This is a genomic window from Aetokthonos hydrillicola CCALA 1050 (assembly GCF_017591665.1).
GTDB lineage: Bacteria > Cyanobacteriota > Cyanobacteriia > Cyanobacteriales > Nostocaceae > Aetokthonos > Aetokthonos hydrillicola.
This window is the reverse complement of sequence record NZ_JAAKGC010000003.1, coordinates 124186-181856: the sequence shown is the minus strand read 5'-3', so window position 1 is coordinate 181856 and position 57671 is coordinate 124186. Positions and strand designations below refer to the sequence as shown.

Below are 57671 nucleotides of genomic sequence, written 5' to 3'. Positions count from 1 at the left end.
ACATGTTGCAGCTTTTCATGTTCTACTAATTTGTCAATTAAATCTCTATCACTTGCACCACTCAAGCCTATAAAGGCATACATCAAATCGTTCGGACTTTGGATACATTCTAGAACTTTTTCCCATCCCATCTTTGCCAGTAATTCTCTTGCTTCCTGTAGTTCTATACTTTTAACTAAAGTGCTTAAACATGCTCCTGAATTGATAAATTTAATCACAAAATCCCAACCAATCAATTCAAGAAAAAATGAATCAGTCTTCCCGTACAACCACTCTAAGGCTTCGGCAATGTCACCTACATTAGATATACATTTTCTCAAGGCACTTTGACCAAGTGTTGCAAGAAAATACTCTTGATCACTTGGTCTACATAGCAATGCCAATGACTTTTTCAGCGTTTCTCCTTTTGTTACGACTTTGTTTAATTTATCGCCAAAACAACGTAAATAAGGTTGTTTACTGGCACCTTTTGTATCTATGATTTTTTCCAACAACAATAAAAATTCTTCATCGTTCGTTACAATTTCTGTTATTTTTTCTCCAATCTGAGATAACAATTCTTCGTCCACCTCGGGTGGTGTGAGTTCCAGTGCGACCAATAATTCTTCCGCACTTTCTATTTCTACACAATCATCTTGATAGGAAATACGGCATGGCATAACCAAAATATCCTTAATTCTTCATTGGAGATAATTTCAAAGGACGACCTCAAAAAAGAAGTATACGACAGAATCATGGTCTTATACGGTTAATTTATAAGAAAATATTGCGATATATTTTGCAATGAAAGTTCAACATTTGTTAAGGGTTACTTTATAAAGTAAACATTAAGACTCTGTAGGTTGGGTTGAGGAACGAAACCCAACATTTTTAGGATTTTGTTGGGTTTCACTCCGTTCAACCCAACCTACGCAAATTAAAGGTTTTTGGTGCTAACGATGCTTAAGATTTACTTTATAAATAGCCTCTAAGGGTTACTTCTTCTATAAGCAGGGAAGAGCTTTCAAGTGAGAATATAAAATCTTAAAGAGCATTTAAATAAAAAAAATATATAGGGTGCGAGTGTCGGCTCTATTGATAGAACGCGGGTTTTCCGCCAAGCACTACAATCTAAACGCTTGGGAAAATCTCAAGTATTTTGGGTGGTTTCAAGAAAAAACACCTCTAAATTTAGTTTTCCCCTTCGAGTAAGTGACGTGCAAATTCTATCGCCTGTGCTGGTGTAGAGATTTTACCTTCAAGTTGGGCGACTGCAACCTCTGTGAGCAGTTTACCAACTAGTGGCGAAGCAGGAATTTTCAATGCTATAATTAGCTCCTTCCCATTAACTATTGTTATGGGATGTGCGACCAGATCATCAGGGTTAAGGTAGCGGCTGATTAAGGGTGCAACAGCCTCTACAAGAATACCATATGCTACCGCTAAAACTGCGATCGCAGGAAAAACAAATCCGGCTTCTTGAAAGAGAATATATTGTTCGCGCAAAGACAGTGGAAATGTTTTTAGTTGTGGAAATAATCTTAAAGCTGTTGTTACAGCCTTAATTTCAGCACGGCTATAGGTTAATGCTTGTAGCTGTGTTTCTGCTGCTTGTGGATCTGGGCTAACAAGACAAGCAAGTTTGGCAATACCTAATATAGTCGTTTTGATAGTATCACGCACATATTGGCCAAGTTCTTTTCCTAATTGCTGCCAAGCTTGTGTAAGTTCCAACGCTGCATTGTCAACTGCTGCAAGTTTAGTGAAGCTTTCTTCTGTGGCTTCTTTGAAGAAAGGAGCAAGTAAACCATCTTCCCAAGCAATTTTTAACCAAGGAGTACCCCTAGAATTCGCCAACATGTAGTTTAATTCTACCCGAACTCGTTCGGCTGCAACTTTAGTGATATGTGATGATAAAGCGCGAATTGCTGATTGAGTATCTGGCTCAATGGAAAAACCAAGTTGAGAGGCTTGACGATACGCCCTTAGTAACCTCAAGGGATCATCTTCCAAGTTGGTAGCTGATACCATTCTCATAATCCGTCGTTCAATGTCGGCAGAGCCTCCGAGCGGATCGATAATTTCTTGGGTGTAGGGACTATAGGCGATCGCATTCACCGTAAAATCGCGCCTGTGCAAGTCAGTTTCTAAACTATCCCCTTCTTGTTGCGCAAAGTCTGCGGTAGCATGGGGAAAAACGACACGAGCAATTTGTCTTTGGGGATCAAGCAGAACAAAACCAGCTTTGTAATGTGTAGCTATTTTTCTAGCTACCTTAACTGCATTAGATGGGAGAACAAAATCCAAATCCAAATATTCACGAGTTCTTCCCAGAAGAGCATCCCGTACAGCACCCCCCACCATATAAGCAGTTCGCGGTAACAGATCTAAGCTAAAGGGAAAAGATTCAGGAGATAGGGGCATAGGGATTTCAGTTATCAGTTATCAGTTATCAGTGACCATACCTCTTGATAACTGTTCACTGATGACTGATGACTGAGTTTGGGGGACTTAATAAAAATAAACCGAGAGATAGTGAATAATAACTCGGCTTAAGCTACATTAACAATAAAGGTTCCAGGAGTTGGTTCTATCATGTGTATTTGTGTAAACTGCCACTATGTAGATCGCTGCGTAACTTACCATGCGGTAGAAGGGCAGCACCAACAGCCTCACTTAACTGAAGATCCAGATTTTGATCCCAACGAACCATCCATTAACGTTAATATCCGTCCGCGAGGAGATGTAATTGAAATGGAATGGGATGTAGTGGGATGTCTTAGCTTCAAGCAGGAAATGGGTAAGTGGTCGAGATTGCGTCCAGGTGAATTAGTCCCCACTTGATATTGCAGAAAATAACTTTGGTTGAGGTAGAGGGGTGTTACTAAAGTTAGGATATTGTTTATCCACCTGATGGGCTTTTTTAACAATTCGGTTAAAAAAGAGATTGGCAAGCTTTAATTGCCTAAAAACCTGCTGTGGATCGGCAAGATGAGTTTTTGGTAACTGTTGTCCCATTTCTTTCAAGACCAAACCAACAGGTACATTGATTTCATCTTGGAGTTTGAGACAACGAATCAAAAGTGGGCTAGAAGCCGAAAGAAGTGATCCTACCCCGCCTCTTGCCTGTCCCCAACCAATATAATACAGCCCTTTGTAATCTTCCAGAAACGATCCCCCATAGCATTTAACCACTGCTCCTTCTACGCGCTGAAGTTCTGTAGGAAGAAACGGATATGCAACGTTGTAACCAGTTGCACAAACGATGAGGTCAAATGCTTCTCTAGTACCATCAATAAACTCTACTTCCCTACCATCTAACCGATGCACGGCTGGTTTGGGTTTGATGCGTCCATGCTTAATATAGTAAGGGACTTCATTGTTTAAAGTAGGATGCTTGTCAAAAACCCGATGATTTGGTTTAGACAGACCATAATTCTCGTGAGTGCCAAAAGTCAAGCGCATGATCCCATAAGCGATGAGCCGTTGAAACCATTGTGGCATCCACAATTTTATTAAATCAGCAACAGGGAATCCAGCAAATGACTTTGGGATAAACCAGACAGATTCGCGCATACTCAGAACCGACTTAGATCCTACGCGAGCAGCCTCCGCTGCTAAGTCACAAGCTGAATTTCCTGCACCAATAACGAGAACGCGTTTACCACGAAGCTGATCAGGGTGTTTGTAATCTTTAGAATGAATAATTTCTCCGTTAAATTCTCCCTTTAGCTCAGGAAAACGTTTACACCAATGATGACCATTGCAGATCAACACCCCTTTATAGATTCTCTGTTCTCCGTCGCTAAAGCTCACTTCCCAAAGATTATTTTCAACTGGTCGCACATAACTCACTGTACGATTAAGCTCAATAAACTTACGCAAGCCAAAATGATCAGCAAAAGCGTTCAAATAATCCCGCATGTTCTGAGCGCTAGGAAAATCGGGATAATTATCCGGCATTGGAAAATGGGTAAATTGAGTAATTTTTCGTGATGAAATGATATGCGCCGTTTCATACACGCCGTGATACCAATTTCCTCCAATATCGTCACTAGCGTCAACCTGATCGTAGGGAATATCAGCAGCCTTAAGTGCTTGAGCCAAACCCAGACCAACAAAACCAGCCCCAATAATCAGATGTTTGTTAGTTCTATCGACCACCTTTGAGCCTCCTGGTATATACATTAGTGGCCATTTAGCGAGCCTTTTATCACATTATGAACTAGATTAACTCCTAAATATGCCACTCCAAAGAAAGCTCTTCAAGGTACTGTCGATATACAGTTTATGCCATTGCGGGTACAGAGCATACTCCGCCTGGGCAGTCAAATGTCATCGTGTTAAGGAACTCTTCCCAAGCAGATTCTAGCAAACTAGAATCTGGGTATCCGTAAGCCTTTGTATTGAACCTTCCAGTCGTTTTAGACTTATGGCTCACTTTTTGAGGTAATACTCCATATAGTTTTTTGTACATTAATGAGGCTATAGTACTTAGTCTGACGATCTCTGAATGTGTTAGCTCATAGCCTTGATCAGCACACCATTCGCTAACTGTCCACATTTGTTCAGGTTTCATAATCCTTTTACCTCCACACAGTTGGGAGTTTTTTCAACGTCCGAGAGCAACACACTTAGTACGTACCGTTAGTTGCATCACCTTCAAACTTTATCAAACGTTACATTAGCTAACTCTTCATCGAAGACGTAATGTAGAACATACTGATATTTTGTCGTTTAGGCTGATTCGAATAGGTAAAAATACTTTATTCTTACCTGCCTCTGATTATAACTGGTTTAAAGACCCACTTTTGTAACAGATGTTTCTTAGTTAGCTGGATTATTTTTCGACCTTCTTGAATATTGACTATTAATCCAGTCAAGTACTTGGGGGTAATATCTCTTGAGAAGATGGATCGTTTTCGCCGTCCTATCAGGAAATACGTGCAATTTGTTGTGAACAATTCCTTGAATTGTCGCACGCATAACCTCCCGTGGGTCAGTTATTAAATGTTCTGGTAAAACTGGCGCATCTTTGGCTAGCGTTCCAAATCTTTCTGACAGAAGAATTGGAGTACGGCTGAAAAATGGATAAACCGTTGTAACCTTCACGTTATAATCTTTTACTTCATTGAACAGACCTTCGCTGAAGCCACGCAAACCGAATTTGCTAGCCGCATAATGAGCCAGACCATCTGTACCAAACCAACCTGCTACTGAGGAAATATTGACAATGTGACCCTTTTGGCGAGTAATCATATCAGCAACAAATAAGGTACTTAACCGCATCGGTGCTAGGAGGTTGATCTGCATAAGACGCTCCCATTTCTCGCTGGGAACTTCGTCCATGCGACCGTAAACTGCAATACCCGCATTATTAATCAAAATATCAATGCTCACATCAAGCGTTCTGACTTGATGATAAAGGGTTTCACATCCCTCACGGGTGGAAAGATCAACACCTAGACAAGCGAGTACACTGCCAGTCTTCACTTTACTCTGAATTTCTTCAACTCGTTCGCGCAGAATAGCTTCGTCTATATCGGTTAAAATCAGTTGACTACCAGCCTCTAATAACTGTCGGGTTAGTTCTTGTCCAAACCCACCAGATGCACCAGTGATCAGCACGACTGCTTTGTGTAGTTGGGTCATAAAAATGCTAAGTCAAATCTTAGGTGAACTGAGTGCCTTCAGTAGTAACAGTGACCAAGGCACGTTAATATCAGGGATGAGGGACGAGTAATTTCTCAGCGCAGGTAAGGCAAATGGGATTGCAAAACGCAGAGAACGTAATGAGACAGGAAGATTTCCGTCACGATCCACAAGTCCATATTGTTTAGCCAGTTCAGCAACAATCTGGACACGTCCTGTACGGCGTATTACATTCGGCTCACTAGCAAGCTTAGCAATCACTCGTCCTGTTAGCAAGGGAGTTTCCCAGTTGTAACGCTCGCTTAGCATTGGGTTTGCCTGGTTAGTAGAATTTTCTACTGCACGGGTAATAAGTTCAGTACCAACAATACCAGGCCAAATTGATAGAGAAGCAATATTATAAGGTTTTAGTTCAACGGCCATATCAGCTGCTAGGCGATCGCACGCTGCTTTCCCTGCTCCATATGCTGCACCAAATATATAAGACAATCCACCCCAAGAGGAAATTGTACAAATCAATCCAGAATTTCGCTTGCTCATTATCCGAGCTGCAAAAACGCTCGCAACATAATGACTCCGCAGTCCAACGTTGTTGCAAGCATCCCAAAGACTTGGTTCGAAATTCCAGAACGGCTTTCCGTTAGCATCGCTTAGTGCTTGAACTCCTGAATAAACATTATTGACTAGTAAGTCAAGCTGTCCATCTTGCTCGTCTTGGATCCTTTCAAAAAGTAAGCGTACCTGCTCATCATCGCTGTGATCGACCTGAACTGGAATGCACACACCACCGACTTCCTCAACAGCTGATTGGGTTTCACCAAGATTACCAGAGATATTATTACTTATATTAGAATTGTCGTAACTACGACCAGTAATATACACGGTTGCACCCGCTTCCCCAAGACCAATAGCAATTCCCTTGCCAAGTCCTCGTGTAGCTCCTGTAACTAATATCACTTTCCCCTGAAGATCTTTCATGAGCCGTCACTCTCCTACTTTCAGTCAATTATTATTTTTTTGAGTAAAAATACTCATTTGTGGTTGACCAGGGTCGAATAGTTATTTAAGATAGGTTAATAAATGTTAACAAAAATAACAATAATTCAGGAAATTTAGACCATGTGTGTATCTATTGATCGCACTCAAGAGCAGAACTTAATCAGTTTAGCGCCTCCATAACGGCAAGAATAGCTTTTTGGTTGGAAGGGTGATTGTGAATTTATAGAGTAGTCGATAAACCGTAGCGATACGGTGCAATCCGGAGCAATTCGGATTGCTACTACACCAGTCAAAGGTTTACGGAACCTACGCACAGAGGGTCAAGAACTTAATAAGATTCGCTAGTCTTAAGCGTTCAGGGGAGGAACATTGCCCATTATCAGGTGAAACACCAAACCGACACCAAGCCCCTGTGCATTGACAAAGCAAACTTAACCCGAAAGGACTAATTTTAGAGGACATGGATGCTGAGGAACTTGTAAGACGTTATGCTGCAGGACAAAGGAATTTTCGTGGAGTAAATCTTAAAGGAGCAAATTTGAGTGAGGTTTGTCTGACAGAGGCAAATCTAAGGGAAGCAGATCTAACAGATGCAGATCTTAGCTGGGCAATTCTGCATCAAGCAGACTTGAGAGAAGCAAACCTCAGCGGAGCCAGTTTGAACGGAGCCAATCTGATTGCAGCACTTTTGTCAATGACGGTTTTCAATTTTGCGGATCTTAGTAGAGCAAATCTTAGTAGAGTAACTTTATTTCAAGCTAATCTTAGAGATGCAAACTTAACTAAGGCTAATCTAACTTGGGCTTCTTTGGTCGAAGCAGATTTAACCAGAGCAATTTTACATCAAACAATTTTGACTGGTGCTGATTTAACTAGATCTGACCTGACAGAAGCACTTTTGATCAGGGTTAGTCTCACAAAGGCAACTTTAACAGAGACTATCATGCCTGATGGCACACTTTATAATTAGGCGGGCATGGGGCATGGGGCATGGGACATAGGGCAATGGTTAAAGTTGCAACTGTCCCACGCCGTATTATATCAATGTCCCAAAAACCGGCTTGCTATCTGGACAACGCTACCTATATTAAAATCACCACCGCCTTCTCCTTGTAAGAATGAATTTAGTACTGGATTGCCTTCACCTTCGGGATTTTCAGCATTGGCTCCAGATTTCAATAGATGCAGAACAACAGGAACCAACATCGGCAGGAATTGTTGAATAATACCAGCATCCAAGCCGGTACGTTCTTGTACTACCTGGCCAATCTCTTCTTGTATAAAAGGAGACAATAGAGATTCTACTGCTTGGGAGTTAGGAGAAGTACCGCCAAATTCATTGACTACAGCTTGCGCTGCTTCATCACCCTCTGTGGCTTGCTTTTCTTGTAAAGAAGAACGTACATAATTACCTACAATTCCTAAAACAGATTGTATTGTTGAGGGGTCTGCTCCAGTGGTATTACTTATTTGCTGAACCGTGTTCAGTATACTACCTAACTGTCCAGTACTACCTTGCAAATTAGGATTGTTGACTGCGCTAAGAATTTCGTCAAAAAGTCCCATGTGCTTGCTTCTCCTTTTTTATATTGAGCAAAACAAAATTTTGATACATGGACTACTGGTTATATCTCTAATATTTATACATCAAAAAATGGAATAAAGTGCAATTACCTTAACCTGTCAAGGATGCCCAGAAGTTGAATTTTTATACTCAATTTCAAGACCAGTCCACTCATTTAACTCGTCGCAAAGCCACTGAATCTCTGCGCGATTGCCAGTAATATAAAAACCATCACCACGACGACCACGACGACGAAAATCAATATTTAGCTGATACTTGGGTAAGTTAGGTCCGGCTGAAAGAGATTCCAATCTCTCTTGGGAAAAAATCCGAGAAAGTTTTAAATTCTTTGATCTATTTAAATTCTTTGATCCAATAGAAAAAAGATCAACATAAATTAAGCTACCCTCTAATTTAAACGTCACATCATACGGTTCAGTATCTACGTGTTGAAAACAACTGAGAACCAATGCTAGAATGAGCGTAGGAAAAAAGAACTGCCACAATCCTGAAAAAGCCAACATTACCAAGGGTATAAAAATAAGTGAGCATCCAGAACTACTTGAATCTGAAGATGTGACGTGAAGCTGACTACGTGGCACATTGATTTTAAGAGTTGTAGTTGTTTTTTTTAGCTGTATACTACTTTCGGGTGAGTTAGACTTTAGAGAAAAACGTTTCTTCAATGACGATCCTGCCACTTTAGAAACAACTGGTTGGAAATGCTGATAAAAATCTGCTTCTAGAGCAGATTTTGCCGATGCGGCTCTTGTTGATAAGTTTGGCTCTATTAGCCATTGAATCCAACTTGTGAAAGATGTACTCATGCTTATCAATTGCTCAAACTCAATTCGCAGGTCTTTCTGGGGTAGGTTACTCGGATGCTCCCCCGTTGCCAAATAAATCAGGGTTGATCCCACGCTGTAAAGGTCTGAGGCTGGCGTAGCGCGTCCACCAAACTGTTCTGGTGGCATATAACCGTAAGTGCCAACAACCGTAACTGTTCCCCCCTGTACTGACGTTTGCACTGAACCAAAATCAATCAGGTAAACTTGTCCTGGGCTGTTCCCACTGCGATCGCTCAACAATATGTTACTGGGTTTAATATCGCGGTGAATAACTGGGGGGTGACGGCAATGTAGGTAATCTAGGATGGAGAGTAGTTGTTTAGCAATTGCCTTGAGTTCCTCTTCGCTAAAGGTACGTCCAGTCTCCACCCAATTCTGGAGTGATGGTGCCTGAATATAACTTTGAACCAATGCAAACCCTTTGCCCAACTCAGTATCAATCTCAAAAGAGTCAATGTACTGAGAAATTGCTGGGTGGTTGAGGGACTGGAGCGTTCGAGCCTCACGCTCAAATAGTTTCAGGTCATCCCACGTGAAGTCAGGACCAAACAACAATAATTTAATGACAACAGGCACAAGTGTTTGTAAATCGGTTGCCAAAAACGTTCTGCGTCCGGTTTTCCGACCGAGCATTGATTCGACGCAGTAGCGATCGCGCAAAACTTGATTTATCAGTTGATCCATTGCTTTCAGGATATGACTTGATGAACAGTCGTATATTGGTCTATCAGTCTATGTCTTCCCTATTTCGCTTTTTTGCAATAATTCGTTACATCTAGAGCGCCAGTCGATTGGAATATTTTGATAAAAATAGAATTATGTGTGTTAGGACAAAACGTCTATTTCTAGCTCAATTTTTAAGTCTAGTTAACGGCGGTGGCATGATCTCCAGATAAAAGGGCAAAGCTTTTGGGATCGTAAGCCCTATGCCAGAATTCGAGAATCAACCATACAATTATTATGGTGGGGTAGTTTACCAAGTTATTGCCATCCATGTCTCTACCACGGATAATCGCGCTGATTGTTGGTATTGTCTTGATTTTAGGGCTAAGCGTATGGCTGATTGATTCTCTTTCTCGGCTTTACTGGCAATGGTCTTATTATTCTCCGTTTCTTGGCAATTTGCTATTGTTGTTGGTGGTTCTTGTTATTGGAGCCATAATTGCTGGCTTTATCTATTATATATTGGTGATTCAGGCTGGCGAAGCGCGATCGCGCAGAAGACGTAGACAACGTGCTCAAGTACGAGTAAGCACAGCCAAACCTGAAGCAGCTTCTTCAACTTTACAAGCTGTGCGGCAACAAGTAGAGCAGATTCAAGATGAAGTTACACGCCAAGCGATTCTTCGTAAATCGCAAGAAATTGAAGAGAATTTGCAAGCGGGTGAAATCAAAATTGTAGTGTTTGGGACTGGAAGTGCGGGCAAAACTTCCTTGGTAAATGCGATCATGGGACGCATGGTGGGCAGAGTGGATGCACCGATGGGAACTACCCAGGCAGGAGAAACCTATACTCTTAGGTTAAAGGGTTTAGAACGCAAGATTTTAATTACAGATACTCCAGGAATTTTAGAAGCAGGGGTAGCCGGAACTTACAGAGAACAATTAGCACGAGAAATAGCAGCAGATGCCAATTTGCTATTGTTTGTGGTGGATAATGATATTCGCAAGTCTGAATATGAGGTACTGCAAATACTGGCAGAAATTGGAAAGAGATCGCTCCTTGTCCTTAATAAAACTGACCTATATACAGAAGAAGACAAACAGAGAATTCTCGCACAGTTACGTCAGAGAGTGCAGGGATTTATTACCGAAAATGATGTGATAGCGATCGCAGCTAATCCTCAACAAGTAGAACTAGAAGATGGAGAAATTTTCCAACCAGAGCGTGAGATCATACCATTGTTGAAAAGAATGGCAGCAGTGTTGCGTGCAGAAGGCGAAGATTTGGTGGCAGATAATATTCTTCTACAGTCTGTTCAATTAGGAGAAGAAGCACGGAAACTAATAGATACTCAGCGCCGTCATGAAGCTGATAAAGTAGTCGAGCGGTTTCAATGGATTGGAGCAGGTGTTGTTTCCGTGACACCTCTACCAGTCGTTGATTTATTAGCAACAGCAGCCGTTAATGCCCAAATGGTAATAGAAATTGGGAAAATTTACGGCTGTGACCTTAATATGTCACGCGCAGGCGAGCTTGCTGGTTCTTTGGCAAAAACTATAGCAAGTTTAGGGATTGTTAAGGGAGCATTACAAATACTTTCCACTGCTTTGCAACTTAATATTGGGACTCTTATTATCGGTAGGGCAATTCAAGGAGTAACAGCCGCTTATCTCACAAGGATTGCAGGTAAGAGTTTTATTGAATATTTCCGTCATGACCAAGATTGGGGTGATGGTGGGATGACAGAGGTGGTGCAGCAACAGTTTCAACTCAATCGCCGAGATGAATTTATCAAAGCTTTTATTCAACAAGCGATCGCACGAGTGGTTAAGCCTTTAACGGAAGAGGGGGCTCTTAGCAGGGAGCAGGGGAGTAGGGGAGCAGGGGAGCAGGGGAGCAGGAAAGACTATAACTGAAAGGTTGAGGCTTGATAGTTGCAGGCACAATATTATATTTTGCAAATTTGGTAAACAAGTTATATAAGCTGTATCTATGCAAAGCCTTGAAAGCCGTTAATTGAAGTAGAGATTGTACGGCAAGGGTATGAGCCATTAAGAGGAAGTTCCCAATGCCCCATGCCCAATGCCCCATGCCCCATGCCCCATGCCCTATTTTAAGTTTTCTAACAAAAATTTTATTAGGTAAAGCTTGCAAATCGTGAAAAACGATACGTCCTTAATGCTACAGTATATAGGTTGAACACATTAACAGTTTCGGGAATAATTAATACTTTATGCTAATCTTATATACCAAGTGCTGAAATTTGACAAATCTACCTCAAAAAAACAGTAAAACTAACTATAAAAAAAGCTGCTTCACAAAGAAGAAGCAACAGCTTGTTTGAGTGAACCGCAAACGATTGCGGAAACAGGGGGGCACTATCGCAAACGTAATATAGATAGTAACCAAGTAATCAGCCAATGACCCATAACATGATCGGTAAAGTACTACAAGGACGTTACCAAATTGTCCAAATCCTGGGCACAGGGGTGTTTGGGCAAACATACATTGCGGTAGATATTGAGACTCCGGAGAGCTATAAGTGTGTTGTCAAACAGCTTAAAGTTACCAGTTCCCAACCCAGTTACTTACAAACCTTACGTTTAAACTTTCTGAGTGAAACTCAAACTCTAAAGTACTTGGGCCATCACAAGCAAATTCCTGAGTTAATCGACTGCTTTGAAGAGAACGAACGGTTTTACTTAGTACAAGAATTTATTGAAGGACATGGGCTGACCGCAGAACTACCAACAAAAGACAACTCAGACTATTTGTGGACTGAGAACGAGGTTGTTGAATTTTTACGAGATGTCTTAGGAATTCTCAAGTTCGTTCATTCGCAAGGTGTTATCCATTGTGATGTCAAACCAGAAAACCTGATTAGACGTGCTGATGATGGTAGGTTAGTTCTGATCGACTTTGGTTCAATTCAACCTGTTGATTTTCAGTCACAAGAGGAAGAAGAGGTATTGCCTATTTATCGGATTCCTGTGACTTCATTAGGATATATACCTCCTGAACAGTTTATTGGACAGACTCAGCCGAATAGTGATATTTATGCTTTGGGCATGATTGCGATCCAGGCATTAACAGGATCAGCGCCATTGCAATTAAAAGTAGAGCCTCATTCCAATCAGATTCTGTGGCGTTCTTCTAACACACCAGTGAGCGACTATTTAGCTGCTATTCTCAGTCAAATGGTGTGTTACAACTCTGAAGACCGCTTCCAATCGGCTAGTGAAGTACTGAAAGCACTTCAAGAAATGCCAATGGAAAGGGAAAAACTACAAACATTAGAAGCAAACTATACCACTTTCATCGAATCAGGGCGAGAAAATCAGTACGAAGGAGAGTCAGCCACTAAATCACCCCTACTAACAGGGATGAAAGTCGGTTTAGCTGCTAATTCTTTAGTCGTGGGATTAGGAGTGTATTCTTTAGTTAATAATGCTCCAGCATACTCGGAAACACAGACTTTATATAAAGCAACAGAAGAGTTTCAAGCAGGTGATTTTGAGGGAGCGGTTGCTCTAGCTAAATCGATTCCTGTAACGAGTAATGTTTATCCAGATGCACAAAACACCATTGAAGATTGGCAAAATCAATGGCGAACTGCTGCCCATCAATACCAAATAGCAGAAAAAGCTTTTAATGAAGGTAGATGGTCAGATGTGCTCAAAGCGGCTATTGCAGTTCCGGATATTTTGTATTGGCAATCGAAAGTCTCTCATTTAGTTAAGCATGCGCAAGTCAAAGTTGAAATAACAACACAAGATTTGTTGGCTAAGGCTTATGAAAAGGCTTCAACAAGAGATTTTACTGAGGCTATAGAATATCTGCGCCAAGTTCCTGAAGAAACTTCTGTTAGCAAAGTAGTTAAGCAAAAATTAGCTGAGTATAACGAAAAGCAACGTGTTAGAGCAGGATATTTTTTACAAAAAGCTTATAACACGGCAGGAGAGGGTGATTTTGAGACTGCTATACAATTTCTCCAGCAGGTTCCAAAAGGTACTTCTATCTACGAAACTGCTCAAGCCAAAATTATTGAGTACACTAATAAGCACCGCAAGCAAAACGAAGCTCCAAAAATGGCTTCTGTACACACAGGTGTTCCTGTGCAAAGAACTATAGAACCGTCTCTTGATAAGACTTCTTTAATCAATGTAAATTTTCAGCTTGGAAATGAACTCCAAGAAGTCAACATTAGATAGTTATTGACAATGAGTTTATTTAATCAATAATTCGTAATTCCATGAGAATTACGAATTATTTCTGCTTGTAGGCTGTACATCCCTATTTTTACTTTATTGTTCTATGGGAGAATATTTGGTAATGGTGGCTGGTTCTTAGTTAAGTCTTGTTGTGCTTGATTACGAGCAGAAATCGCAGGTTGGTAATTCGGCTTGATTTTAATGCATTTGTCGTAAGATGCGATCGCCTCTGGATACTTTTTCAAATTCAAGTAGGCATTCCCTCGGCTGTACCAAGCTTCGTAGTTATCTGGTTTGTAATGAATCGCTTTATTATAAGACGCGATCGCATCCTGATACTTTTGCAAATTAAATAAAGAATTTCCGCGATTATACCACACTTGATAATCATTTCGTTGCAATTCAAGGGCTTTATTATAAGATTCAACTGCTTCTTGATAGTGTTGGAGTTGATGAAGCGCCCAACCACGAGCAGACCATGCTTTATTGTTCTTTGGGCTGTACTTAACTACTTCATCAAAAGATTGTACTGCCTCTGGATATCTTTGTAAATTCAGGAGTACATTCCCTCGCGATAACCAGGCTTGATAATAACTAGGTTTGTATTGTACTGTTTTATCATAAGAAGTAAATGCATCTTGGTAGCGTTGTAAATTAAATAGTGCATTACCTCGGTTATACCAAGCTTGATCGTAATCTGGTTTAAACTCAACTGCTTTATCGTAGGCTTCTACTGCCTTATCATATTGTTTTAAGTTATTTAGTGCTTTACCCTTATTATACCAAGCTTCATAATAGTCTGGCTTGAACTCAATTGCTTTATCATAAGATTGAATAGCTTGAGCATATTGATTTAAATGACTCAAAGCCTCGCCTTTTGCGTTCCAGACTTCTGGATTTTTATTTTGTAACTGCAAAGTTTTTTCAAACGAAGCTATTGCTTCTTGATATCTTTGCAATTTATTCAAGACAAAACCGCGCCCACTCCAAGATTCTAAATAATTTGGCTGAATTTGAATTGCTTTATCGTAGGCTGCAAGAGCTTCTTTATATTCTTTTAATTCAGATAGTACTTTGCCTTGCCCATTCCATGCTTGAGCATAATTGGGCTGAATTTCAACTGCTTTTTCGTAATTATTCAAAGCATCTTTGTAACGCTGCAAATCATAAAGTGTATTAGCTTGCTTGTACAACTCAGTAGCATTAGCAGAATTGATTGCATGATGGGCGTATATAGAAGCTGCTATACCTATTCCGATTAAAGTTGCCCCTGTTATTCCTTTTATTAAAAAACCTTTGCGAGGTTTTGGAGGTTGGATAATACTTTGTTTTGGAGAGGGAGGAAGTAATGCTATAGTTTGAGGATTAGGAGTATTTAAATTTTTAAGCGCTTGGAGTGCAGCTGCTGCTGAAGGATATCTCTGACGAAAGTCATATAGCACCATTTTATCTAAAATTTCGGAGAAATCTTCATTAACTGAAGCGTGTTTGTGCCATATAATTTCATTAGTTTCTGGATCTTTTTCTAGTTGGTCAGGTGATAAACCAGTTAAAGCTTGAATGCCAATGATTCCTACAGCATAAATATCACTACTAAACTTTGGTTCACCCTGAGCTTGTTCACTAGGTATATATCCTGGAGTACCTATAGCAACCGTGAATTTTGTTTGCCCAGCAGGAGTCACTACCTGAGTCGTGATTTGTTTAACTGCGCCAAAGTCGATTAAAAATAATTTGCCATCGTGCTTATTTCTGAGTATGTTGCATGGATTGACATCGCGGTGAATGACTTTTTGCTCATGAACAAACTGTAATATTTCGAGAATTTCTTGTAAAAGCGAAATCACCTCTTGTTGATCTAGCTGTTTGCCTGGTACAATCTCTTGGCTGAGGTCGTTACCTTCAATAAATTCTTGTACGAGATAAAATTCTTCGTTTTCCTCAAAGTAAGCTAAAAGTTGAGGAATGTGTTCATGATTGCCTAATTGATACAAAACTTGAGCCTCAGTATCAAATAAACGTCGAGCTGTTTGTAGAGTCACAGGATCGCTTGCTTGAGGCTTGAGTTTTTTGACAGCGCATTGAGGGGAACCAGGTAGTAGTGTATCACAAGCAACAAAAGTTTCACCAAATCCCCCTCCTCCCAAATGGCTAATAATTTGGTATCGTCCAACAAGTTTGTTTCTTAGCATTTGGTTTGCCTAGTGTATTGCGCTACGATCTGATATCGATCTTGCCACATGTCAGGGAGTAGCCCCTCTGGGGAAGTCACTCATTCAAAAGTCAAAAGTTGGGGAGCAGAGGTTTTAATACCCATTGCCCCATGCCCCATGCCCCATGCCCATTTCTCCAATGATTCCTATTAGCGACAACATTCTTAACTCCAGAAAGCCGATCGTGATTTACTGGCTGATCGGCGTTAATATTTCTTTATTTTTTTTGGAAATAAAATTGGCACTTGGGGATCAATTAGGAGATGCTATAACGAGTTGGGGCTTAATTCCATCAGCTTTTAGTGCGGCGATCGCCAACGCGCTATCAGGGAATCCATCTGCTTGGATATTTGTGTTGATGCATTCGGCTTCACTAGTGATAGGGATATTTCTCCACAGTAGTTTTAGCCAAATCTTGGGTAATTTGATATTTTTGCTGGTTTTTGGCAAAACTCTTGAAAATATTATCGGTCGTAGTCGATTTTTAGGATTTTACTTAGTTTCTGGCGTTCTTACTAGCTTTGTACAAATTCTGATTGACCCAAACTCGACAACACCCGTAATTGGAGGAAATGGGGTAATCGCATCTATATTAGGGGCTTACGTTTTAAAGTTTCCAAAAAGGAAAATTGACACAATTGTACCTCTAGTGATATTATTTATCCCTTTAGACATACCAGCTTTTGTTTATGTATTTTGGTGGTTTGTACAACAGATGTTCTACGGTATCGGCAGTTTAAACATTCCCTACGCAGCGAACCAAAGTTTTAGTAGCTACTTGGCTCAGTTTGTGGGATTATTGTTCGGTGCATCATTTATGCGCTTACTGAAACAGAAGTGAAGCTTCTTGTATAAAGAATAACTCATATTAATGACGCAAAATAACCTCTCTATCAAAAGCAGAAATCTTAAAGAATGAAGCAGAATTCAGAAATTAGAATTCAGTTGCGAACTTTTTGGAAATATAGATCAAAGCTAAATATAGTTGATGATTTCCATTTAAATAGAATTGCAATACTATTGTAAAAATTATCTTGAGTGAAACCAAGTAACAACTATATGTATCATTCATGAATGATACGAAAATACAAACAGCAGGCTTTTTTGTAGCAAGAGTTATTAGGATAGGACATACTTATTCAACATCTAACTTTGATTATTCAGTAGATTTACCATTGACTGAAAAAATTTTAGAAGTATGTTAGATGTAAAACCGGCAATAAAAATTTTAGGCTTTATAAATTTGTTGTTCCATGGTTAAATCTTTACTATGAACGCAGTTAATTTCTGCTCAAAGTAATCTTGGTGTCATCTATCAGATAAACAGAGGAAGCCTTAAAACAGTGAACAGTGAACAGTAAACAGTTATCAGGAATCAAGGCGCTGATATCAGTCAACAGTAAACAGTTATCAAGAATCAAGGCGTATGGTGCGGTGATAAGTGATAAATGAATAACTGTTAAAACTGTGCTTCGCCAAAGATAAACAGATTATTCTTGCTGATAACTGATAACTGATAACTGATAACTGTTAAAGTGTGTCTCTCATTGTTGGTCAGGGTAAGCTCGCTCTGTTTAACCAAATAATCTATATCTGATAAGTGAAAATGGGAGATTTGTCATGGAAGTAATGGATAAGCCAATAGTCGGTAGCATTTTGGGACTGATATCCTTACTTTTTTATATTGTAACATTGCTGCCTACAATACTAAGAGTTGTTTTCCCCGAGTCAAAAGAGACTGGCATACCTAAATTATTGCTCAAACATCGTCGGGGTGTTGGTATTTTGGCTTTTTTGTTTGCTGTAGGACATGCTTATATATATTTCAACAAAAGAAATTTAGATTTTTTTGACCCTAAAACATTTTGGGTTTATGTACATGGAGGCGGCACTTTCATAATTTTTACACTCCTAGCTATTACCTCTAATGATTGGAGCATCAAGAAACTTAAGAAAAACTGGAAGCAATTACACCAACTGACATACCCTGCTATGTTTCTTGTCGCGTGGCACATATGGGGTAAAATGTTAGGTCATTGGTCGTTTTTAACACCTATTGGAGTATTATGTAGCACAGCAATAATAGTTTTGTACTGCTTCAGACTATGGACTGAACATCAAGCTAAACAGGCTAAACAGGATAAGCAACAAAATACCAAGAAAAAAGCATCCAAAGTGTAATTAATTCAGTAAAAAGCTATCTTAAATCAGGGTATTTACAACATCTGCCTAATAGATTCTGCATGCAGGAGTTTCTTCGATTATGAAGGCGTCAAAGATATTTTCTCCCAAAGTTTCAGCAGTGTTGGCAATATCTACAATAGTAACTGCCCTTGGATTTGGCTGGTCTCAAAAGGTTTCACAAACAAAGATAGCGTCATCACCACTCTCTATGCTGGTTAAGCATCCAACTATACCTGTTAAAGGTATGACCCTCAACGGACACTCCACATGGATTTATGCGATCGCTATTAGTCCAGATGGCAATGTTTTAGCTAGTGGTGGTTTTAACGGGACGATCAAAATTTGGAATATCGATCCAAAGACTAAAACCCCATACTATGGCAAATCGTATTACACCCTCAACGGTCATACGGATGCAGTTCAAACCCTAGCCATTAGTCCGACTGGGCATACTCTCGTCAGTGGTAGTTGGGATCAGACGATTAAGGTGTGGGATTTAGACAGTGGCAAATTGATTCGCACTCTCTCAGGACACAGCGATGATGTTGAATCTGTTGCAATTAGCCCAGATGGAAAAACCTTAGCCAGTGGCAGCTGGGATAGGACAATAAAGTTGTGGGATTTGCAAACTGGGAACTTGATCCGCACTTTGAAAGTTAAAAATCCTGTCAGATCAGTTGCTTTTAATCCAGATGGACAGTCTCTAGCCAGCGGCTCTGAAGACGGAGAAATGATGATTTGGCAAATGGGGTCTAAAGATTTAACCCCAGGCTACGGTAAGTTGAAAACTCCTCTAGCAGCACATAAAAGTTCAATTTGGTCTGTGGCTTTCAGTCCTGATGGGGAAAAAATAGCAACTGCCAGTTATGATGGAACGGTTAAATTGTGGAACTCTCAGACTGCGCAGCTACTGCGTACTTTTGCAGGACATAAGAATGCAGTATGGTCTGTTGCCTTTAGCCCAGATGGAAAACAAATTGCCACGGGCAGTTATGACCAAACTGTTAAATTGTGGGATTCGCGCACTGGAGATTTGTTAAATACGCTGACGGGGCATACCAAAACCGTTTGGTCTGTTGCTTTCAATCCCTATGGTAATACCCTTGCTAGCGGAAGTTCAGATGAAACTATTAAAATTTGGCAAGTGCCTTATGAAGTAACCTGTGCTGGGCCTAACTTGAATTCTTGCATGCGCGGACGGTAATGCTAATTAATTTTTTCTTTAGCACAGCAGCGTAGGTTCAATTAACATGGTTATAGACCTCACTATTTGTGTGTGGTTGTGTGTTTTAGAACTTAGTTGTATGGTCAGGGGATAAAACCCTTGACCTGTTTTCTTTTCAATTTTTGAATGAGTCTTTAAGCGATTGCAAGCTGAAATTCCAAATTTTCCCGGAAGTAAACAGCTGATACCCAGATACAAATAAAGCAGATGATACCAGAAGAGTTAAAAGAGACACTGAGGCGAAGATATTAGCAGTAAACATCATTGTTACAATTCCCAGTGCAATCAAAATCCATCCCAAACTACGGTACGTACGACGAATTAAAACTATGACACCGGCAAAACACAGCACAACTCCTGGAATACGTACAAAAAGACCAACGTTGGTGTTCGCGGTTAAAATTACGATTCCTGCGACCATTAAAACCAAGCCTACAAGCTTGCTTGAACGATCTGCTTGAGGTTGTGTGCTATTGTGAGAAGTTTCCGCCTGAGTCACTATGGAATTTAAAACAGGAGAACCATTTTGTCTCTGTTGAAAGATAAATGCGACTTTTGCTTCTTTACCTAGATCAATTCTATCTCCTAACTCTATAGGGTATCGCTTGTTTGGCTCTAGTCTTGTATTGTTAAGAAATGTTCCGTTAGCGCTTCCTAAATCTGCCAGATAGTAAGTACTTGCTTCTAGAACAATTTCCGCATGAATCCGAGAAACCACATCAGTATCGGGCAAATTTGAAACATCAATATCTGGTGGTATCTGCTCATTCAGCTTACCAATACGAATCACAGCAAGATCCGGTGGTAATTCAAAGCATGTATTTGTTTGAACATGAACAAGCTCTAAACTCATGTGTTTTGGGGCATGGGGCATGGGGCATGGGGCATTGGGAATAGTAAATTAAGATGTATGTAATTAATTCGAGCTAAGTACTCAGTAGTGACTTGTTAACAGTTATTATTCTACTCTGCTCCACCTGCTCAAGAGCTCCTCTGCATCCCTATGCCCGTTGCCCTATGCCCCATGCCCCATGCCCCGCCCCTACGCAATACTCCCCCGCTTTCTAGCTTCTTTATAAGAAGTTCCTACATTTTTCAAGCCTGCTTTGATCATTTGCCGTTCTAGAAGGGCAAAGAAACTTGCTTTATCTCCACCACGAACAACTGCTTGATTATGGGCTTCAGCGATCGCGACTGGATACCCCTGTCCTTTTTGTACTTGTGCTAGCATAAGCCCCAATGCCTGGTCAAATAATTTCGTATCTTCCGCTACCCATGAAGGAATTTCTATTCGAGCAATTTCTGAGCCAACATGGACATAACAAAAGTAAATGTGTTGGTCTTGATACAACTCAAGAATACGTGCGTTGCTTCGCCAGAGGGCGCTTCTTTGTCCTGGTTGGAGTTGGGTTGACCAAACAACACTATCACGCAAAGGCTCCAAGACTTTGCAAGGCAATTTCTCTTGTTGGTTAGAGCAATAACTTACACAATCAGGTACTATGTGAGGACACGCAAAAAGACGCAAAAAGCTCATTCCTTCCGTACTGCGAGATGCGCTGATATAACCCATGAGGGGGATTTGTGCTTGACGTAATTGTTGCCAAGCTTGTAAAACAGGAGGTAAGATGCGATCGCGTGCTTCAAAAGGCAGTTGCTCTAAGAACCAGTAAATGAGTGAGCCATCTACCATAGCTAAGTAAGGTACTGTTGTGGAATTTCCCTTTACACCACAAGCAAGTTCTGCTAACACCGTTGCCTCACTAGCTGTACGGCAATAACCTATCCAGTCTTCAGTGCGAATACCCCATTGACGCGAGAGATATAAATCTTCTGAGCGGTAAAATATTTCTGGTAAACTATCGAGCAAGGGTTGACGATTTTGCCCATAGTGCAAGACAACCCTGCCAATATTTAGGAGATAGCAGTAAGCAATTTCGTGATGACTAGGAGAAATTTGAGAACCATCAGTTGCAATGACAGTGTGAATTTTTGGTGGAATAGGAATATCAATACAGGTATTAAGTGGTTCTAAAGGGGTTGCATTAGCAAAAAGGATGCGATCTCGCCATTTCTCTTGTCGCTGAACCAAATCTTGCTGAGACTCAAGCGCACCTTGGAGATGTCTTTGTGCTAATTCTAAACGTTGGCGGCTAGCAGTAGCTTCCTTCGTCAGATGTTGACTTAAACCCTGCATTTGTCCTGTAAGTTTGGTAAAGTCAAGCATAGGATTTTTGATTTTGAAGTTTATTATAAGTAAATCTAAAAGATTATTTTTGCTTTTGGTTGCTCTCAACCCTGAAAATAGAGACCATGATAATAGGCTGCGACATAGCTATCGTTTTATATGTTGTAACCTACATTTACAATACTACATTTATTCTTCTTTACAAGAACAAATTGCAAAATGATATAAACCTAATAGGTAAAGCTTCAAGCTAAAATCTGAGAACCTACACCTAGTTGTAAGTTATAGAATATTGCATTATCCCATTACTAAGTTTGAAAAATACTAGTTTACAATGACACGAATGACAGTAATAAGTCTGGCTGAAGAATTAGATAATTTAAGTAAATATAGCGATGGAGAGCTAATACTGCGAAATGATCACGTTGTTTGGAATCTTTACCTTGTTCGTAGTCAATTGCTTTATGCAATAAATGAGGTTCATCGGCTAAGGCGGTGGGATAGAGTTTTAACGCAACATTGCCCCAAATGGAATTGGCGGACAGTGTTATGTGAGTTGCTGGATAATGAACTCTGGGAATGTCAGCTCCTTGAGCATGGACTGAGTGAAAAACAACTAAGCTTAGTCCAAGCCAACTCAATAATCCGTAACATTGCTCAAGAGTGTTTGTTTGATCTTAATACTCACACAGATTTAAAAAGTGAATGGAAACCTAGCCAAAAAGCAGTGTCAACTTACTGTAGAGTAGTATCCTTATCTCACCAAGGAATACAATCTGTGCTGACTAAAGTAAGACATTTACAAGAAAAATGGCGTTCATCTGGCGCAGCGCAGTTGTGTCCTAACTTGTCTCCTATTTTACAAGAAGAGAGGAATTCTCAACCACTCCCAATTCCCCACAAATATCTCAACGGTGAGTTCACTTTATGGGATATTGCTTGGCAAATGGAAAAATCTGTTACCGATGTGGCTTCCTCTTTAACACCTTTGCTTGACAAGCAAATATTAAAAATGGAAGAGATTCCAGATTTATCAATAAACTCCGTTAAACAATCCAAGCCAGTTTCATCAACATACTCCCTCAATGAAAACAATTTATCCACTGAATCTACACAAAAACATCCTCTTATAGCCTGTATCGATGATAGTCCGGTGTTGACTCTTGCTCTCAAAAAAATCTTGATACCAGCAGGATATCAAGTGCTGAGTATTCCTGAACCAATGCGAGGGTTCAGCCAGTTGATAGAACACAAGCCTGATTTAATCTTACTAGACTTACTTCTTCCAAATGCTGACGGTTATAGCGTTTGTAAATTTTTAAGAGAAACACCCGTGTTTAAAAACACACCTATTATTATCCTAACAGCTCAAAATACTCCTATTGACCGTGCTCGAGCTCAGATAATTGGTGCAACTGAGTTTTTAGGTAAGCCTCCACAGAGGGAAGAAGTACTACAATTGATTCAAAAATATCTTAGGTAAGCAAGAACGACAACCAATCAAACAACCTGATCAACAATAAACCCACTATTCTGGAAAATTTGTGAGAGATTTAAAATATTCATTATTCCTTGACGGTAGAAAATTTTTCCTTCACAATAATTATTATTAACAGTATCTATGGGTGTTATCTCCTGTGGGTTTATAAAAAACATCACATCACAAACGTCTTCTACCACTATACCAGCAACTATATCTTCTACCTGCACAACCATTGCCTTAGAACTCTTAGATATATTTATTATCGGCAAATTGAATAATGGCCGAATATCAACTAAAGTAAGAATTTCCCCTCGTAAGTTCATGTTTCCAACGATATGGCGTGGACAGCAGGGAATGGGAGTGATTTGGTAGATGTTAGTAAATTCCCGCACCCATTTTAAGTTAATCCCAAAAAAATTATCATTTAAAGAAAATACCGTTAATGATTGAAAATTCTTTAAATCCTGTGTTTTGTTTAAAAGCTTTAAGTCCTCGGAGCGTTCCCGAAAAATAGCTTTCTCCTCTAAGGTAGCATTTGGACAAAACACATCACCATTTTCTTGAAATTCAGAAGACTTAAACTGTTCAAGTTCTGCGTATGGTAACCAATTTTCTGGAGAAGCAACAATTAAAATATCTTCTTCATGTCTAACAATACCAGCAATGATATCCTTTTCTTTGGCTCCTGATAATTGTTGGTTATAAGGAACTTCAGTGATGATTTCATCAGAAGATATACTTTTTACGTCATAAGTTTTATTAACAATAATCCCCACTCGTAATTCTTCGCACTTCAAAATCATCAAACTATCTGTCAAGGAATAATTATGTCTTGGATAATCAAACAAAAGATTAAGATCAATGACTGGTAAAATATCTCCTCGGAGATTCACACTACCAATGATACAATGAGACGATTTCTCTCTTAACACAAGCTCAGGTAAAGCCAAAGCTTCTTCGACATAAACTGTATTAATGCCGTATGTTTGATCATTGAGACTAAAGGTTAAATATGACATTTTTTTCATTTTTTCTTCTAAATTCTATTAAGAGGGAGCAGGGGGCAGGGGGCAGGGGGAGCTCTTGAGGCAGGGGAGGCAGGGGAGGCAGGGGGAGCAGGGGGAATACAGTGGAATAATAATTGTTAATAACTTACAATTCAGTTTCCTACACCCCACACCCCACACCCTACCCCCTCTGAAGCTTTATCCCCAATCTCCAATTCCCTGTTCCGTTTTCCTTTGATAAACCAGTGATTCTGGAAATACTTTTATTTCAAATTCGCTTAGATTTTGATTAAAAAGTTCATTATGACCTGTCATAAGATATCCTAATGGTTGCAGAGTATAGTAAAATTTACTCAAAACTTTGGCGATTGCTGAATCCTCAAAGTAGATAAAAACATTACGACAAATAATTAAATCAATATCTATTAGTTGATAATTTGAATGAGGAAGTGGATCTTTAATTAAGTTGAAGCATAAAAATTTTACCATTTGCCTAATGTGTCGTCGAAGAAAATATTGGCTTTGAATTTGCAGAAAATATTTTTTCATTAATTCCATATTAGTTTTTCTAAATGACCACGAAGTATAAACTCCTGTTTGAGCTTTTTGTAATGCTACTGGGTTAATGTCAAGACCAAAAATATTACACTTCCATTGATGAAAATCAGGAATTATTTCTTTAAGAAGGATAGCGAGAGAATAAGGTTCTTCTCCAGATGAGCATCCTGCACTACAAATACGAATTGTCTTGTGTTTGTAATTGCGTTGAATTATTTCTGGTAAAATATGTTTTTTCAAAACCTCAAATTGACCTAGATCTCGAAAAAAATAACTATCAGTATTCGTCAGTAAAACTACTAAATTCCTCCATTCTCTAAGGCTAAGTGTTGTAGAAGATTGTAAAATTTCATAGTAGTTTTCAGGTAGAGAAATATTGAGATGTTTCATTCTTGAAAAAATTTTTTCTGTCAAAGTAGCTTGGTCTCTATCTCTAATTGTTATTCCAGTATATTTACTGATTAATTGAGTAAAAGCTTGTCTTATCTCTACGCTGAATTCTATATTTTGCACTTAAATCTCCTGATGATCTTCTGTAATTTTCAAAGCTTAATATTTGTAGACAATTTACTATCAATATCTTGTGATAATTTATTTGGAAATAACGTTAGTAGCGTTGGGGCGATCGCCTCAATTGGTAAGACTCGTTTTACAGATCCTAATTTAATTGCTTCTTGAGGCATACCAAATACTACAGAAGTAGCTTCATCTTGAGCAAAAGTCAACCCACCGGCTTTGGATATTGCAAGCATTCCTTCTGCTCCATCTCTACCCATACCTGTTAACAATATACCTACTGTTGCTTTGCCGTAAAATTTTGCGACAGATTCAAATGTGACTGTTACAGAAGGGCAATGACCTAATACAGGTGGTGCATTAGAATAGATAAATCGACCATAATTATCCAATTCTAAATGTTGCTTTTCAGCAGGAAAATAAATTCTTCCTGCTTTTGGGATATCTCCTGGTTGAGGAATTTCAATTGGCAATTTACAAATATTAGCTAACCAGTCTATTAGACCTTGTAAAAAACCAGGATAAATATGCTGTACACAAATAATTGGCACAGGTAAATCTGACGGTAACTTACTGAATAATTCCTGTAGAGCTTGAGGTCCACCAGTAGATGCACCAATCACTACTACTTTTATAGTTGGGTATATCGGAGAGGAAAAACGAGAAATATCTTCTTTTTTTATAACTTTTGATGTAGACAAAATTTTCTGTTTTTTTGTTAAAACTTTTACGCCAGATAAAATTTTAATCTTATTAATTAACTCTTTTTTTAGGATTTCATTATCTATAGTTAAGCCTGCTGTCGGCTTAGGTAAAATATCTACCGCACCTGCATCTAAAAGTTGAAAAATATTATCAGCATCGTCTTTCTGGACTGAGATGCTAATGACTAAAATAGGTCGAGGATAAAGAGCCATTACTTCACTAATAAACTTTAGCCCATTCATTTTAGGCATATGAAAATCTGTACATATGACATCTGGTTGAACTTTTGGAATGAGCGATAAAGCCTCTAGTCCATTACAAGCTTCTCCCACAACTTCAATTTGGGATGATGATTTCAGTATTCTTTTCAGAATTACTAGAGCAATTTGTGAATCTTCAACTAAAAAAACACGAATAGACATTAGCGTTAGTGAGTATTGGTTAGCGGTTAGTAGTTAGTTATTAGGGTTTAGTTGTTTTTTGGAAAATTAACACTCAGCAACTAACAATTAACCTTCGACAACTAACGATTAAACTAACTCTTCTAAGATTTCTAACAAAGCATTTTGATTAAACGTACCTTTAATTATATAAGCATTAGCCCCAACATCAGCCCCTTTTTTCTTGTCTTCATCAGATGTCAGGGTTGTGACCAAAATAATTGGTAATTTGCTGTATTCTTGATGCTGTCGGATTTTTGCTGTAAGTGCCCAACCGTCTAAGTTAGGCATTTCTATATCAGATAGAACAGCATCAAAACGACGTGTTCTTAATTTGTTATAGCCATCTAGTCCATCGACAGCAATTACCACTTCATAACCTGCTCTTTCTAAAAGCCGTTTTTCTTGAATGCGAACAGGAATGGAATCTTCTACTAAAAGAATAACAGGCTTTTTACGAACTGTTTCTTTCGGTTTAATGGAGATTAAAGATTTATCTGGTTTTTGCAGTGATTTGAGTAGATCTGAAGGGTTAAGAATCATGCAAACTTCGCCTGTGGGAAGAATAGTGGCTCCAGTGACGTTACGTACCCGTTTCAATAATTGACTTTGGGGTTTGAGTACAACCTCTTGGTTATTTAAGAGGCGATCAACAAAGAATGCACCTTGTTCTTCTCCAATTTTGACCAAAATACAAGATTGAAAATGACTATCTTCTTGCTCTACTTCTTTAGTGAATGGATAAGGATGACAGTGGGAAAATTCTAAAATATCAGCTAAGTTAGCCACAAAAATATCTTGACCATTAAAGACAATACTTGGTCTACCTTTAGAAGTAGAAATTTCTTCTTGTGAAATAAGTAAAGTTGTTTGCACAAATTCAATGGGTAAACCCAGAACAATACCTTGAACTTCTATGAGTAATGTTTTGACAACGGTTAGGGTTGTGTTAACCTGTATCCGGAAGGTAGTTCCTTGACCAAGAGTTGATTCTATGTGTATATTGCCTTTAAACTTGTCAACCTTAGTACGGACTACATCCAACCCAATACCTCTGCCAGAAATTTCTGTAATAAAAGTCCTTGTTGAAAAACCAGCAGATAAAATCAGGGAGTAAACCTGATTTGGGGTCATAGTCGCTAGTTCTTCTTCTGTATATAGTTGACGTTGAATAGCAGTTTGTTTTATCATCTCGATGTCTAGACCCTTTCCGTCATCTGCTACTTCAATTACAATATTGTTTGCAGTTTGATAGCCTCTTAGCAAAATCTTTCCGACGGGAGGTTTACCTAGTCTTTCTCGTTCAGCACAAGTTTCAATACCATGATCAATAGCATTGCGAACCATGTGCATTAAGGAGTCTTTGATTTCTTCGAGAATGTGTTTATCAGCAGTGGTTTCTCCTCCTTCAATGATTAGTTCTACTTCTTTGGATTGGAGTTTTGCTAAATCCCGCACCATGCGAGGAAAAAACTGAAACACTGTTGATAAGGGAAGAAGCCTTAAAGTATGAATTTTTTCCCTGAATTCTTCCGTGATCAGATCTAGTTTGATTCTATTTTCCTGGCTGTAAGTTAGTAGGGAGTTGATAATTTTGTCTAATCGATCTTGGTGAGGGTTGATCAGTAAAGATGAAGAACCAAGATATTGCCTTTGATTATAGAAAGCTTTCCACTCTTCCCACAGGTTTATTAGCTCTTCAATTTTTGAGGTAGTATGAGCTATGGCAATTTTGGTAACTGTTAATTCCTCGACTTGTGCCATTAAAGCATCAAGATGGCGAGTATCAACCCTGATGGTGTCAATGTGGTACGCTTCTCCAACTTCTGGAGAGGAGGAAACCCTTTGAGTAGCTTCTTCTGGAGGAGTTTCGACAGAAACCGACGAAAACCCTTGAATATCAGGGACAGAAGCAACTTCCGTCAATTGATTCAGCACTTCGGTTTGCTCAAATCCAGTTGCTTCACCAGCTAAGGCTTGTTGGATCAGCCTACTAATTGCATCCACTGCTTGAAATAAGCTATCACTTATGTCACTAGTAAGAGTTATTTGCTGACGTTTGATCCCCAAGAGAATTTCTTCCACTTGGTGAATTAGGATTTCTACAGCTTCTAGCCCAACACTTCTGGAATCCCCTTTAAGACTGTGGGCTTCTCGTAGTAAATTATCGAGAGTAGCTGTATCATTTGGATGCTTTTCTAAAAGCAGTATGCCAGCTTCCAAATTCTGCAAATGTTCACGGCTGGCAACTTTATAGGCATTCAGAAGTTCTTCATCATCTTCTAGAGTTGAGACAATTTGAGGAACTGATTTTTGCTCTGGCTGTTGCTCAGGTAAAAGGAGCGCCGTCAACTGGTTTAGAGTTTCATGAATTTCAACTTTGCTTGGTTGACCTGTCACGGCCTCGTGTACTAACATGCTAATTGCATTCAATCCTTGGAGCAGGCGATCGCACACCTCTAGGTTGAAGCTTATTTGTTTACGTTTAATACTTAACAAAATTTCTTCAACTCGCTCGCTAAAAACTACAGCAGTTTTTAGCTCCATACTTCTAGAATCTCCTTTAAGACTGTGGACTTCTCGTCGCAACTCCTCCCACAGTTCCTCATTATCAGGATTTTCTAAAAGAAGCAGTACACCAGCTTCTAGTTTCTCTAAATGTGCTTCGCTAGAAGTTTTATATAGATTCCGTAGTTCCTCGTCTTTTATAAAGGTTTCTACAAGTTCAGGAGTACTTTGCGGGTGATCTGAACCAACAACAAGTTCCATTAATTTGTCCCGAATTTCATTTGTCTCAACCCCGCTTGGTTCACCTGTCACAGCTTCTTGTACTAATAGACTGATTGCATTCAATCCTTGAAACAGGCGATCGCTCACCTCAAGAGTGAGAGAAATTTCTTGGCGTTTGATATTCAATAGGAGCTTTTCAACTTCATGGCTCAGAACTTCTATAGCTTCTAACCCAAGATTCCCTGATTCTGCTTTTAGACTATCCGCTTCCCGTAGTAACTCTTCCCACAGTGTTTCATTATACGGCGTCTCCTCTAAAAGATTTAGTAACCCAGCTTCTAGTCTGTGCAAACGTTCCTGACTTGAAATTCTATAAAGATTCCGTATCTCTTCATCTTCTATTATCATGATTAGCGATACCAATTTCTAAAAATTAGGCTATGAGGAACCCCCCAAACCAATTGGGGGGTAAAAATATAATTAACAAAAAGCAAATGGTATCAATATTATCACTGCCGATTTCAACTTGCAATCCAAGGCAGTGTATTACCAAAGAAGAATTCAGGAGTCAGGAGTCAGGAGTCAGAATCAAGTCACTACTACTACCCTGAATGCCAGACACCTGAAGTCGGCAAACCCTTTGGACAGTAGCTCATTGGGGAAACCCCCTTTCTGCGCGCTGGCTCCTCCTGACTTCTGACTTCTGGCTTCTGACTTCTTTTTACACCATTTGCTTAAGTTCTAAAGCAGCTTTGTTAAGTTGCTGAGTACCTACTCTAGTTTGACTGATCCCAACAGCAGTTTCTCTTGCGCCTTTATTAATAACATCCATTGCTTGAACAACCTGTTGTATACCATCTAGTTGCTGCTTGAGATTGAGTGAGATTTGTTGATTGTTCAAAACCACTTCGTTGACAGATTCCTCGACTCCTGTAAAAGCTTGCTCTATTTTCTGTGCGATTGCCACCACTGTCTTAACTGTTTTGGTACCTTCATCAGTTACCATTACGGTGGAACTAGTAGCATTCTGAATTTGTAAAACCAAGGTAGAAATTTTCTCAGCAGAGCGTTGGCTTTGATCGGCTAACCGCCGGATCTCATTAGCAACTATGGAAAAACCCTTTCCATGCTCACCTGCACGGGCTGCTTCCACTGCTGAATTGATTGCTAATATATCAGTCTGGTTTGCTAAATCAGAAACAAACTGGGAGATCATGCCAATTTGATTGGCTTGCTCAGAAAGATTGAGCATTTGATTGGCGATCGCTCCCACTTTGTTTTCCAGAGTAAATATCCCTTTGAGGTTGTCTTCTAACGCTTTGGTGCCATTCTCCGTCAGATTAAGTACTTTTTGTGCTGCTGCAACAGCCGCTTTTGCTTGCTCTGCTGATTGTCTGAATGAAGCTTCTAGCTCATCCATTGTGGTAGTTGTTTCATGCACTGAAGTTGCTTGCTGATTAGTTACGCTTTCTTGCTGTTCTATTGCAGCTGCAATTTGACTTGAAGATGCTGTGATCTCGCTAGCTGAGTTTTGAAGCTTGCGATTCATTCCTAAAGTGATCCACAAGCTCGATACTAATGTTGCAATTATAGATATGATAGTCCCAGAGATAACTACTAATATTAAAGAGTTTCCAGCCGCTTTGTCTTCCTCTTGTTTTTGATTTAGAACATTTATTTCTTGTGTAACAATTTGATCATGAATCTTGTCAAGCTCGCTCAACTTTAACTGGTCTGTTAATTTTGTTGCTTGATTAATTTCACCTGCCCTTACTAAATTAAACACTTCTTTAATGCCTTCTGTAAAAGCGTTCGATTTTGTTAGTAAAGTATCTAAACGCTCTTTCTGTTGAGGCTCTTGAATCAGAACTTCTAACTCTGGAGATACTTTTTGAAGAATTTGGATTCCTTTGTCAGTAGTTATTTGATAATGTTGATAGCTTTTATCTTGTGGGAAAAGAACCTGACCCCTGGCAGAGCGAAGCATCATTGATAACCCTAAAGCTAACTGATCCATCTTGATAATAATCTTTTGTGCATTTTCTACCTCTTGTTGTCGTTTTCCCTTATTGACAACATTTGAATACACAGTTACTCCTAGGATAACGAATAAGACAAGTGGTATTGAGTACCCTAGTAATATACGATTTCTAAACTTCAGATTGTTCATTTTACCTTATATATAAATAAGTCTTTATTACAAACTAAGCTTGTTCTCATTCATTTTTTTCAAAAATGAAAGCTAAGCATTAACTAATGAAATTGGGGTAGATGACCGTAATACCGCTCTTTGATTAATCAGCAGTACTGACTTAATTTTTCTCAGCTTCACCCTGTAGTACGTTTCAGCTTGTGGTATTATCGTATGAATTACACCACAAACTGTCTCAGTTTAGACATAATTACACTTACGATCATATTATGTCAATAGCCTAATTTCTGCAATAAATTCAAGCAACTTTTATTAATCCATTAGGTTGTGGATATATGTAAAAAAAGTACTACGTCTAAAATTTGAAGACAGAACTCAGAACACACAATTGAGAATTCAGCATGAATTCTGTACGATTGATAGATGAGTAAGTGGGTTTAAGACCTGCTGCGTTAAATCTTTGATTTAACATTCTACAAGCGGAGATCTGAAATTGATTCTGAATTCTTCAATAAGACACTTGTTGATTATATTTTGGACTCAGGTTTCCTTGGCAGATGACAAGCTAAGAAGCTGTTTTTAACATACTAATGGTTCCTGGTTTCAATCATTGCTCGCAATATTACTTATTGACAGATATTGCAAATTCAGCATAGGTGAGGTAAATTTTTCATTATGATATCATTCAAATATGATAATACTTAACTGTGACGAGGATCACAGACAAGTAAATTTCCAAACCTTTATTCTGATAAATGTCCCTCTGATAAAGACAAAATAACTACTAAATCAGAGAACAAATCCTAAAGAAATCCTAATGTGAACTGAACCTCACAAGTATTTCTAAAAGGATTAGAAAGATGGTTAGGAAACAAGCTACTACATTGTTTTCAAAGCGATCAAAACTTTGACTAGTCGAAATCTCGATAGAAATTCTAGCGCAGTAGTTTACTTTACACCATTATATTACTGCTATCATCTGGATATTTTCTGTTTTTTGTAAAAAATATTTTTTCTAACCAGCTGAAAGGTTACTTTTTTGAGAATTTCTTGACAAAATAAGCAGAAAAATTCCAAATTCTAGATCTGTAGGTAACACTTTTACCTATATCATTGTTTTTGTTTGATTGGTTCTTTCTAAGTTTCTAGGTTGGGTGCATCAGTTAGGCACATACAAAGAATAAAATACTTAGCCGTCTAATTTATCGGACAATCGAACGCGAGTTCAGTTGCTGTCAAATCTCTTCGGGATTTGATGCAGCTATGTGTTTTATTTGTTGTATAAACCTAATTATCTAGAGTGAACTGATTGTATGGCTATCAATTTTGGGAGTGAACTAATTGTATGGCTATCAACAATGTCGTTTCGGTTCAAAGAAATTTTTTAACTAGAAACCGTAAAATTGCTTGGACTATTCTTTTGGCGATTATATCTTTTGCTCTATTTCTAGGAGTCTTTTTTGCAGGAATCAAAGCAGGATTGCCATTAGAATCCGAGAGAAAACTAGCCTCTAAAGTAGCAAAAGAGTTTATTGCTTCGTGTCCTGTCACAGATCCAGGAGATGAGTCAGCCCGTAATGCTTGTGGAGAAAAGCTTGGTCAATCAAAACTATTGACAAAAGTCATGGCTCCAACCTTTGTTTGGGGTAGGCAAGTCAATGTTAACGATTACGACGTCGTTAAAAACAGAACAATGACCAAATTTAACCCGTTTGTTTGGAGAAAGCTTTATGCTTCCACCTTCATGTTTACGGGAACATTTACAGTTGAGCAGGTACACGACTGGCAGGGACGGTTGTTAACAGTCGCTCATATCCCTTATAAGTTTCGTAACAAAATGGATATAGGAAGTTATCCATATCCTTTTTGGCATTCAAAGATTAAGTGGGACACATATCAACAGTCAAAAGAACTGTTAGTTGTTATTAACGAGGGCAAGATCTATGGTGCGCTTCGTTCCCTAGAGCAAGATCTTAACCGTGATTATGTGTCTAGAGAGTGGGATGGTCGATGGCATTGGATTAATAAAGAGGGGAAAGCGGAACCACATGTGACACTCTATAGTGCTCTGTTTTCTAAAAATAATCCTTATGTCGAGCAGTTAGATACTGCCTTTAGAGAATTGGAGGTAAATTCTAGAGAATATAACTGTGCAACTTGCCACCACCCTTCTAATCCTGCAAAGATTAGCCCATTAGGGTTTATGATTTACCCCAACCAAACATTAACGATGCGCCACAAAATCGTCAGTGTTATCAGATCAGACCGAATGCCACCAGCAGCAACTATTGGTGATGCTCCTCACAATACGCAATATATTCCGCCCGGAATTGCTGATGAGACAAAGAGGCTTCATCTACTGAAGCTAGCTGAAACTTTTGAGCAGACAGCAGATAAAGCTCTTGCTTTTGAAGGTCAGTCAATTGATTGAGAAGGGAGATTGTATATGAATCGTCGCAGTTTTTTAGATAAATTTCGTTTGGTTTGTCTTTCTAGCTCTCTGTCTTTTGCTTTCGCGGCTTGTTCCCAATCACAATCTTTAAAAAAACAGTCACAGAACCTTCCTACTCCACTAGCTAGTAAAGCGATTCGTCCTGACGGGTATATTTCTGTTGGAAAGATCAAAGATTTGAGTACTCAAGGGGCTATTGCTTCAAATGGTGGTGTTGCATCTCCTGTTGATGGTTTGAACACAATCATTGTTAAAAACCCCCAAGATCCTAAAACTCCCTTTGCGGTCAATCCGAAATGCACTCATCAAGGGTGTGTTGTAGAATGGCACGGAGACAAGAATGTTTTCATTTGTCCCTGTCATGGTGCTGAGTTTGACGCTTCAGGAAGTGTTGTTAGGGGACCAGCTGGTAAGCCCCTCCAAACCTACGCTGTGAAAGTTGAGGAAGGTTCTATTTTGATCAAAGCTACTTAACACCTAAAAGGTTCAGGATAATATACACGCTTGTTGTAAACATGGACGCTCCAAGCAGTGTACAAACTGGTAGTGTGAGTATCCAAGATAATGCTATATTCCTCAGCGTTTCTACCTGTAGCCCAGATCCACTTGCTGCCATAGTACCTGCAACTCCAGATGATAACACGTGTGTGGTACTCACTGGTAAACCAAAGCGATCAGCAGCAGAAATAGTTAATGCAGCCACAATTTCTGCTGATGCGCCTTGACCGTAGGAAAGGTTTTCCTTACCAATCTTTTCACCCACTGTGACGACGATCCGCTTCCAGCCAAACATTGTCCCAATACCTAGTGCTAAAGCCACAGCTACTTTTACAAAATTGGGAATGTATTGGATTTCTGTTTCTAACATTTTTTGGTAGCTTGTTAAAGTCTTTTTCTCCTGGGGATCCTTTAACTGATTCTGTTTGTTGAGTTTGCTAACTGCTGAGGAGAACAGAAACATATCACTTCGTAATGAACGGCGACCGCTAGTTGAAAAATTTTGAAAACTCGTCTTACCAGACAATTTCTCTGCGATCTGTTGATTCTTAATAGCAAGCGCAGGAAAAATTTGAGCGCTGTCTTTGCCGTTTGGTTTGTTAAAATTTGTCAATATATCAGCTGCTTGTAGGTCAGTTAAAGTCACCCCAGAAGCATAATGCTCAAGTATTGGGATTGTAGCCTGTGATGCAGCAGCTACCTGAGCGACATTTGTGGAATGAATGTTTAGTGCAAATACACCTGGAAGGATCGCAACTAGAATAAGTGTCAACAAACCCATGCCTTTTTGTCCATCATTGGAACCGTGGGCGAAGCTAACACCTGTACATGTCAAGATTAACAAACATCTCACCCAAAGTGGTGGTGTTTTCGTTTCGTCTGCTGGTTCAAACAGTTCTGGTTTCTGAATTAACAACTTGCCCAAGAGCAGCAGCGCTGCTGCGCAACAGAACCCCACCAATGGTGAAATCAAAAGAGCACTGAACACCTTTTTGACTGGTTCCCAGTTTAGCGCCTCATTTAACGCACTATCAGGTGATAGCAGTCCATGTGCTATGCTGATGCCCAGGATTGAACCAATGAGGGCATGTGAACTTGAGTTTGGTAAGCCTATATACCAGGTTCCAAAATTCCAGATAATCGCTGAAATGAGGATAGAGAAGATCATTGCGTAGCTTGATCCAGAACCAATAGCATCTACCAAATCAGCTGGTAGCAATGCTACAACGGTATAAGCAACGGTTCCACTTGATAGGAGTACACCGAGTAGGTTACACAACCCTGACCAGACAACAGCCACTGTTGGCTTTAATGAATGAGTGTAGATAACCGTAGCAACCGCATTAGCAGTATCGTGAAAGCCATTGATCGCTTCAAAAAAGAGCGCCAGTCCAACAGCCAATACTAGAAAAAATATAGTGCCTGTGGATAATGTTTCTCCAAAAAGTTGCATACTTTTTCTCTAATCTTTAGATACAACCGGATTCGCTCAACATTTCTGTTCAGTACGAGGTTTAATAATATTGTAGAAGTGTTGAGATTTATTAATTTATGATTACAAAGTGTTTGCAAGCATTAGCTGGGTTGATTTTGGCTATGGTTCTTTTTTTGTTTCCCCTAGCTGCACAAGCTGCTAGTTCTTCCAGTATTACTCGTTCTGTGAACAATAACCAAGTCAGTAGCCAAGACTTCTCAGGAAAAAATTTAATTGGTGCTGAGTTTACCAATGTCAATCTGACAAACAGTAATTTTAGCAATGCTGACTTACGGGGAGGAGTTTTTAACGGTTCGTTACTCCAAGGAGTCAATCTACATGGTGTAGATTTCTCTAATGGTATAGCCTATCTGGCAGACTTTAAGGGTGCTGATTTAAGTGATGCCATTTTAACGGAAGCAATGCTGTTGCGTTCTAAGTTTGATGATGTAAATATTACTGGTGCTGATTTTACCGATGCTGTTCTAGACGGTATAGAGATTAAAAAACTTTGTGCTAAAGCAAGCGGGGTTAATTCTAAGACTGGTGTTGATACTCGCGAGTCTTTAGGATGTAGGTAAAAACTTTGACGTAAGAATCAGGGAAATGTATATTTGGACTTAATTCCGCATAAATGAGTAAGACGGTTTGTTAGGGTGCAAGACTGTGATTGCGCCCTTTTTCCTTGAGATTCAGTTGAACAAAATTAAAATCCCCTGGTTGATTAGACCAGGAGTATTGCAAACAATTAACTTCATTTCCCTAGAGTGCGTGACTTTTACAATCGATGCAACAAGCTATGACCATGAGTATCAGTACCACAGGTATTGTAAAGCTCATACTCGATCGCTAATTGTTCCACCTGTTTTGACTCTGATGCACTAGGTTTCCATGGATTAGGATTGTTGTAAGCATAGAAAGTTTCGACACCATCGATACCTAATTGAGCAATTGTAGGAATCAGATCGTAATGCGATCGCCTATAACGAGCAGGATGAGCAAGCACCGCTAGTCCCCCTGCTTCGTGAATAGCAGCAATCACAGCTTCTGCTTGATAGTACGCACCTGTGGTCGGTTTTTTCTGAATATATGGTTTTATACTAGGTTCTTCTGGATCAAAGGCATAGCCTAAAATATGAACTTCAATATTTAGAATATTGGCATTGATTTCTACCCCACTCCACAAATAAGGAGCATCTGCACTTGGGTTATTCCACTTCCAGTCTTCCAACCAACTTTGCGCTGCTTGGTAACCGTCTATACAATGATGATCTGTAATAGCGAAGCCTTTGAGACCAATAGAGATCGCTTGTTCCATCAAAATATTTGGTTGCAGTCTACCATCAGAATGGGTAGTGTGCATATGGAAGTTGAAATACCTCGGACAACTTTGTGCACTAATATTCTGAAATACTTGCTTTAAGAGTTCCTTTGAAGCAATAGTCCGGGCAAAATAAACAGTCATAACCCCCTCTTATAAATTCATAACATTTTTCTTAACAATCAAATACCTGACATTACAGTCAACAGTTATCAGTTATCAGCTCTTAGCAGAGCTAGCTAGTATTAGCCAAAACAGTGAACAGTAAACAGTTATCAGTAATCGAGCCTATGAGGCTGTAGAAGTGCTAGCTAGTGTTAGTAGCAATTTCTTGGGCATCGTTGGCAAAAGTTTTCAATTTGTTAAGACTACGTTAGCAAATTCTGTGGGTTTCGGTCATGAGTAATTTCAATTCAACATATAAGATAAAGTATTTAAAACCACAAGAATTATAAGTATATTTCCGAGTAAAAAAGTGCTTTATTAACCGAAACGAATACTTTGGCAAAAATTGATATAAAATTTTATACTGGTAAACCCATTAATTCTCCTGAACCAGAAATTACCTCACCGATTTTATAAGCCGCAATATTGTGTAATTTAAAGTAAGAAATAGCTTGTTCTGCTTGATGGGGAGGCACTAACAACACAAAACCGATACCCATATTAAAGGTGTTATACATAGCTTGTTGGCTAACCGATCCCACTTCCGCCAACCACTTAAATACAGGTGGAGTAGACCAACTATTGGGCTCAATTTTAATAGCTTGCGCTTGATTTAAGCATCTAGGTAAATTTTCTGGTAACCCTCCACCAGTGATGTGAGCCATACCGTGAATTTCTAAACCTGCTTGACGCGCACTTAAGACTGGTTTGACGTAAATACGCGTAGGGGTAAGAAAAACCTCTCCTAAAGTTTGACCATCAAATAATTCAAAGCGATCGCTCCAAGAAAAGCCTTTTTCACTTACGATCTTTCTAACCAAACTAAAACCATTGCTGTGTAAACCCGCGCTTGCTAGTGCGATCGCCACATCCCCTATTTGAGACTGCGAACCATTCAACATCTGGCTTTTTTCCACAATTCCCACAGAAAACCCAGCCAAGTCATACTCACCAGTTTGGTAAAAACCTGGCATTTCAGCAGTTTCCCCCCCGAGTAAAGCGCAACCTGCTAGCTTACACCCAGATGCTATACCTGAAACTACTTGAGTTAGCTGCTGTTTATCTAGCTTACCTGTTGCCACATAATCTAAAAAAAACAGTGGTTCTGCGCCCGATGTCAACACATCATTAACGCACATCGCCACTAAATCAATGCCAACCGTGTCGTGACGGTTAAGCATGTGAGCAATTTTCAGCTTTGTACCGACGCCATCAGTTCCAGAAACCAAAACAGGCTCTTTAAATCCTCCTGGTAGCTGAAAGCAACCACTAAACCCGCCTAATCCACCAATAACTTCTGGTCTAAAGGTACTGTGTACTAGATCACGTATTTGATTTACAAATGCTCGCCCCGCTTCAACATCAACACCCGCATCCTTATAATCCATGACTTAAAAAACCTCATCCTCGATGCCAAGCCACCATTCTCCCAGATTCATCAGGTCTTTGTGAATATCTTCTAACTCTTGAACATATTCATCTTCTGAAATCAGAACTCGACGTTCTTGGAGCTTTTTTAGTCGCAGCTGCACCAATAGCCAAGGTTTGGCAATGCTGTTAGTTGCTTCTATGTATTGTGCTAGTTCGTCGCTATTCATTATCTAAAAAACAGCCACGAAGCGATCGTGACTGCGGATAAATTTACTCAATAGAACTCAGGAGTCAGGAATCAGAATTCAGCATAGATTCTGACTCCTGAATTCTGACGACTGTATTCTTTACTTATTATGCTTTGGCGTACTGTTCAGCAACAAAGTCCCAGTTAATCAACTGATCCAAGAAGTTCTTGATGAAAGCAGGACGAGCATTTTGGAAGTCAAGATAGTAAGCATGTTCCCAAACGTCTAAGGTTAGGAGTGCTTTTTGACCATGAGCGAGAGGGTTCTCTGCATTTGGGGTCTTAGTTACTTTCAGGGTACCACCATCATCAATCAACCAAGCCCATCCGCTACCAAACTGAGTTGCAGCAGCATTAGAGAACTCTTCTTTGAACTTGTCTAAGCTTCCAAAATCTTGTTGAATCTTAGTAGCTAGTTCTCCTGTAGGCTGCCCGCCGCCTGGCTTCAAACCAAGCCAATAGAAGTTGTGGTTCCAAATTTGACCAGCGTTGTTGAAGATTCCCGTCTTAGAGGGATCTTTAAAGGAAATTTTGATCACCTCTTCCAGCGACTTATCAGCAAGTTCTGTACCATCAACAAGCTTATTCAGGTTGTCTACATAAGCCTTGTGATGCTTATCATGGTGAAACCGTAAGGTCTCAGCTTTCATTCCGTACGGCTCTAGAGCGTTATAGTCGTATGGTAGTGGGGGAAGTTCAAATGCCATGGTGTAATCCTCTCGTTACCGTTTTTCAGTTTAGAGCTTCAGGTGCAGTTATAATTACAACTTAAGTGTTTAGCAGTTTCAAGTGCTAAATACTTAAACACAAAACTTAACGCTTTGATTCTACAGTAAAATCTGGTACTTAGCGCGTCCTCTTCAAGAGAGATTATTTAGGGATTGGGGATTGGGGATTGGGGATTGGGGATTGGGGCATGGGGAATGGGGCATGGGGCATGGGGCAAGGTGTATTATATTAATTCTCTAAAATAGAGCAACAAATGGGGTACGGGCGTTCACCTTTAGACGCAGCCTTCACCAATCCGTATGAAATTTGATAAAGCTTGATGGTAAAAGGATAACAGTAAACATTACCCCATTACCCATTGTCCTATGCCCCATGCCCCATGCCCCATGCCCATTGCCCTATTCCCTTTTAACAAATTCCCACTCTAGGGTTTCGATTGGTGCATTCTGGAGAGCTTGCGTCAGTTCGGTGTTGTTGTCAAATTTCAATTGCTCTAAGTAGCAAGCTTCTATATTGACAGTGAACTGATCTTCTTGAAAAGGCCAAGGTTTAACCGTTAGACCATCACTATACTCAATCACATCATAGCGTCTACCATCAGGCCCAGCAGCAATTTCTAAAGCACGTTCACCCGCAGGTAATACGCGATTGCAGAGAATGAGAGAGAGGCGATCGCACCATTGAAAAAACGCGTAAGCTTCGGCTGCGTCGTCTTTCGTCACATTTAACTCTTGACGCCATTGCTCTTGATGCTGTAATTGCTCATCCAAAAACTTATCTAATTCTGGTAATTTACCGCGATTTCCCTCATTAAGAAAACTCAAGTGCATCGAAATGAGCATTGCTACCCAGCGTCCCCGATATCGGGAGTTTTGTGCCATTTGCCGCAAAGGTTTCACGCCGCTTTCTTTGATTTCTTTGAGTAATGTAAAATCTAAGGGTGCCCCAGCTTCAGTGAGATGATTGCCTTCCCATTCTTTTTCTAAATCATCATGATGCGAAATTGCAGCAATCGTTTCTAGCCAGCGTATTGGACGTAGTTTTGGATGCCAATGTCCTGCTATTTGAGCAGCGAGCAAAGCATGGGCGCGATGATAAATCACTTCCCAACCCTTTTGATGTTGGTTAACAATCATTTACTAACGTCTCCAGACTTGTAGGTCAATCTGCGCTAAATGGCTTTAACATTTAGCTTGTAAGGATTGAGAATAACTTTTTTAGCTTGCAAGACTTTGGATAGATAAATCATCCACCAAGAGGACGAAAAATGAGTACCGCAAGCAGAAAGTCAAAGAAAAGAATTCAGGAGTCAGGAGCCAGGATTCAGAATTGCTCTTGTGGAAGTGATCGAGCATTCCAAAGGTTTAAGCCGCGTCTTCAACGTCGTTGGGGTACAAATTTATTCTGACTCCTGAATTCTGACTCCTGACTGCTTGTTTAAAAATTTTCTTGCTTCTAATCAAGGGAGATGTCAATATCGATATGGTCAAATAAATTATCTTTTTCACATGCCTCAGTCTACCTCATCCCTCGCTCTCTCATCGCACCATGTCCGCCTAGAAGAGCTAGAAAAAAAACATAAATGGTTGCTCAAACAGATTAAGAGAAAAAGGACTGAATTCAATAACTTCGTTGAGCAAATGCGTTCTCTAGCTACAGAAATATTTCAAAAAGCCACTCCTAGCTTCAAAAAACAAGCAGAGCTTGATCGCGAAATTCACAGTTTATTCGATGAAATTTTTACTACCAGAAAGTTAAAAAAACAGACTAAGAAAGATATCGCAGCAATTTACCGTAACCTCCAATTTATAGGTGTCATCAGTTTCAAAACTAGTAATTCAAAAGAAGAGACGCAAGTAGAAGAAACTTTTGAAACCGATAACCAAGACAACAGTTTCTCTGATGGAGATAAAGAACACTATAATAAACATCAAGAAGCACAACACACAACGGAATTTTCTTCCGCGCCCAGAACTGAAGCATCAAAAAAAGTTCGCCAAATATTTCTCAGGTTAGCCGAAATATTTCACCCAGATAAAGTATCTGACACTTCCACTCAGGCGTACCATACCGAGATTATGAAGGAAATCAACAAAGCCTACCAAGAAGGAGATCTAGCTCGGTTATTGGAAATTGAACGCCAACATCAGGTAGGAGAATCTATTGAGAGCAACAGCGAGAACGATTTGAGCCGAAAATGTACACAATTAGAACAAGAAAATCAATTCCTTGCAACTCAATATGAAAACTTGAAACGGGATCTCGCTCAAGTCAAACATACTCCTGAAGGCGGGATGGTTGCTAATTGCCGAAAAGCCAAGCGACAAGGAATTGATCCAATTGCCGAAATGTTGGCACAAGTCGAATTTGAAATTAAAATGATTACTGATATTCGTGATTTTGTGAGAGACTTCCGAGATGAGAAAATAACCGTCAAAGAATTTATTGATGGTCCAAAAACTAAGCGTAATAGAAATCAGGAAACAAAGGAAGAACTCTTTGAGCAGATGCTTGAAGATTTGGGGGTAACAATAGTATTTTAGCAACGTTGGTAACGCATTCCTGGTAATTGTGAGACTAAACCCATCAATTCTAACTGCAACAAAGCACTGGAAACCAATCCAGCAGCCATACCTGTTCGCTGAACAATAAAATCAAAGGGTAACGATTCTAAGGTTAGAGTATCCATAACCTGTTGTAGATCTGATGATAAAATTGGTAAACTTAGTTGCTGGGATGATGGAGAAGCTTCGACAACATCTATTTGTGGGATTGCTCCCAGCATTTTTAACAGTTCGTCTAGTTCCTTAACAATCAAAGCAGCACCTTGGCTTAGCAGTTTTAAACAGCCTTGTGATGGAGAGTCGTCTAGTCTTCCTGGAAGTGCATAAACATCTCGTCCAAACTCATTTGCATAGTCAGCGGTGATCAATGCGCCAGATTTTATCGGTGCTTCCATAACCAACACAGCACGACTTAAACCCGCGATAATTCGATTGCGACGAGGAAAGTGAGTGCGATCAGGTGGTGTTTTTGCTGGGTACTCGCTTAGCACTAACCCCTGTGTCAAAATCTGTTTGTACAATTCGCGATTTTTGTGGGGGTATACGACATCCACGCCCGTACCCATAACAGCTAAAGTACGTCCCCCAGCTTTCATAGTGGCGGCGTGAGCTTCAGTGTCAATTCCTTCCGCCAAACCAGAAACAACTGTAAATCCATTTTTAGCCAAAGCTATGCTAATTTGGCGAGTCCAACGAATTCCATATTCTGAAGGTTTCCGTGTACCGACAATACCAACTAATGGTTTTTGTCCAAGATTTTCTTGTAGTTCTACTTCTCCTCGATAGTACAAAACTGGTGGTGGACTAGGAGTTTCCAGCAGTAATCGGGGATATTCTGGATCTGCGGGTGTCCAGAAATAAGGGTTTTCTTGCTGGTGTGAAACGTAAAATTTTTCTGGATGCAGCTTAGAGCGTTGTTGTATTACTTTTTCTAAAGTTTGAACACCAAAACCCTCAACTTGTGCTAGTTGAGCATTTGGTGCTTTCCAAGCTGCTTCTAATGTACTAAAATGCTGTTGCAACCGTTGTAGTAATACTGGACCAATTCCAGAAATTTTTGACCAAGCTAGCCAATAAATCCGTTCTTCTTGTCCCAATTATCTATCCTCAAAACCTACTGAATTGATTATTCCCAGATTCAGTAAGTCATGGTTAGGATCTGAATCAAAAATCGCATTACATTTCCATCTTTCGCTTTTTCCAATAATCAGGTTTGCGCTTTCCATGTGCGATCGCTATAACCCAAATAACTTCTTCAAACTCTATAATAAATCAAGTCCTAAGCCAGCTTTTTGCTCCTCGTAGTAAGCAATTGCAGCATCAAGCTCCCCTCTTGCTTCATTGTGAATAACAATAAACTTCACGAATATTTTGCTCGTAACTCGGAAAATACTTGATTTGATGGTTCACCATTAGCTTTTCCACTATGAATATCTTCTAGGCGCTTATTTAATTCTCTATCCCAAGCAGCTTCTACATCATGATCAAAATCTTCATCTAAAGATAGAATCAGAAAGTGAGCAATTTCTGCTCGCTCTTGCGCGGAGAGTTGGGAAAGTTGAAGTTTGAGTTTTTTGGCTGTTTCGCTCATGTTCTGGCTTCTCCTGAGCAATAGTGGTAATTTTAACAGAAAGAACTATCTGTGTTAGGAACCAGAATTCAGGATCATATGATTTAAAATATGAAAATAGAATTTTACACCACAGGTTAACCTATGCCTTGCGCGGTTGTACTGACTGCTATTCCTGTAGAATATAAAGCTGTTCGTACATATCTAACAAACCTTCAGGAAGAAACACACCCTGAAGGAACAATCTACGAACGAGGAAATTTCTCATTTAATGGTAAGTCATGGGAAGTAGGAATTGTCGAAACTGGTGCTGGTAACACTGAAGCTGCTGTGGAAACTAAGCGAGCAATTGACTACTTTAAGCCAAATATTGTACTTTTTGTTGGAGTCGCTGGAGGAATTAAGGACGTTTCTCTTGGTGATGTTGTGGCTGCAACAAAAGTTTACGGTTATGAGTCAGGAAAAGTTGTAGAAACTTTTTTGCCTAGACCTAACGTTAGCAATGTGAGTTACCGTTTGGAACAGATAGCTAAGGCTGAAGCAAGAAAAGAAGATTGGTTAGAGAGGATTCACGGTGTTAATCAAACAAACACTCCTCATGCTTATGTGGGAGCAATAGCTGCTGGTGATAAAGTTTTAGCGTCGAAGGATTCTGAAGTCTATAAAATCCTCAGATCAAATTATGGTGATGCGCTAGCAGTAGAGATGGAGAGTCACGGTGTTCTCAAAGCAATTCGCGCCAATCCAGAAATTCATGTCTTAATTATTCGCGGAATTTCTGACTTAATTGATGGTAAGACCCAAGCAGATAAAGCAGGTTGGCAAGAAATTGCAGCAGATCATGCTAGTGCTTTTGCTTTTGAAATTCTGGCAAAGTTTGACTTGAATTTCTCTACTGTATCTAAATCTAATAACCAAACTGCTATTCAACTATGGAAAGAAAAACTACAATATTTCCGAGAACAGGAAGCAATTATTGCAAATCCTGCACAAAAGTTTGAACTTAGGGAACAGATTAAAGAGTGTAACCAAAAAATTAAGGAATTGGAGGCATAAATATTAGGCGTGGAAGAAATGGATGAAGAAGCACTCCAAAAATGGAAGGAGAAACTTGCATATTTACAAGCAGAAGAACCTGTGTTAGCAAATCCTGCACAAAAGTTTGAACTTAGGGAACAGATTAAAGAGTGTAAACAGAAAATTCAGGAATACGAAGAAAATATAAATATACGCTTACGAATGGCATTACTCTCTTTAAATTATACCCAGCAAGTTACTGAATTTAAGGATTTTTGGGAATCAGATCTAAGTCAAATAGGTTGTTTTCTGATTCGAGGAAAGCAACAGGATTGTCAACGTTGGCTAGTGCATCGATTACTGCACAAATCGAGCCAATGTTTTCCTGATAGCACAACGGGTAAAAAAATTCGGATTTCTCTTCCTACACATAAAGAGAATTATATAGATGAGGTATGGAAGAGATTGGGGAAAGATTTAGGTTTTCAATCTTTAACTTCACCTTCACCAGATGAACTAGCTGAACGTGCCTATGATTATTGGCAAGATGGAACAGTAGTGATTGTTTTTTCTAACTTGGATACGATATACAAAGATGAAATGAAGAAGTTAATTAACGAATTCTGGTGTCCTTTAGTAGAAATGGTGCGTCAGCATCCTCCTAAAACTTGCTACTCTTATCTTTCAATGTTTTTAGTTGACAATACAGGCTGTTCCTCTGACTGGGGAATTGACTTTGCTATAAATTTAAATGAGCAGCAGCTTTCACAACCTTTTGCTTTACAAACACTTGAAAACTTTTCCAAAGGTCAACTCAAAACCTGGGTGATGACTAATCGTACCCTACCAAACTTTCCACGGGAGAACAAGCGGCTACACAATTTAGCGGAAAATTTTTGGCAAAAAAGCCAACAAGGGATTCCTGAATTGGTGATGAAGCAAATTTGCGAGTATTGTAATTCAAGTTGGTCAACTATTAGTGAAGTGCTAGAAGTATGAATAATCTTCCTGAATGGAATCTTGAATATACTGGTACAGTTAATCCAAAACCAGAAGAAGGATTATCGCCATATCTTCCTAATGAAGAGTTAAAAGAATCAGTGAGACTAGCGATCGCGCTTGAACGTCCCTTGTTAATCATGGGTGAACCCGGTAGTGGAAAGACTCGGTTAGCAGGTGCGATCGCCTATGAATTCACAAAAAAAAATCACCAACTCCTTGAAGAACGGGGACTACAAAGTTATCCCTACGAAGCATGGTATATTAAATCCACTAGTCGCGCTAGAGATGGACTTTATGTCTACGATGCAGTTGCTCGCCTGCGTGATGCGCAACTAGCAGCAGTGAATCAGTTAGATACTCAGGGACTTGATCGCCTCAAAGACCCTAATCAGAAAGATTATATTAAATACGGAGCATTGGGAAAAGCATTTCAAAATCCTTTACGAACAATTATCCTCATTGATGAAATCGATAAAGCTGATATTGACTTTCCCAACGATTTATTATTAGAGTTAGATGAAAAACGATTTTTCATTGAAGAAACTCAAACATGGGTTCCGGATAATGAAAAAAAAGCACAACCACCCATTGTGATTATCACTAGCAACAATGAAAAAGACCTACCCAACGCCTTTTTACGTCGTTGCATCTTCCACTACTTAGATTTTCCTAATCAAGAAGAATTAACCGCTATTGTTAATGCGCATTTTCCTAAAATACCAGATCTGACAGAATCCTTAGTGAAAAGCTTTGTAGAACTGCGTGAAGGGACAGACACAAACAGTAGCAAACAGGTTAGTACCAGCGAATTGATTGACTGGATTAAAGCACTCTTACTTTCCTTTACACCGCAGCAAATTCGTGAGAAAATTAAACAAGGGAAAATCCCATTTTTAGGGGTGTTGCTCAAGACCCGCGAGGAACAAATTCGCTATCACAGGCAGCCGCATGACACCAAATGACCTGCTAAAATTATTCTACGGATTGCGGCAAGCTGGATTACCTTTAAGAATAGAGGATTACCAACTGTTATGCCAAGCTTGGGACAAGGGCTTTAAACCAGAGAACTACCGAGAATTACGGAAATTATGTCAGCGTTTGTGGGTGAAGTCTGTTGCAGAAAGACAGTGCTTTGAGAATTATTTTGACCAGTGCTTACAAGAATGGTCATCTCAAGGAGAAAGTGAATTTTCACCAGATCAACCTCACAGAAGAACCACACAACCAGAACAAACCCCACAAACACAACCAACACCGCAATATCAACCTTACACAACAACCCCAGACACCCCAGAAAATCTCGATATTGCGCAAGCAGTTAACCAATCGCAACATACCAACAAACTTATCCCACCAGGTAAGTTTACTCTCAATGACGAATACTTTCCTGTGACACGGCGACAAATGGAACAAGGCTGGCGGAAACTGCGTCAACCAATACGACAAGGATCTCTTACTGATTTAGATATTCCAGCCACAATCAAACGCATTAGCCAGGAGGGGTTCTTTCTTGAAACTGTGCTTCTCCCTAACAAAGTCAATCAAACCAAACTGCTGTTATTGATTGACCAAAGTAATTCTATGATACCTTTTGCACCGTTATCAGAGAGACTGGTAGAAACAGCTATTCAACAAGGACGTTTGGGAGAAACAAAAGTTTATTACTTTCGCAACAGCTTTAGAGACTTTCTCTACCTTGATCCTGACTTGCTGGAAAAGAAATCTCTCACCGAGATCATTCCTCACCTGCACAAAAATCATACAGTTGTGCTCATTTTTAGTGATGGAGGTGCAGCGCGTGGTGGTTTAAACTTAAAGCGAGTCGAGTTAACCGAAAAATTTCTCACTCAAATTAGACCTGTCGTACGACAAATTGCGTGGTTAAACCCTCTACCAGTAAATCGTTGGCGTGGTACAACCGCTAATTGGTTAGCGAAGCTGGTTTCTATGTATCCTTTTAATTTAACTGAATGGCGGAGAATGATTGATGAACAGCGAGGAGGACAGAAATTTCTCAGAGAGTATAATTATCAAGATACAGAAAAGAATTCTGGTTTCTCCTCTCAGGTAGAGAATAGGCTAAAACAAATACAGCCCGCAAAAACATCTTCAGACGATTTCACTTCATACGAAACTGCTAGCCGTTACATAGCCGATTTTGCAAAGTTAGGTCGATCATACCTAGACTTAGCTTATCACGCTGCATTCCCTCTCGCCATCACCCCGAACTTACTTTATTATCTGCGAGAAAATTTCCCCTACGACCAGCAAGGTAAAAAATTGAATATCCCTTGGCTTGCTGTTGGAGACCTCTTGTTGTCTAATCTTTGCAATCCCGCAGGAGGTCAACTCTATGAAATGGATAGCACCGTCAGGCATTTATTATTAAAATTGCTGCAAACTGATAAACGATTTGGCAATCAACGCTTAGAACAGCTATCTGATTGCTTACTCTTTTACATCCAGCAAAAATTTAACCATACAGCTTTAGATATTAAAGATTTTGGCGATCGCCCAGAATGGATTGCTTTAGCTTACACGAAACCTAATGAGTTAGCTCGTGAGCTAGCTCAAATGTTAGAACAAATTTATTCACAAGATAAAGTTGAAAAAATTAGAACAGTATCTCTACCCTCAAAGTTTGCAGAACCATTAGCCGAACATGGTTTTGAACCCCTCCTCACCTTTGCGCGTGGATGGGGACGTAAAATAAGGGGGTATGAGGAAAGCGCTAACGAACTATTTGACCAGATTTCTTCAGAATTAGATGTTGAAGGTGTTAAATTAAAAATCCCGAATCGCCCAGATTTACCCCGATTTTCTTTTGAAGTTGTCACTGTGGATTCTAAAGGAAGAATAATTAAACGGGAACACCGAGAAGCTCAATACTTCGTTGAAAACCTTGGGAATAACGTTACTTTAGAAATGGTCGCTATTCCAGGTGGTACATTCATAATGGGTGCGCCTGAAACTGAAGAAGGGAGTAGTGATGAGCAAAGACCTCAGCATAAAGTCACCGTTCCACCCTTTTTTATGGGTAAATACCCTGTAACCCAAGCACAATGGGAAGCTGTAGCGATTCTCCCTCAAGTTAACCGGGAACTCAAGCGCGATCCATCTCAATTTAAAGGAAAAGATCTTCCTGCAGAAAATATTTTTTGGGATGATGCAGTTGAATTTTGTGCTAGACTATCAAAAGCAACCGGACGTAATTACCGATTGCCAAGCGAAGCCGAGTGGGAATATGCCTGCCGTGCTGGAACGACTACCCCGTTCCATTTCGGACAGACTATTACTTCAGAGCTAGCAAATTACTACGCTGAGTCTACCTATGGTGGTGCTCCTAAAGGCAATCATAGGCAAAAGACAACTCCTGTAGGCAGTTTTCGAGTCGCAAACGCCTTCGGGTTATATGATATGCATGGTAATATATGGGAATGGTGTACTGATGACTGGCATGAAAACTATGATGGTGCGCCAGACCAGGAAGTTGCTTGGTTAAGCAATAAGAATATTGAAGGTGAAGCAAATATCAAGCTACTGCGTGGCGGTTCGTGGGACGTCAGTCCGAGGTTCTGTCGTTCGGCGTATCGCGTCAGGAACGCGCGCGACTCCGGGAGCCTCAATGTGGGTTTTCGCGTGGTCGTGGTTGGTGCAGCCAGGACTCTTTAGCCCTTTGCTCTCTTGCCCTTTTGCACTCTACCCTTCTTCTACCCTTCCGCCGCAGGCGGATCGATTTTTTTTAGATTTTTAGTCTACTTTAGATAATATGACACAACCGGTTTTATTTTGTCAAGAGGTTTGGGGAATTAAGAATTAGCAGGGAATAGAAGTGACTGCATTTTAATCAGCCAGGGATTATAAATCCCTGTCTAAAAGCTAAATTCCTCTAGAAGAGGAATGGAAACGAATGTTTTATAGTTCAATCTTCGATACTTTTGTGGCGTTAATTCAGTATTTATATTTAAAGGTGCAAGATCTGAGTCAACCAACTGAGAGATCGGGAGTTGAGCGAAGTCGAAACTCGCATTTCCCAGGTATTTTCTTTCTTGGAAATCACCTTATTAAGTCAGTGAGCGTTGTAAAGTTTTTATGAAGAAGAATTCAGGAGTCAGAAGTCAGAAGTCAGAATGGTAAATTCTGGTAAAAACCTCGTCCCTTGTGGGCGAGAAAGGGGTTGAAACTTTTCCTAAAACACCATCCCTTTATGGGTGGTGAGTCCAGCGCTGCAGGAGGGTTTCCCTCCGTAGGCGACTGGCGAACCCGAAGGGTGTATTCTGACTCCTGTATTCTGACTCCTGACTCCTGTTTTATACCTACATAATTGAGAATTAAAACCCGATCTAATTTTGGAGCATCGCTCAGGTCGTGAAAGTATGGTAATTTTAAAAGTCATAATCATTCTGCTTGTAAATACTCCGCTCGGTGAAAACAGACAGCATATTCTATCGTCTATTTCAAGAATTCCCCAACATATTCTTTGAACTCATTGGCAATTCTCCCGAAACTGCCACAGGGTATCAATTCTCATCAGTTGAAGTCAAGCAAACAGCTTTCCGAATCGATGGTGTATTTCTCCCAAAAACGGAGGAACTACCCATTTATTTTATAGAAGTCCAGTTTCAAACAGACTCAGAAATTTACTCACGGCTGTTTACAGAAATTAATTTATACCTACGTCAAAATCAACCAGAAAATGATTGGTTTGCGGTGGTTATTTACCCAACGCGTAGCATCGATAGCGCAAAAACCAAACACTACCACGAGTATTTTGTCTCAGGGAGAGTCTCCCGTATTTATTTAGATGAGTTAGGAGAAAACGCGTCTCTACCCATTGGCATTGCTACGATTAAATTAGTGGTAGAAAATGAAGATAAGGCAATACAAGAAGCTAGGGAGTTAATTACTAGAACCAGTCAGGAAGTTAATTCAGTACAACAACAGCAACAATTATTACAATTGATCGAGACGATTTTGGTTTATAAATTCCCCAGTATGAATATCGAGGAGATACAGGAAATGTTTGGCTTAAGCGATTTGAAACAAACACGAGTATATCAGCAAGCTTTTGCAGAAGGAGAACAGAAAGGAGAACAGAAAGGTGAACGTAGAGGGAAGTTACTTGCTGTACGACCAATGTTATCTGCTGGATTGACAGTGGAACAGATCGCACAGGCTTTAGGTTTAGCTGTTGACGAGGTAAGGCAAGCTGCACAACAACCTCCTCAGTAAGCGAGGAATCATGAAGTTTGAGGGTGTTCCCAGAAAACGTGCGATCGCTCTTCCACCACCCGCTTATAAATCTCTTCGGTTTGCTTGGCTAATTTTGTCCAATTAAAGCGTCGCTCTAAATCCTTATAAGCATTATCGATCAGCCATTGCTGATAACGAGGGTTTTTCAACACCTCCAAAATACCCCAAGCAAGGGAATCTGGATCATTGACATAAGTGACAATTCCTGTCCTCGTATGCTGCACCACCTCGGGAAAACCACCCGTATTAGAAACTACTACAGGAACGCGAGAAGCAAAGCTTTCTAAAGCAACAATTCCAAAGGGTTCATAGAGACTGGGAAAAACAGCGCAATCGGCAATGGTTTGAAATTTATCTAAGTATTCATCGGAGAGAAAGCCTGTAAAATAGCACTTATCCCAAATTCCCAGGTTCCAAGCTTGCTTTTTAAGCTGATCAGCATTACCACCGCCAACAATCACAAACTTAACGTAACCTCCCATTTCTGAAAGAACCTTGGGAGCAGCACTTAGCAATATAGAAACACCTTTTTCATACGTCATACGACCTACGTAGTAAACAATTTTCTCCTCATCTTCTGCAAATTTACGACGAAAATCTAACGCATGAAAGTCGTTTTGGCGTTGTTTTTTTTCTGGTCGAATACCATTGTATACAACGTCGATTTTATCCCATGGGCTATGTAGCGCCCTTTGTACTTCGTGGCGCATATAGTCGCTACAAACGATAATTCGCCAAGCATTGAAAGCCAGCTGTTCTTCTTTGCCATTGATATAACGCTGAGTTTCAGTGTGTATACCATTGTGACGACCGTATTCTGTAGCGTGGATTGTAGCAATCAAAGGTATTTTGAAATTATGCTTGAGCGCGATCGCCGCATCTCCCACCAACCAATCATGAGCATGAATCAAATCAAAAGGACCATCGCTGAGTATGAGCTTACCTCCATGACGCCCCAGACTCTCATTCAAGTTAACAACCCAATGTAAAAAATCATTACCATTAGGCACAGGTACACGATGCACGCGTATATCTTCTACTACCTCATACAGAGGTGCATTGTTAAACTCTGGGGTTAACAGGTGAACTTCATGTCCCAGTTTTACTAGTTCTGGGTACAACTCCGCCACATGACGAGCAATTCCTCCAACTATGCGGGGCGGAAACTCCCAACTCAGTACTAGTATCTTCATTGCACAATTTGATCAATATGTTTATAGTGGAAGGTTTACTTCTCTAAAGGATACACTGTAGAGGATGTTCTTACAGTGACACAGAAGAAACTGTTTCGTCATTGTTCCTGCCAAAAAATGCAGAATTTACTTACAGACACACACAATTTACTTTCTGACTTGATTGCCCGCTACTCATCTAGAGTAGATTATTTAATGATTCGTCTTGAACAAGACGAAGACACCGATATTTTAATACGTGGCAACAAAGTCGAAACTCTTAGCGAAGGGATCTCAATCGGTGGACAAATTCGCGCTTGTTATAAAGGTGGATGGGGGTTGAGCAGCTTTAACCGCTTGACGACAATTCAAGAACGTATAGAAGAAGCGATCGCCGCAGCACGAATGGTTGGTGATGAAGAAACCATACTTGCTCCGGTGGAAAGTATTCGAACCGTCCGCCAAATACCACTCACAGGTACTGATCCTCGGACAATTCCAATTTCCTCCAAAAAAGAATTATGCGATCACTATACTGACTTGTTAAGAAGCGTTGACCATCGGATTACCACAACCTCAGTACGTTATAGCGATAGTGCGCAACGAATAATTCTTGCTACCAGTGAAGGATCCCTGATTGAACAATCTTGGGTAGATATGGAAATGCGTTTTGCGGCTACAGCCAGAAATGGCGAAACCGTACAAACTGGAAGAGAAACTATCGGATCTCGTAAAGCCTACGAAGATTTAGCTAATTTAGATGAAAAAGTCAAATGCGCAGCACAAAGAGCAGTTGTAGCCTTATCGTTACCACCAGTTAAAGGCGATGTTTATACTGTCGTCATTGATCCCATTCTCACTGGGTTATTCGTCCATGAAGCTTTTGGACATCTTTCTGAAGCCGATATGGCTTACGAAAATCCAGATATATTAGAAGTTATGACTCTTGGACGGCGTTTTGGACCAAAAACGTTGCAAATTTTTGATGGTGCTGCATCTGAAGGGCATCGTGGTAGTTATTTTTACGATGATGAAGGCACACCTGCGACAACTACGCAATTGATTAAAGATGGCGTTTTAGTCGGAAGGCTTCATTCTCGAGAAACTGCTGGTAAATTGAATGAGGCACCAACTGGCAATGCACGATGTCTGAATTATCACTATGCACCAATCGTGCGGATGACAAATACCTGGATAGAACAGGGAACAACGCCTGTTGAAGATTTATTTAGCGATATAAAAGAGGGAGTTTATGCTCGTAACTGGTTAGGTGGCATGACAAACGGGGAGATGTTTACCTTTAGTGCTGGGGAAGCATGGATGATTAGAAACGGGAAAATTGCTGAACCCGTAAAAGATGTAACCCTTTCAGGGAATGTTTTCCAAACGCTAGCGGATATAGAGGAAATTGGTAATGATTTCGGTTGGGATGAGTCTGGTGGTTGCGGAAAAGGTGGACAAAACGGTTTACCTGTAGGCTGCGGTGGTCCAAGTTTACGAATTCGAGATGTCGTTGTTGGGGGAGAAGCCGTTTAAAATTAGGGTGTAGGGTGTGGGGTGTGGGGTGTGGGGTGAAAAAGTATTAATAGAAACATGATTATAAGATAACCCATACAATTTTCTTCTCTTGTTTTGCCTGACGGGTAATCTTGGGTTGAGAAAGGAGTAAGATGGAGACAAATATTATAGATAATAATTGTCAAAAATTATTTTTGCCGAGTTACAAGATAATTTAAATTAATAGAAACATTGCTCCTACAAGCAAGTCATGCAAAACACAAGTAGATTAGAGACAACAGGGCTAAATTTAGAGCTTTTTCACGTTCAGACTAACACTTCTTTTGAGTTGGCAACGAATTTGGCTGTCATTCATATTGGGAAGCCAAAGGAGAAATTTAACCCAGATATCAATGTTTCAGTCTTACCAGATACTGATTTTGTTTCTCGGCGTCATGCAGAGATTCATGTGGACAAAGGCAATTACTATCTTGTAGATGTGGGCAGTACCAATGGTACTTATCTTAACAACATTAGGCTAAACCCACAAGAGCGCTACTCCCTAAGCTTAGGAGATAAAATAGACTTGGGTCATGGAAATCGGGTAACTTTTATATTTTTGCATAAACAAAATGTGGTTCATCAAACCGATACCATCCTTAATAATCCAGGAACAGTGATTCAGATTGAATTCCTCGGTGGACAAACCAAAAAAGCTCCAATGGATGGGCGGAGTAAGCCTGTCGGTTTGGTAGCAATGGCTGTGGGAGTTTTGGTTTTAATAGTAAATATTCAAAGTGGTGTTGTTATACTGATTCCAAGTATACTTCTATGTCTTGGAGGCGTTGTAGTCTTAACTTGGCGTAATGTCTACCGGATTTTAGGCTGGGTTTCAATAGCTTTAGGAATAGCGGTTATGCTTTTAATTGGCAACGCTTTTTCGTCAGTCTCTTTTTTCGTTATCCTTGTATCCTGTGCTTTATTGGTAGCTGGGTACCAACTGTTTAGTACAGGTAAGATATTAAATATAGTTTGCGATCGCACTAGGAATTAATCAATAATATCAAGAAGCTGCGAACTGTATCAGATCCAGCAATATAAAGCAAGAATCGTCATTAGTATGAGGAACGTAAACTCCTAAGAGTAAGCGGGAATCTAGGCATGAATTTCTTGACTTACATCGTACATCTAGCAAGTTCTAGTGCAGTTGCATATTACTCTGCATCTCAAATCCGCGATCCTAAAACTCGCCCCAACGTTCTTGTGGATTTGCAACAAGCCGAACTTGGTACCGTTTCTTTTTTGCAAGCACTTAGCGATCGCGCAACAGCAGAAGGTAATGCAAGGCTTGCAGAAAAACTTACAAAACACGCTGCAGACGAAAAAAGGCATGGTCTAATTTTTACTCATGCTTTAAAAGAGATTAACAAACAAGGTATAAACTTACCAAGCAAGACAGATAGACAACGATCAAAAGAACTATACCGCGTCTCCTTTACTGCTTACTATGAGGGATATACCGAAGAACAGTTAAAAGCAAATGTAATCGATTGGGATGTATTTATGGCTAGCACTTACATTCTAGAGTTGGATGGTAGTGGAGAGTTGACTCGGATGGCGAATGCGCTACCTGAAGATAACCAAAGCGATCGTAAGCTCAAGTTGGGAATGCTGAGTATTGCTAAGGATGAGACTTATCACGCAGCGTATCTATACGAGGCGATGATGGAGCGTATGTCTGCAACCCAAGTGCAGAAACTAGTCGATCATTGGCGGACTCGCAAACTAAATGCTTTGATGGCGATCGCTGGGACTCTACTGTAACACCAAAAATTGCTTACTCGGGTAAGAAGTTAAGGGAGAGAAATTCTCCCTCAACTCTCACTTCATGAGTTAGCAAATTTCGTAATCATCAGCAATACTACAAATAACCCAAAAACCCAAAGTGTTAACGATCCCCAAACCACAGAGTTTTGTTGTACTTTGTGCCACAAATTACTTGCTTGTTTATTATCGGTTGCCATTTTGCCTCCTTAAGTAAGCAATGTTCAGTACTTAGTACAACAAGCGACTGCTTAAAACCTAGAACACACTCCACTCAGCGCACAGCGTCTTTTTATTTCTGCGCCCCTTGTACTAGAACTATTTTTTAGAAAAGTTACAAAAAGTTATTTAATCTCGCTAAAATTTATTCTTACACAAGTAAGCGTTTACACTTTCAAAAGTCCCTGTTTTGAGAAAATTCTTAATACTGTCTTGTTTTTAGACCACTTTGGTTTCAGAAACGCTAAACACAGAGCCTTAAAATTGATCTAGCACTTAGAGCCTAGAAGAACCTATGCAAAGATTTAAAACCTTACTGCGAGTTCGACATTACGAGATGGATGCTCTCGGACATGTGAACAACGCTGTTTACCAAAACTACTTGGAGCAAGCGGCGATTGAACATTCAGAACATCTTGGTTTGAGTTTGGATGTATACCAACAACTCGGAGGACTATTTGTGATGCGTCGAGTAGAAATTGAATATTTGCGACCAGCGGTAGCAGGCGATACACTTGAAATTACGACTTGGCTTAAGGAAATACGTGGTATCCGTGCCTTACGATGTTATGAAATTCGTAAACAACATCAAGATGATTTGTTAGTAACGGCTGAAGCCCTTTGGGTATGGGTAGATCCTAAAACAATGCGTCCACGAGCAATGCCGAATGTAGTTTTCGATAAATTCATGCAAACACAACAGCCTGTGACTGTTAGTAGTTAGTTTGTTATACTGTATCAATTTTGGTATAAAGAATAGTTGGGTAATACCCCAAATTTTCGTTGAAACAAAAAATGGAAGAGAATCAGCAACAACAACGCCGCGCCGCAGCTAAAGAGTTTCTTCAATCTCTTAACCAGCTGGAAAATATGTTGCAGGTAAACGAGAATCAGGATGAACAAGAAATACCAGAATTAAATAGTGGTATCAATGATGAGCAAGTAGCCACAAGTCCACTAACAATTGATCTAGAAGCTTTTGAAGACGCAGTTGCTGATATTGAGCAATACTTTGAACAGGGAAGTAAACAGTGCTGAAATCAAGAATTTTCTACTCCCCATCTTTGTCTTTGGGCTTCGTACAGCAATAAAGCAGCAGAAATTGCCACGTTTAAAGACTCCACTCCTGGGCTGAGAGGAATTTTCACCTGCAAATCTGCTAAGCTCTTTAAGTCTGCTGATAAACCAGCACCTTCGTTACCCATTAAAATTAAGCTGGGTTTACTCCAATCTACCTGCCAGTAGGTTAAGCTTGCACTTGGAGCGGTGGCTACTACTTGCATTTGAGCTTCTTTAGCTGTCTGCACTAGAGTTTTCAAATCTGGACTTACCTCCATTGGTAGACGAAACCACTGTCCCGCAGAGGCACGTAAAACTTTAGGGTTGTCTAAATCCACGCTATCCGCACTCAGCAACAATCCAGATGCTCCTGCGGCTGTAGCAGTACGAATCATTGTACCTAAATTACCAGGATCTTGGATTGTTTCTAAAGCTAGTACTAAACCACTAAAAGGAACTTCTTGAACACGATACCCTCGTTTTGCTGTGGCGACAACACCATCTGGTTTTACTGTTGTGGCGATCACATCTAATACCTCCCCACTAACAATTTCTGCACGTTGACACCTTGCTGTAGCTTCTTCCCATAGTTTAGGATGTGCTGTTTGCCATTGTGGAGTACAACATACAACTTCTAACGGATAGTTTACCGCACACGCTTCCTCTAACAAGTGCGTTCCTTCTAGTAGAAATAATTGATCCTTATGTCGTTCTTTTGCGGACTGCAGCTTACGAATTTGCTTAATTAAAGGATTTTGTAGACTAGTTAACACTATTTTATATTTTTTGATCGTGCTGTTCTGTGGTGCTCAAATCTGATGAGCAACTTTGTTTTCTAATTTTCAGTTAAGATCCAAAAATAATATGCGGAACCCGGGACTTGAACCCGGAAGCCTTGCGGCACTAGAACCTGAATCTA

49 protein-coding genes and 1 tRNA gene (2 of these 50 only partly in view) are annotated in these 57671 nt (G+C 39.9%); 22 read left to right on the top strand and 28 right to left on the bottom strand.

Going from position 1 to position 57671, the window contains the following annotated elements:
- Together G4P69_RS02880 and G4P69_RS02875 are read right to left on the bottom strand one after the other, a co-directional pair.
- Nucleotides 1–659, bottom strand: the 5' portion of a protein-coding gene (locus G4P69_RS02880; RefSeq protein ID WP_208343233.1) for a hypothetical protein. 106 nt of this gene lie to the left of the window's left edge; only the first 659 of its 765 coding nucleotides appear in the window; the start codon lies at nt 657–659; its stop codon lies beyond the left edge, outside the window.
- A gap of 511 nt (nt 660–1170) precedes the next feature.
- A complete protein-coding gene (locus G4P69_RS02875) occupies nt 1171–2403 on the bottom strand; it encodes a tRNA nucleotidyltransferase/poly(A) polymerase family protein (protein ID WP_208343235.1) in 1233 nt (410 codons plus the stop codon).
- 171 nt (nt 2404–2574) lie between these two features.
- Here G4P69_RS02875 and G4P69_RS02870 point away from each other — a divergent pair, with 171 nt between their 5' ends.
- Nucleotides 2575–2823, top strand: a complete 249-nt coding sequence (locus G4P69_RS02870; protein ID WP_208343237.1) for a Ycf34 family protein — start codon at nt 2575–2577, stop codon at nt 2821–2823.
- Here the strand turns inward: G4P69_RS02870 and G4P69_RS02865 are convergent.
- From G4P69_RS02865 to G4P69_RS02850, 4 genes are all read right to left on the bottom strand, one after another.
- A complete protein-coding gene (locus G4P69_RS02865) occupies nt 2809–4143 on the bottom strand; it encodes a flavin-containing monooxygenase (protein WP_208343239.1) in 1335 nt (444 codons plus the stop codon). The two genes, G4P69_RS02870 and G4P69_RS02865, sit on opposite strands and share 15 nt — an antisense overlap.
- A gap of 124 nt (nt 4144–4267) precedes the next feature.
- Complete coding sequence (locus G4P69_RS02860) at nt 4268–4558, bottom strand: hypothetical protein (protein ID WP_208343240.1); 291 nt, start codon at nt 4556–4558, stop codon at nt 4268–4270.
- A 248-nt stretch (nt 4559–4806) separates the two neighbouring features.
- On the bottom strand, nt 4807–5631 hold the full coding sequence (locus G4P69_RS02855) for an SDR family NAD(P)-dependent oxidoreductase (RefSeq protein ID WP_208343243.1): 825 nt from the start codon (nt 5629–5631) through the stop codon (nt 4807–4809).
- 12 nt (nt 5632–5643) lie between these two features.
- Nucleotides 5644–6609: an SDR family NAD(P)-dependent oxidoreductase gene (locus tag G4P69_RS02850; RefSeq protein ID WP_208343247.1), complete on the bottom strand. Its 966-nt coding sequence runs from the start codon at nt 6607–6609 to the stop codon at nt 5644–5646.
- 481 nt (nt 6610–7090) lie between these two features.
- Here G4P69_RS02850 and G4P69_RS02845 point away from each other — a divergent pair, with 481 nt between their 5' ends.
- The gene (locus tag G4P69_RS02845; RefSeq protein WP_208348282.1) at nt 7091–7600 is read left to right on the top strand and encodes a pentapeptide repeat-containing protein; all 510 of its coding nucleotides are present in this window, start codon (nt 7091–7093) and stop codon (nt 7598–7600) included.
- Nucleotides 7601–7671: 71 nt separating this feature from the next.
- Here G4P69_RS02845 and G4P69_RS02840 read toward each other — a convergent pair whose 3' ends face one another.
- Both G4P69_RS02840 and G4P69_RS02835 read right to left on the bottom strand, forming a co-directional pair.
- Nucleotides 7672–8196, bottom strand: coding sequence for a DUF937 domain-containing protein (locus tag G4P69_RS02840; protein WP_208345015.1), 525 nt, complete (start codon nt 8194–8196; stop codon nt 7672–7674).
- A gap of 117 nt (nt 8197–8313) precedes the next feature.
- A complete protein-coding gene (locus G4P69_RS02835; RefSeq protein ID WP_208345014.1) occupies nt 8314–9726 on the bottom strand; it encodes a serine/threonine protein kinase in 1413 nt (470 codons plus the stop codon).
- A 309-nt stretch (nt 9727–10035) separates the two neighbouring features.
- Between G4P69_RS02835 and G4P69_RS02830 the strand changes: the two genes are divergently transcribed.
- Nucleotides 10036–11622 (top strand): YcjF family protein, encoded by a 1587-nt coding sequence (locus G4P69_RS02830; RefSeq protein WP_208348280.1) that lies wholly within the window; start codon nt 10036–10038, stop codon nt 11620–11622.
- A 504-nt stretch (nt 11623–12126) separates the two neighbouring features.
- A complete protein-coding gene (locus tag G4P69_RS02825; protein ID WP_208345012.1) occupies nt 12127–13917 on the top strand; it encodes a serine/threonine-protein kinase in 1791 nt (596 codons plus the stop codon).
- A 101-nt stretch (nt 13918–14018) separates the two neighbouring features.
- Here G4P69_RS02825 and G4P69_RS02820 read toward each other — a convergent pair whose 3' ends face one another.
- A complete protein-coding gene (locus G4P69_RS02820) occupies nt 14019–16109 on the bottom strand; it encodes a serine/threonine-protein kinase (RefSeq protein ID WP_208348278.1) in 2091 nt (696 codons plus the stop codon).
- A gap of 160 nt (nt 16110–16269) precedes the next feature.
- Between G4P69_RS02820 and G4P69_RS02815 the strand changes: the two genes are divergently transcribed.
- From G4P69_RS02815 to G4P69_RS02805, 3 genes are all read left to right on the top strand, one after another.
- A complete protein-coding gene (locus tag G4P69_RS02815; RefSeq protein ID WP_208345935.1) occupies nt 16270–16971 on the top strand; it encodes a rhomboid family intramembrane serine protease in 702 nt (233 codons plus the stop codon).
- A gap of 779 nt (nt 16972–17750) precedes the next feature.
- Nucleotides 17751–18311, top strand: coding sequence for a ferric reductase-like transmembrane domain-containing protein (locus G4P69_RS02810; RefSeq protein WP_208348270.1), 561 nt, complete (start codon nt 17751–17753; stop codon nt 18309–18311).
- A gap of 82 nt (nt 18312–18393) precedes the next feature.
- Nucleotides 18394–19518, top strand: coding sequence for a WD40 repeat domain-containing protein (locus G4P69_RS02805; protein WP_208348259.1), 1125 nt, complete (start codon nt 18394–18396; stop codon nt 19516–19518).
- 136 nt (nt 19519–19654) lie between these two features.
- Here the strand turns inward: G4P69_RS02805 and G4P69_RS02800 are convergent, their stop codons facing one another.
- Nucleotides 19655–20392, bottom strand: a complete 738-nt coding sequence (locus G4P69_RS02800; RefSeq protein ID WP_243902867.1) for an FHA domain-containing protein — start codon at nt 20390–20392, stop codon at nt 19655–19657.
- 189 nt (nt 20393–20581) lie between these two features.
- Nucleotides 20582–21766, bottom strand: a complete 1185-nt coding sequence (locus tag G4P69_RS02795; protein ID WP_208348250.1) for a DNA double-strand break repair nuclease NurA — start codon at nt 21764–21766, stop codon at nt 20582–20584.
- 304 nt (nt 21767–22070) lie between these two features.
- Between G4P69_RS02795 and G4P69_RS02790 the strand changes: the two genes are divergently transcribed.
- A complete protein-coding gene (locus tag G4P69_RS02790) occupies nt 22071–23210 on the top strand; it encodes a response regulator (protein WP_243902866.1) in 1140 nt (379 codons plus the stop codon).
- A 17-nt stretch (nt 23211–23227) separates the two neighbouring features.
- Here G4P69_RS02790 and G4P69_RS02785 read toward each other — a convergent pair whose 3' ends face one another.
- The 5 genes from G4P69_RS02785 to G4P69_RS40190 all read right to left on the bottom strand — a co-directional run bounded on the left by G4P69_RS02785 (nt 23228) and on the right by G4P69_RS40190 (nt 31255).
- Complete coding sequence (locus tag G4P69_RS02785) at nt 23228–24238, bottom strand: chemotaxis protein CheW (protein WP_208348248.1); 1011 nt, start codon at nt 24236–24238, stop codon at nt 23228–23230.
- 177 nt (nt 24239–24415) lie between these two features.
- Nucleotides 24416–25288, bottom strand: coding sequence for a CheR family methyltransferase (locus tag G4P69_RS02780; protein WP_208346408.1), 873 nt, complete (start codon nt 25286–25288; stop codon nt 24416–24418).
- A gap of 29 nt (nt 25289–25317) precedes the next feature.
- Nucleotides 25318–26418, bottom strand: a complete 1101-nt coding sequence (cheB, locus tag G4P69_RS02775; RefSeq protein ID WP_208348246.1) for a chemotaxis-specific protein-glutamate methyltransferase CheB — start codon at nt 26416–26418, stop codon at nt 25318–25320.
- A gap of 108 nt (nt 26419–26526) precedes the next feature.
- Nucleotides 26527–29574: an Hpt domain-containing protein gene (locus tag G4P69_RS02770; RefSeq protein WP_208348244.1), complete on the bottom strand. Its 3048-nt coding sequence runs from the start codon at nt 29572–29574 to the stop codon at nt 26527–26529.
- 313 nt (nt 29575–29887) lie between these two features.
- Complete coding sequence (locus tag G4P69_RS40190; protein ID WP_310833718.1) at nt 29888–31255, bottom strand: methyl-accepting chemotaxis protein; 1368 nt, start codon at nt 31253–31255, stop codon at nt 29888–29890.
- A gap of 1408 nt (nt 31256–32663) precedes the next feature.
- On the opposite strand from G4P69_RS40190, the gene G4P69_RS02760 reads away from it, so the two are divergent.
- Nucleotides 32664–33749, top strand: a complete 1086-nt coding sequence (locus G4P69_RS02760; RefSeq protein ID WP_208348231.1) for a hypothetical protein — start codon at nt 32664–32666, stop codon at nt 33747–33749.
- Between the two features lie 15 nt (nt 33750–33764).
- Nucleotides 33765–34244 (top strand): QcrA and Rieske domain-containing protein, encoded by a 480-nt coding sequence (locus G4P69_RS02755; protein WP_208348228.1) that lies wholly within the window; start codon nt 33765–33767, stop codon nt 34242–34244.
- On the opposite strand, the gene G4P69_RS02750 is transcribed toward G4P69_RS02755, so the two are convergent.
- A complete protein-coding gene (locus tag G4P69_RS02750) occupies nt 34237–35721 on the bottom strand; it encodes an inorganic phosphate transporter (protein WP_208345233.1) in 1485 nt (494 codons plus the stop codon). The two genes, G4P69_RS02755 and G4P69_RS02750, sit on opposite strands and share 8 nt — an antisense overlap.
- 98 nt (nt 35722–35819) lie before the next feature.
- On the opposite strand from G4P69_RS02750, the gene G4P69_RS02745 reads away from it, so the two are divergent.
- Entirely contained in the window at nt 35820–36323 is a 504-nt protein-coding gene (locus tag G4P69_RS02745; protein ID WP_208345232.1) for a pentapeptide repeat-containing protein, read from the top strand.
- A gap of 197 nt (nt 36324–36520) precedes the next feature.
- Here G4P69_RS02745 and G4P69_RS02740 read toward each other — a convergent pair whose 3' ends face one another.
- The 5 genes from G4P69_RS02740 to G4P69_RS02720 form a co-directional block, all read right to left on the bottom strand.
- Entirely contained in the window at nt 36521–37207 is a 687-nt protein-coding gene (locus tag G4P69_RS02740; protein ID WP_208345231.1) for a PHP domain-containing protein, read from the bottom strand.
- Between the two features lie 380 nt (nt 37208–37587).
- Nucleotides 37588–38616 (bottom strand): phosphoribosylformylglycinamidine cyclo-ligase, encoded by a 1029-nt coding sequence (gene purM, locus G4P69_RS02735; RefSeq protein ID WP_208345230.1) that lies wholly within the window; start codon nt 38614–38616, stop codon nt 37588–37590.
- Nucleotides 38617–38619: 3 nt separating this feature from the next.
- Nucleotides 38620–38826, bottom strand: coding sequence for a hypothetical protein (locus tag G4P69_RS02730; protein ID WP_208345229.1), 207 nt, complete (start codon nt 38824–38826; stop codon nt 38620–38622).
- A gap of 127 nt (nt 38827–38953) precedes the next feature.
- Complete coding sequence (locus G4P69_RS02725) at nt 38954–39553, bottom strand: superoxide dismutase [Fe] (protein WP_208348225.1); 600 nt, start codon at nt 39551–39553, stop codon at nt 38954–38956.
- A gap of 420 nt (nt 39554–39973) precedes the next feature.
- Nucleotides 39974–40711, bottom strand: a complete 738-nt coding sequence (locus G4P69_RS02720; protein ID WP_208348220.1) for a DUF3891 family protein — start codon at nt 40709–40711, stop codon at nt 39974–39976.
- Between the two features lie 372 nt (nt 40712–41083).
- Here G4P69_RS02720 and G4P69_RS02715 point away from each other — a divergent pair, with 372 nt between their 5' ends.
- The gene (locus tag G4P69_RS02715; protein ID WP_208348217.1) at nt 41084–42118 is read left to right on the top strand and encodes a J domain-containing protein; all 1035 of its coding nucleotides are present in this window, start codon (nt 41084–41086) and stop codon (nt 42116–42118) included.
- On the opposite strand, the gene dprA is transcribed toward G4P69_RS02715, so the two are convergent.
- Both dprA and G4P69_RS02705 read right to left on the bottom strand, forming a co-directional pair.
- Nucleotides 42115–43236, bottom strand: coding sequence for a DNA-processing protein DprA (dprA, locus tag G4P69_RS02710; protein ID WP_208342592.1), 1122 nt, complete (start codon nt 43234–43236; stop codon nt 42115–42117). The two genes, G4P69_RS02715 and dprA, sit on opposite strands and share 4 nt — an antisense overlap.
- A gap of 263 nt (nt 43237–43499) precedes the next feature.
- A complete protein-coding gene (locus tag G4P69_RS02705; protein WP_208342594.1) occupies nt 43500–43730 on the bottom strand; it encodes an addiction module protein in 231 nt (76 codons plus the stop codon).
- A 123-nt stretch (nt 43731–43853) separates the two neighbouring features.
- On the opposite strand from G4P69_RS02705, the gene G4P69_RS02700 reads away from it, so the two are divergent.
- The 5 genes from G4P69_RS02700 to G4P69_RS02680 all read left to right on the top strand — a co-directional run bounded on the left by G4P69_RS02700 (nt 43854) and on the right by G4P69_RS02680 (nt 50960).
- Complete coding sequence (locus G4P69_RS02700; protein WP_208342595.1) at nt 43854–44765, top strand: 5'-methylthioadenosine/S-adenosylhomocysteine nucleosidase; 912 nt, start codon at nt 43854–43856, stop codon at nt 44763–44765.
- 18 nt (nt 44766–44783) lie between these two features.
- Entirely contained in the window at nt 44784–45725 is a 942-nt protein-coding gene (locus tag G4P69_RS02695; RefSeq protein ID WP_208342596.1) for a hypothetical protein, read from the top strand.
- Nucleotides 45722–46690, top strand: a complete 969-nt coding sequence (locus G4P69_RS02690; protein WP_208342597.1) for an AAA family ATPase — start codon at nt 45722–45724, stop codon at nt 46688–46690. The genes G4P69_RS02695 and G4P69_RS02690 overlap by 4 nt, the downstream gene beginning before the upstream one ends.
- Nucleotides 46677–49400 (top strand): SUMF1/EgtB/PvdO family nonheme iron enzyme, encoded by a 2724-nt coding sequence (locus G4P69_RS02685; protein ID WP_208342598.1) that lies wholly within the window; start codon nt 46677–46679, stop codon nt 49398–49400. The genes G4P69_RS02690 and G4P69_RS02685 overlap by 14 nt, the downstream gene beginning before the upstream one ends.
- A gap of 753 nt (nt 49401–50153) precedes the next feature.
- A complete protein-coding gene (locus G4P69_RS02680) occupies nt 50154–50960 on the top strand; it encodes an Rpn family recombination-promoting nuclease/putative transposase (RefSeq protein ID WP_208342599.1) in 807 nt (268 codons plus the stop codon).
- Between the two features lie 8 nt (nt 50961–50968).
- On the opposite strand, the gene G4P69_RS02675 is transcribed toward G4P69_RS02680, so the two are convergent.
- The gene (locus G4P69_RS02675; protein WP_208342600.1) at nt 50969–52174 is read right to left on the bottom strand and encodes a glycosyltransferase family 4 protein; all 1206 of its coding nucleotides are present in this window, start codon (nt 52172–52174) and stop codon (nt 50969–50971) included.
- 117 nt (nt 52175–52291) lie between these two features.
- On the opposite strand from G4P69_RS02675, the gene G4P69_RS02670 reads away from it, so the two are divergent.
- The 3 genes from G4P69_RS02670 to G4P69_RS02660 all read left to right on the top strand — a co-directional run bounded on the left by G4P69_RS02670 (nt 52292) and on the right by G4P69_RS02660 (nt 55474).
- Nucleotides 52292–53689, top strand: coding sequence for a TldD/PmbA family protein (locus G4P69_RS02670; protein WP_208342633.1), 1398 nt, complete (start codon nt 52292–52294; stop codon nt 53687–53689).
- 232 nt (nt 53690–53921) lie between these two features.
- Complete coding sequence (locus G4P69_RS02665) at nt 53922–54704, top strand: FHA domain-containing protein (RefSeq protein WP_208342601.1); 783 nt, start codon at nt 53922–53924, stop codon at nt 54702–54704.
- 107 nt (nt 54705–54811) lie between these two features.
- Complete coding sequence (locus G4P69_RS02660; RefSeq protein WP_208342602.1) at nt 54812–55474, top strand: ferritin-like domain-containing protein; 663 nt, start codon at nt 54812–54814, stop codon at nt 55472–55474.
- Between the two features lie 62 nt (nt 55475–55536).
- Here the strand turns inward: G4P69_RS02660 and G4P69_RS02655 are convergent, their stop codons facing one another.
- Nucleotides 55537–55674 carry a hypothetical protein gene (locus G4P69_RS02655; RefSeq protein WP_208342604.1) on the bottom strand — a complete coding sequence of 46 codons (138 nt, stop codon included), beginning with the start codon at nt 55672–55674 and terminating at the stop codon, nt 55537–55539.
- A gap of 314 nt (nt 55675–55988) precedes the next feature.
- Here G4P69_RS02655 and G4P69_RS02650 point away from each other — a divergent pair, with 314 nt between their 5' ends.
- Nucleotides 55989–56417, top strand: a complete 429-nt coding sequence (locus tag G4P69_RS02650; RefSeq protein ID WP_208342606.1) for an acyl-CoA thioesterase — start codon at nt 55989–55991, stop codon at nt 56415–56417.
- Nucleotides 56418–56488: 71 nt separating this feature from the next.
- Nucleotides 56489–56731, top strand: coding sequence for a hypothetical protein (locus G4P69_RS02645; RefSeq protein ID WP_208342608.1), 243 nt, complete (start codon nt 56489–56491; stop codon nt 56729–56731).
- Between the two features lie 2 nt (nt 56732–56733).
- On the opposite strand, the gene G4P69_RS02640 is transcribed toward G4P69_RS02645, so the two are convergent.
- Both G4P69_RS02640 and G4P69_RS02635 read right to left on the bottom strand, forming a co-directional pair.
- A complete protein-coding gene (locus G4P69_RS02640; RefSeq protein WP_208342609.1) occupies nt 56734–57525 on the bottom strand; it encodes a TrmH family RNA methyltransferase in 792 nt (263 codons plus the stop codon).
- Between the two features lie 92 nt (nt 57526–57617).
- A tRNA-Leu gene (locus G4P69_RS02635) sits at nt 57618–57671 on the bottom strand; it runs 28 nt beyond the window's last position.

Bases quoted from the DNA above. Each gene is read 5' to 3' on its own strand.
- G4P69_RS02875 (WP_208343235.1), bottom strand. From the start codon at position 2,403: ATGCCCCTATCTCCTGAATCTTTTCCCTTTAGCTTAGATCTGTTACCG.
- G4P69_RS02870 (WP_208343237.1), top strand. From the start codon at position 2,575: ATGTGTATTTGTGTAAACTGCCACTATGTAGATCGCTGCGTAACTTAC.
- G4P69_RS02860 (WP_208343240.1), bottom strand. From the start codon at position 4,558: ATGAAACCTGAACAAATGTGGACAGTTAGCGAATGGTGTGCTGATCAA.
- G4P69_RS02855 (WP_208343243.1), bottom strand. From the start codon at position 5,631: ATGACCCAACTACACAAAGCAGTCGTGCTGATCACTGGTGCATCTGGT.
- G4P69_RS02850 (WP_208343247.1), bottom strand. From the start codon at position 6,609: ATGAAAGATCTTCAGGGGAAAGTGATATTAGTTACAGGAGCTACACGA.
- G4P69_RS02845 (WP_208348282.1), top strand. From the start codon at position 7,091: ATGGATGCTGAGGAACTTGTAAGACGTTATGCTGCAGGACAAAGGAAT.
- G4P69_RS02840 (WP_208345015.1), bottom strand. From the start codon at position 8,196: ATGGGACTTTTTGACGAAATTCTTAGCGCAGTCAACAATCCTAATTTG.
- G4P69_RS02835 (WP_208345014.1), bottom strand. From the start codon at position 9,726: ATGGATCAACTGATAAATCAAGTTTTGCGCGATCGCTACTGCGTCGAA.
- G4P69_RS02830 (WP_208348280.1), top strand. From the start codon at position 10,036: ATGTCTCTACCACGGATAATCGCGCTGATTGTTGGTATTGTCTTGATT.
- G4P69_RS02825 (WP_208345012.1), top strand. From the start codon at position 12,127: ATGACCCATAACATGATCGGTAAAGTACTACAAGGACGTTACCAAATT.
- G4P69_RS02820 (WP_208348278.1), bottom strand. From the start codon at position 16,109: ATGCTAAGAAACAAACTTGTTGGACGATACCAAATTATTAGCCATTTG.
- G4P69_RS02815 (WP_208345935.1), top strand. From the start codon at position 16,270: ATGATTCCTATTAGCGACAACATTCTTAACTCCAGAAAGCCGATCGTG.
- G4P69_RS02810 (WP_208348270.1), top strand. From the start codon at position 17,751: ATGGAAGTAATGGATAAGCCAATAGTCGGTAGCATTTTGGGACTGATA.
- G4P69_RS02805 (WP_208348259.1), top strand. From the start codon at position 18,394: ATGAAGGCGTCAAAGATATTTTCTCCCAAAGTTTCAGCAGTGTTGGCA.
- G4P69_RS02800 (WP_243902867.1), bottom strand. From the start codon at position 20,392: ATGAGTTTAGAGCTTGTTCATGTTCAAACAAATACATGCTTTGAATTA.
- G4P69_RS02795 (WP_208348250.1), bottom strand. From the start codon at position 21,766: ATGCTTGACTTTACCAAACTTACAGGACAAATGCAGGGTTTAAGTCAA.
- G4P69_RS02790 (WP_243902866.1), top strand. From the start codon at position 22,071: ATGACAGTAATAAGTCTGGCTGAAGAATTAGATAATTTAAGTAAATAT.
- G4P69_RS02785 (WP_208348248.1), bottom strand. From the start codon at position 24,238: ATGAAAAAAATGTCATATTTAACCTTTAGTCTCAATGATCAAACATAC.
- cheB (WP_208348246.1), bottom strand. From the start codon at position 26,418: ATGTCTATTCGTGTTTTTTTAGTTGAAGATTCACAAATTGCTCTAGTA.
- G4P69_RS02770 (WP_208348244.1), bottom strand. From the start codon at position 29,574: ATGATAATAGAAGATGAAGAGATACGGAATCTTTATAGAATTTCAAGT.
- G4P69_RS02760 (WP_208348231.1), top strand. From the start codon at position 32,664: ATGGCTATCAACAATGTCGTTTCGGTTCAAAGAAATTTTTTAACTAGA.
- G4P69_RS02755 (WP_208348228.1), top strand. From the start codon at position 33,765: ATGAATCGTCGCAGTTTTTTAGATAAATTTCGTTTGGTTTGTCTTTCT.
- G4P69_RS02750 (WP_208345233.1), bottom strand. From the start codon at position 35,721: ATGCAACTTTTTGGAGAAACATTATCCACAGGCACTATATTTTTTCTA.
- G4P69_RS02745 (WP_208345232.1), top strand. From the start codon at position 35,820: ATGATTACAAAGTGTTTGCAAGCATTAGCTGGGTTGATTTTGGCTATG.
- G4P69_RS02740 (WP_208345231.1), bottom strand. From the start codon at position 37,207: ATGACTGTTTATTTTGCCCGGACTATTGCTTCAAAGGAACTCTTAAAG.
- purM (WP_208345230.1), bottom strand. From the start codon at position 38,616: ATGGATTATAAGGATGCGGGTGTTGATGTTGAAGCGGGGCGAGCATTT.
- G4P69_RS02730 (WP_208345229.1), bottom strand. From the start codon at position 38,826: ATGAATAGCGACGAACTAGCACAATACATAGAAGCAACTAACAGCATT.
- G4P69_RS02725 (WP_208348225.1), bottom strand. From the start codon at position 39,553: ATGGCATTTGAACTTCCCCCACTACCATACGACTATAACGCTCTAGAG.
- G4P69_RS02720 (WP_208348220.1), bottom strand. From the start codon at position 40,711: ATGATTGTTAACCAACATCAAAAGGGTTGGGAAGTGATTTATCATCGC.
- G4P69_RS02715 (WP_208348217.1), top strand. From the start codon at position 41,084: ATGCCTCAGTCTACCTCATCCCTCGCTCTCTCATCGCACCATGTCCGC.
- G4P69_RS02705 (WP_208342594.1), bottom strand. From the start codon at position 43,730: ATGAGCGAAACAGCCAAAAAACTCAAACTTCAACTTTCCCAACTCTCC.
- G4P69_RS02700 (WP_208342595.1), top strand. From the start codon at position 43,854: ATGCCTTGCGCGGTTGTACTGACTGCTATTCCTGTAGAATATAAAGCT.
- G4P69_RS02695 (WP_208342596.1), top strand. From the start codon at position 44,784: ATGGATGAAGAAGCACTCCAAAAATGGAAGGAGAAACTTGCATATTTA.
- G4P69_RS02690 (WP_208342597.1), top strand. From the start codon at position 45,722: ATGAATAATCTTCCTGAATGGAATCTTGAATATACTGGTACAGTTAAT.
- G4P69_RS02685 (WP_208342598.1), top strand. From the start codon at position 46,677: ATGACACCAAATGACCTGCTAAAATTATTCTACGGATTGCGGCAAGCT.
- G4P69_RS02675 (WP_208342600.1), bottom strand. From the start codon at position 52,174: ATGAAGATACTAGTACTGAGTTGGGAGTTTCCGCCCCGCATAGTTGGA.
- G4P69_RS02670 (WP_208342633.1), top strand. From the start codon at position 52,292: ATGCAGAATTTACTTACAGACACACACAATTTACTTTCTGACTTGATT.
- G4P69_RS02665 (WP_208342601.1), top strand. From the start codon at position 53,922: ATGCAAAACACAAGTAGATTAGAGACAACAGGGCTAAATTTAGAGCTT.
- G4P69_RS02660 (WP_208342602.1), top strand. From the start codon at position 54,812: ATGAATTTCTTGACTTACATCGTACATCTAGCAAGTTCTAGTGCAGTT.
- G4P69_RS02655 (WP_208342604.1), bottom strand. From the start codon at position 55,674: ATGGCAACCGATAATAAACAAGCAAGTAATTTGTGGCACAAAGTACAA.
- G4P69_RS02650 (WP_208342606.1), top strand. From the start codon at position 55,989: ATGCAAAGATTTAAAACCTTACTGCGAGTTCGACATTACGAGATGGAT.
- G4P69_RS02645 (WP_208342608.1), top strand. From the start codon at position 56,489: ATGGAAGAGAATCAGCAACAACAACGCCGCGCCGCAGCTAAAGAGTTT.